The sequence below is a fragment of the Dongia deserti genome (genome assembly GCF_003574735.1).
In the GTDB taxonomy this organism is placed as follows: Bacteria; Pseudomonadota; Alphaproteobacteria; order Dongiales; family Dongiaceae; genus Dongia_A; species Dongia_A deserti.
Genome location: NZ_QORW01000022.1, coordinates 56622 through 101346 on the forward strand (window position 1 = coordinate 56622; position 44725 = coordinate 101346).

At 63.4% G+C, this 44725-nt stretch carries 42 protein-coding genes, 1 tRNA gene and 1 pseudogene; 33 read left to right on the top strand and 11 right to left on the bottom strand.

Translation table 11 applies throughout. From position 1 onward, the window contains the following. Positions 1-135 precede the first annotated feature (135 nt). On the bottom strand, positions 136-1281 hold the full coding sequence (locus DTX69_RS25610; RefSeq protein ID WP_119304426.1) for an aminotransferase: 1146 nt from the start codon (positions 1279-1281) through the stop codon (positions 136-138). Between the two features lie 17 nt (positions 1282-1298). Continuing rightward, complete coding sequence (locus DTX69_RS25615; protein ID WP_119304427.1) at positions 1299-1991, bottom strand: orotate phosphoribosyltransferase; 693 nt, start codon at positions 1989-1991, stop codon at positions 1299-1301. Between the two features lie 127 nt (positions 1992-2118). Between DTX69_RS25615 and DTX69_RS25620 the strand changes: the two genes are divergently transcribed. The 3 genes from DTX69_RS25620 (at position 2119) to DTX69_RS25630 (ending at position 4627) form a co-directional block, all read left to right on the top strand. After that, positions 2119-3291, top strand: coding sequence for a patatin-like phospholipase family protein (locus DTX69_RS25620; RefSeq protein ID WP_284736068.1), 1173 nt, complete (start codon positions 2119-2121; stop codon positions 3289-3291). A 38-nt stretch (positions 3292-3329) separates the two neighbouring features. After that, positions 3330-4106, top strand: a complete 777-nt coding sequence (locus tag DTX69_RS25625; RefSeq protein ID WP_284736069.1) for an enoyl-CoA hydratase/isomerase family protein — start codon at positions 3330-3332, stop codon at positions 4104-4106. 116 nt (positions 4107-4222) lie between these two features. Next, positions 4223-4627, top strand: a complete 405-nt coding sequence (locus tag DTX69_RS25630) for a DUF962 domain-containing protein (protein ID WP_119304428.1) — start codon at positions 4223-4225, stop codon at positions 4625-4627. Positions 4628-4642: 15 nt separating this feature from the next. Here the strand turns inward: DTX69_RS25630 and DTX69_RS25635 are convergent, their stop codons facing one another. Beyond that, positions 4643-5053 (bottom strand): PaaI family thioesterase, encoded by a 411-nt coding sequence (locus tag DTX69_RS25635; protein ID WP_162917559.1) that lies wholly within the window; start codon positions 5051-5053, stop codon positions 4643-4645. 219 nt (positions 5054-5272) lie between these two features. On the opposite strand from DTX69_RS25635, the gene DTX69_RS25640 reads away from it, so the two are divergent. Together DTX69_RS25640 and DTX69_RS25645 are read left to right on the top strand one after the other, a co-directional pair. Beyond that, positions 5273-5896: a glutathione binding-like protein gene (locus DTX69_RS25640; protein WP_119304430.1), complete on the top strand. Its 624-nt coding sequence runs from the start codon at positions 5273-5275 to the stop codon at positions 5894-5896. A 14-nt stretch (positions 5897-5910) separates the two neighbouring features. Next, entirely contained in the window at positions 5911-6606 is a 696-nt protein-coding gene (locus tag DTX69_RS25645; protein WP_119304431.1) for a glutathione S-transferase N-terminal domain-containing protein, read from the top strand. A gap of 130 nt (positions 6607-6736) precedes the next feature. Here the strand turns inward: DTX69_RS25645 and DTX69_RS25650 are convergent, their stop codons facing one another. Beyond that, complete coding sequence (locus DTX69_RS25650) at positions 6737-6994, bottom strand: DUF1127 domain-containing protein (RefSeq protein WP_119304432.1); 258 nt, start codon at positions 6992-6994, stop codon at positions 6737-6739. A gap of 113 nt (positions 6995-7107) precedes the next feature. Here DTX69_RS25650 and gcvA point away from each other — a divergent pair, with 113 nt between their 5' ends. The 3 genes from gcvA to DTX69_RS25665 all read left to right on the top strand — a co-directional run bounded on the left by gcvA (position 7108) and on the right by DTX69_RS25665 (position 8868). Further along, on the top strand, positions 7108-8115 hold the full coding sequence (gcvA, locus tag DTX69_RS25655) for a transcriptional regulator GcvA (protein WP_119304433.1): 1008 nt from the start codon (positions 7108-7110) through the stop codon (positions 8113-8115). A 264-nt stretch (positions 8116-8379) separates the two neighbouring features. Beyond that, positions 8380-8658 carry a PilZ domain-containing protein gene (locus DTX69_RS25660; RefSeq protein ID WP_119304434.1) on the top strand — a complete coding sequence of 93 codons (279 nt, stop codon included), beginning with the start codon at positions 8380-8382 and terminating at the stop codon, positions 8656-8658. Between the two features lie 116 nt (positions 8659-8774). Next, positions 8775-8868, top strand: a tRNA-Ser gene (locus DTX69_RS25665). A 144-nt stretch (positions 8869-9012) separates the two neighbouring features. Here DTX69_RS25665 and DTX69_RS30410 read toward each other — a convergent pair. From DTX69_RS30410 to DTX69_RS25680, 3 genes are all read right to left on the bottom strand, one after another. Next, a complete protein-coding gene (locus DTX69_RS30410; RefSeq protein WP_162917560.1) occupies positions 9013-9471 on the bottom strand; it encodes a site-specific integrase in 459 nt (152 codons plus the stop codon). Positions 9472-10218: 747 nt separating this feature from the next. Further along, positions 10219-10641 carry a hypothetical protein gene (locus tag DTX69_RS25675; protein ID WP_119304436.1) on the bottom strand — a complete coding sequence of 141 codons (423 nt, stop codon included), beginning with the start codon at positions 10639-10641 and terminating at the stop codon, positions 10219-10221. Beyond that, positions 10638-11135 (bottom strand): nucleotidyltransferase domain-containing protein, encoded by a 498-nt coding sequence (locus tag DTX69_RS25680; protein WP_162917561.1) that lies wholly within the window; start codon positions 11133-11135, stop codon positions 10638-10640. Before DTX69_RS25680 ends, DTX69_RS25675 begins: the two co-directional genes overlap by 4 nt. Positions 11136-11667: 532 nt before the next feature. Here DTX69_RS25680 and DTX69_RS25685 point away from each other — a divergent pair. The 12 genes from DTX69_RS25685 (at position 11668) to DTX69_RS25745 (ending at position 21715) form a co-directional block, all read left to right on the top strand. Then, complete coding sequence (locus DTX69_RS25685) at positions 11668-12588, top strand: AAA family ATPase (protein WP_119304475.1); 921 nt, start codon at positions 11668-11670, stop codon at positions 12586-12588. Continuing rightward, positions 12585-13058: a hypothetical protein gene (locus DTX69_RS25690; protein ID WP_119304438.1), complete on the top strand. Its 474-nt coding sequence runs from the start codon at positions 12585-12587 to the stop codon at positions 13056-13058. The genes DTX69_RS25685 and DTX69_RS25690 overlap by 4 nt, the downstream gene beginning before the upstream one ends. Next, on the top strand, positions 13055-13552 hold the full coding sequence (locus DTX69_RS25695; RefSeq protein WP_119304439.1) for an HORMA domain containing protein: 498 nt from the start codon (positions 13055-13057) through the stop codon (positions 13550-13552). The genes DTX69_RS25690 and DTX69_RS25695 overlap by 4 nt, the downstream gene beginning before the upstream one ends. A gap of 6 nt (positions 13553-13558) precedes the next feature. Further along, complete coding sequence (locus tag DTX69_RS25700; RefSeq protein ID WP_119304440.1) at positions 13559-14458, top strand: CBASS oligonucleotide cyclase; 900 nt, start codon at positions 13559-13561, stop codon at positions 14456-14458. Positions 14459-14482: 24 nt separating this feature from the next. Continuing rightward, positions 14483-15217: a DUF6602 domain-containing protein gene (locus DTX69_RS25705; RefSeq protein ID WP_119304441.1), complete on the top strand. Its 735-nt coding sequence runs from the start codon at positions 14483-14485 to the stop codon at positions 15215-15217. A 14-nt stretch (positions 15218-15231) separates the two neighbouring features. Then, entirely contained in the window at positions 15232-15999 is a 768-nt protein-coding gene (locus tag DTX69_RS25710) for a hypothetical protein (RefSeq protein ID WP_119304442.1), read from the top strand. Positions 16000-16002: 3 nt separating this feature from the next. Beyond that, complete coding sequence (locus DTX69_RS31130) at positions 16003-16266, top strand: DUF4238 domain-containing protein (protein ID WP_119304443.1); 264 nt, start codon at positions 16003-16005, stop codon at positions 16264-16266. A 1181-nt stretch (positions 16267-17447) separates the two neighbouring features. Then, positions 17448-17636, top strand: coding sequence for a GMC oxidoreductase (locus tag DTX69_RS25725; protein ID WP_284736070.1), 189 nt, complete (start codon positions 17448-17450; stop codon positions 17634-17636). A 206-nt stretch (positions 17637-17842) separates the two neighbouring features. Next, positions 17843-18703 (top strand): FAD binding domain-containing protein, encoded by an 861-nt coding sequence (locus DTX69_RS25730; RefSeq protein WP_119304445.1) that lies wholly within the window; start codon positions 17843-17845, stop codon positions 18701-18703. Beyond that, positions 18704-19180: a (2Fe-2S)-binding protein gene (locus DTX69_RS25735; protein ID WP_119304446.1), complete on the top strand. Its 477-nt coding sequence runs from the start codon at positions 18704-18706 to the stop codon at positions 19178-19180. It abuts the gene before it with no gap. A gap of 2 nt (positions 19181-19182) precedes the next feature. Then, positions 19183-21453, top strand: coding sequence for a xanthine dehydrogenase family protein molybdopterin-binding subunit (locus DTX69_RS25740; protein ID WP_119304447.1), 2271 nt, complete (start codon positions 19183-19185; stop codon positions 21451-21453). Positions 21454-21469: 16 nt separating this feature from the next. Further along, positions 21470-21715 (top strand): MoaD/ThiS family protein, encoded by a 246-nt coding sequence (locus tag DTX69_RS25745; RefSeq protein ID WP_119304448.1) that lies wholly within the window; start codon positions 21470-21472, stop codon positions 21713-21715. A gap of 291 nt (positions 21716-22006) precedes the next feature. Here the strand turns inward: DTX69_RS25745 and DTX69_RS25750 are convergent, their stop codons facing one another. Then, a complete protein-coding gene (locus tag DTX69_RS25750; RefSeq protein ID WP_162917551.1) occupies positions 22007-22399 on the bottom strand; it encodes a hypothetical protein in 393 nt (130 codons plus the stop codon). On the opposite strand from DTX69_RS25750, the gene DTX69_RS31135 reads away from it, so the two are divergent. From DTX69_RS31135 to DTX69_RS25790, 8 genes are all read left to right on the top strand, one after another. Continuing rightward, positions 22353-22535, top strand: coding sequence for a hypothetical protein (locus DTX69_RS31135; protein WP_407643998.1), 183 nt, complete (start codon positions 22353-22355; stop codon positions 22533-22535). The two genes, DTX69_RS25750 and DTX69_RS31135, sit on opposite strands and share 47 nt — an antisense overlap. A gap of 83 nt (positions 22536-22618) precedes the next feature. Then, positions 22619-23890 (top strand): hydroxymethylglutaryl-CoA reductase, encoded by a 1272-nt coding sequence (locus tag DTX69_RS25760; protein WP_284736071.1) that lies wholly within the window; start codon positions 22619-22621, stop codon positions 23888-23890. Positions 23891-23894: 4 nt separating this feature from the next. Beyond that, positions 23895-24842, top strand: coding sequence for a UbiA family prenyltransferase (locus DTX69_RS25765; protein WP_119304450.1), 948 nt, complete (start codon positions 23895-23897; stop codon positions 24840-24842). Continuing rightward, complete coding sequence (locus DTX69_RS25770) at positions 24839-27301, top strand: PEP/pyruvate-binding domain-containing protein (RefSeq protein WP_119304451.1); 2463 nt, start codon at positions 24839-24841, stop codon at positions 27299-27301. The genes DTX69_RS25765 and DTX69_RS25770 overlap by 4 nt, the downstream gene beginning before the upstream one ends. Continuing rightward, on the top strand, positions 27294-28394 hold the full coding sequence (locus DTX69_RS25775) for a DUF3419 family protein (RefSeq protein WP_119304452.1): 1101 nt from the start codon (positions 27294-27296) through the stop codon (positions 28392-28394). The genes DTX69_RS25770 and DTX69_RS25775 overlap by 8 nt, the downstream gene beginning before the upstream one ends. Beyond that, positions 28391-29695 carry a diacylglycerol/polyprenol kinase family protein gene (locus tag DTX69_RS25780; protein ID WP_119304453.1) on the top strand — a complete coding sequence of 435 codons (1305 nt, stop codon included), beginning with the start codon at positions 28391-28393 and terminating at the stop codon, positions 29693-29695. Before DTX69_RS25775 ends, DTX69_RS25780 begins: the two co-directional genes overlap by 4 nt. Beyond that, positions 29692-30537 (top strand): hypothetical protein, encoded by an 846-nt coding sequence (locus DTX69_RS25785; RefSeq protein WP_119304454.1) that lies wholly within the window; start codon positions 29692-29694, stop codon positions 30535-30537. Before DTX69_RS25780 ends, DTX69_RS25785 begins: the two co-directional genes overlap by 4 nt. Positions 30538-30550: 13 nt before the next feature. Continuing rightward, on the top strand, positions 30551-31966 hold the full coding sequence (locus DTX69_RS25790) for an AMP-binding protein (RefSeq protein WP_119304455.1): 1416 nt from the start codon (positions 30551-30553) through the stop codon (positions 31964-31966). Between the two features lie 301 nt (positions 31967-32267). Here DTX69_RS25790 and DTX69_RS25795 read toward each other — a convergent pair whose 3' ends face one another. Beyond that, positions 32268-32648: a winged helix-turn-helix transcriptional regulator gene (locus DTX69_RS25795; RefSeq protein ID WP_119304456.1), complete on the bottom strand. Its 381-nt coding sequence runs from the start codon at positions 32646-32648 to the stop codon at positions 32268-32270. A gap of 108 nt (positions 32649-32756) precedes the next feature. Between DTX69_RS25795 and DTX69_RS25800 the strand changes: the two genes are divergently transcribed. The 3 genes from DTX69_RS25800 to DTX69_RS25810 all read left to right on the top strand — a co-directional run bounded on the left by DTX69_RS25800 (position 32757) and on the right by DTX69_RS25810 (position 34484). Then, on the top strand, positions 32757-33152 hold the full coding sequence (locus tag DTX69_RS25800; RefSeq protein WP_119304457.1) for a TfoX/Sxy family protein: 396 nt from the start codon (positions 32757-32759) through the stop codon (positions 33150-33152). Next, a complete protein-coding gene (locus tag DTX69_RS25805) occupies positions 33149-33577 on the top strand; it encodes a hypothetical protein (protein WP_162917562.1) in 429 nt (142 codons plus the stop codon). The genes DTX69_RS25800 and DTX69_RS25805 overlap by 4 nt, the downstream gene beginning before the upstream one ends. 94 nt (positions 33578-33671) lie before the next feature. Next, on the top strand, positions 33672-34484 hold the full coding sequence (locus tag DTX69_RS25810) for a DUF72 domain-containing protein (RefSeq protein ID WP_119304459.1): 813 nt from the start codon (positions 33672-33674) through the stop codon (positions 34482-34484). Positions 34485-34490: 6 nt separating this feature from the next. Here the strand turns inward: DTX69_RS25810 and pbpC are convergent, their stop codons facing one another. Further along, positions 34491-36572, bottom strand: coding sequence for a penicillin-binding protein 1C (pbpC, locus tag DTX69_RS25815; protein WP_162917563.1), 2082 nt, complete (start codon positions 36570-36572; stop codon positions 34491-34493). Between the two features lie 11 nt (positions 36573-36583). Continuing rightward, on the bottom strand, positions 36584-41470 hold the full coding sequence (locus tag DTX69_RS25820) for an alpha-2-macroglobulin family protein (RefSeq protein ID WP_119304461.1): 4887 nt from the start codon (positions 41468-41470) through the stop codon (positions 36584-36586). Between the two features lie 1392 nt (positions 41471-42862). Between DTX69_RS25820 and DTX69_RS30415 the strand changes: the two genes are divergently transcribed. Next, positions 42863-43339, top strand: coding sequence for a hypothetical protein (locus DTX69_RS30415; protein ID WP_162917564.1), 477 nt, complete (start codon positions 42863-42865; stop codon positions 43337-43339). Positions 43340-43505: 166 nt separating this feature from the next. Then, a pseudogene (locus DTX69_RS25830) lies at positions 43506-44725 on the top strand (hypothetical protein); the annotation flags it as partial.

Here is a 44725-nt window from a genome sequence, read left to right on the forward strand (position 1 = left end):
TCTTCCGTCATCGCCGGGCGAGGAGCGAAGCGACAAGACCCGGTGATCCGAGTTTGGACGTGCCGCTTGCAGGCAAATTTGGATGGCCGGATCTTCGTTCCGGCCGTGAGGGGGAGAGCCAGTCTGGATGGGTGATCACGATCTTGCCCTCAGGGCCGTGCTGTTGAGTGTTCGCAGGAACCGTGAAACCCGTGCGAGCCCTTCCTCCAGCACAGCGCGGTTGTTCGCGTAGCCGATCCGGACATAGCCTTCCATATCCAAGGCGCTGCCGGGCGTGAACATGACTCCCTCGGCCTCGAGCAGGCGGATGCAGAATTCTTGCGACGGCATGTCGAAATCGTATTTCAGCAGGGCGACCGTGCCGCCTTTTGGCTTCACGTAGGAGATCGACGGTTCCTGCGCCACCCAGCGATCGAGGAATGCGAGGTTGGTGCGCACGATGTCGCGGTTGCGGGCCAGGATGGCGTCGCGATGTTCCAGCGCGATCGAGGCAAAGTGGTCATCCAGCATGCCGACGCTGATGGTGTTGTAGTCGCGGTGGATCGAGACGGCGCGGATCAAGTCGACCGGCCCCACGATCCAGCCCAGCCGCAGGCCCGCCAGTGAGAAGGCCTTGGACATGCTGCCGGTGCTGATGCCGCGCTCATAGAGGTCGGCCATCGACACGGTGAGCTCGTCGCCCACCTGGTCCACGCCGCGATACACCTCGTCACAGAGGACATGCGCGCCGCAGCGGGCAGCCATGTCGGCGATTCGCTGCATCATCGCCCGGTCCATCAGCGAGCCGGTCGGATTGTTCGGGTTGTTGATGGCGATCAGCTTGGTGTTGGGCGTGACGAGGCGCTCGATGTCGTCGAGATCGGGGAGGAAGCCGTTCTCCTCGCGCAACTTGTGGATCTGCACGTCGGCGCCGTAGCTCTCCGGAATCGAATAATGCTGCTGGTAGGTCGGCACCACCGAGATGACGCGATCGCCCGGTTCCACCAGGGTCGCGTAGACCAGCGCGTTGGCGCCGATCGCGCCGTGGGTGATGACGACGTTCTCCGGCGCTTGCCGGGAATAGAGCGCCGCCACATTGCGCCGCAGCCGCTCGGAACCCTCGATGGCACCGTAGGTGAGCTTGAGCGGCAGCAGCTCGTCCACAATGACGGCGCGCTTGTCTGCCATGTCCAGCAGCTGCGCAACGGTCAGCGATTCAACGCACGTCTCAGCCAGGTTGTAGGCGCACTGCGTCTCGTACTGGTTCATCCAGATTTCGACGCCAAACGGCTTGATCTTCATGATGGGCGCTCGCTGGCCTATTCCTTGCTGGCCGGGTTCTTTCCGCCACGCGCCGCGGACCAGGCTTCGGGGTTCTCGAGGAACGAGCGCACGTCCTTCGCCTCCTCCGCGCTGAGGTGGCCGAGATCGCCGGCGACCTGCAGGACATCCCACCAGGTGGCAAGGCCGATGAGGGTGACGCCCTGCGCTTTCAGGTCGTCGAGCGCCTGCGGGAAAATGCCGTAATGGAACACGACCAGCGCATGGCTGACCTTCCCGCCGGCATTGCGGATGGCGTTGATGAAGTTGAGCTTGCTGCCGCCGTCGGTCGCCAAGTCTTCGACCAGCAGCGTCCGAGCACCTTCGGGCAAGACACCCTCGATTTGCGCATTGCGGCCGAAGCCCTTCGGCTTCTTGCGGATATAGGCCATGGGCAGGCCGAGCTTGTCGGCGATCCAGGCGGCGTAGGGAATGCCGGCGGTCTCGCCGCCCGCGATCACGTCCAGGCTTTCCACGCCGATCTCGCGCCAGATTGCTTCGATGGCATGGCCGGTGATCAGCATACGCGCACGGGGATAGCCGATCACCTTGCGGCAATCGACATAGACCGGACTGGCGCGGCCGGACGTCAAGATGAAGGGGTCTTTGGGCCGCATCAGGACGGCGCCAATCTCCAACAGAACGCGCGCGACGGCGGGGCCGGAGGGACCGGCGGAACCCGGGCTGGTCATATTGAGTCTATCTCCCAACGCAAGGTGGGATGGTTCTAGCGGTTGGACCAGTGTTCATGCAATTGTTAACCTACCCTTGGCGGCTTTGCCGCTAGAATGGTCTGGGCTGAATTGAGCTAGGATTTCAATGGCGTCGGCACCGCTCTCTCTCGCGCGCCGCATGCTGTTCGGCAGGAAGGCCGGCCTCGACGGCACGCTCCCGCCGGGCAAACGGCCGTTCCGTGTCCTGTCCATTGACGGCGGCGGGATCCGCGGCATCCTGCCGGCCATGGTGCTGGCCGACCTGGAGCGGCGCACCAACCGGCCGATCATCGACCTGTTCGACATGATCGTCGGAACCTCGAGCGGCGGGCTGATCGCCCTGGCGCTCGCCTGCCCCGGTGAAGGCGGACGGCCGCGTCATACCGCGCGGGACGTCGTCCGAGTCTATGAAGCAGATGGCAAGCGCGTCTTCTCGCGCTCGGTCTGGCACAAGATCCGCGCCGTCGGCAACTTGGCGGATGAGAAGTATCCGAGCACGGGCCTTGAAGAGGTCCTGGAAGGATATTTCGGCGATTGCCGGCTCAAGGATGCCCTATGTGACGTGGTCGTGCCGGCCTACGAGATCGAACGGCGCTTTCCGTTCTTCTTCAAGGTCAGCAACGCGCGCGTGAAGCAGTATTACGACTATCCGATGAAGCAGGTGATCCGCGCTGCCACGGCCGCACCGACCTATTTCGAACCAGCCCGTATCGAGATCGACGGACCGAACGACTATTATGCTTTGGTCGACGGTGCCCTGTTCGCCTACAACCCCGGCATGTGCGCCTATACCGAGGTGCTGCATCGCTTCCCGGATCACGAATCCATCATCATGGTCTCGCTCGGCACCGGCGAGCTGACGCGCCGCTTGCCCTATGACGAGGTGAAAGGTTGGGGCGCGGCGCGCTGGGCGCAGCCGACCTTCGCGCTGATGTGCGATGGCATCTGCGACGTGGTCGACTACCAGCTCCAGCAGCTGCTGCCGCCGACGCCAGGCGGCATGCGGCAATATTACCGTTTCCAGGCGCGGCTCGATGTCGGCAACGATGATATGGACGATGCCAGCAGCACCAACATCCGCGTGCTGAAACTGCTGGCGGAGGACATGCTGCAGGCCAACCGCGCCACACTGAGGCAGCTCTCCGAGCACCTGCTGCACTGGGCGCCGCCCAGGGCCGATGCGCCGCCGCCCAACGTTGCCAACGACCCCATGCCTTCCGGCGATTCGCTCGCGGAGGCGGCGCAAGCGTTCAAGGCCGAGGCAGCAAGCCGTGACTGAATCGTGACGTATCCCAAGGCGTGCGTCGAGGTGCCGTGGTGAGCGTCATTCTGGTCGAGCGCAGCCACTCCGCCGCGTTGGCGACGGTTCGGCTGAACCGTCCGGACAAGCGCAATGCCATGACCTTGGACATGTGGCGCGAGCTCAGGGAGGTCTTCACGCTGCTGGAGCAGGACGTGCAGGTGCGCTGTGTGGTCGTGCGGGGCACGAGCGGTCACTTCGCGGCCGGTGCCGATCTGTCGGAATTCCCGGCCCTGCGCGCGACCGCGGAGCAAGCGGAAACCTACGGCCGTCAGATGGTCGCCGCGCTGACGGCGATCCGCGATTGCCGGCATCCTACGATCGCTGCGATCGAAGGCCTGTGCGTGGGCGGCGGCCTTGAGATCGCGTTGATGTGCGACCTGCGGCTCGGCGCGGCAGACAGCCGCTATGGAGTCCCGATTCAGAAGGTCGGCGTGGCGATGCCCTATCCGGAGCTCGCCATTTTGACTCACATGCTGGGCCGCCCGACCATGCTGGCCTTGCTGCTGGAGGGGCAGCTGCATGATGCCTCCTGGGCGGAACGGCACGGCCTTCTGACCCGAACCGTGGCCGATCTTGAAGCCGAGTTAGCGGCCACAATCGGACGTATCTTGACCGGGTCTCCCGCCTCGCATCGCCACCACAAAAGCTTCACACAACGTGCCGTCGATGTGCTCCAGTCTCTCGATGCAGAGGATATCCGGCGCTCCTATGCGGCGGTGGAATCCGAGGACTATCGGGAGGGAATCGACGCCTTCCTCGCGCGACGGACTCCGAAATTCCCGGGTAATTGAATCTCTGGCAATTGAATCTAGGATTTGAAACATCTGGATTGGACGAAGCGGTCCCTCGAGGTTAAAGTGATTCCAGGGACGGTGGCTCGCCGCCATCGGAAAGGGACGGTGAAGCAATGAAAGAGCTGCAAGAAGGCTTGCGGATGCCCTATCGCGACTTCTGGGTCGCTTATCTGGATGCCCACCGCAAGCCCGCGACCAGAGGGATGCACTATCTGGCGACACTCACGGGTATCGGCGGAGCGGTGTTGGCAGTCTGGCTGGAGTTCCTCTGGTTCATGGCAGGCGGCATCGCTCTCGGCGTCGTCATAGCCGTCAGTTCGCACCACCTGATCGAGCACAACCAGCCGTTGATCCGGGTCAATCCGTTCTATGGTGCAGTGTCGGATCTCAGGATGTGCTGGCTCGCTTTGACAGGCGGGTTGACCGCGGAATACGCGCGGCTCGGGCTTGGCCGGCCAGGACCGAAGGAGCGCGTGGCAACCGTGCCGGCGAGGGACACGGCAGCCCGTCCGGCGTAGCCTCGACGCCTCCTCTCAACCGCGAGGCGTCACGTAGCGGAAGGTTCCATCGCCGCGCGCGATCACGCGGCCATCCTGGCTTTTGATCTCGGCCGTTCCATAGGCGATGGTGCGTCCGCCACCGATGTGCCGACCGATCGCGGTCAGCACGTCGCCCACTTTCGCCTGACCCAGGAACTGCATCGACAACGACAGGGTGACAGCGGGCAGGGCCTTGTCAGGTCCCTGCGCCAAGGCGACCGCGACTCCCGCTGCGGTATCGATCAGAGTGGCGAGCGAGCCGCCATGGGGCACGTTGAGCCGGTTCAGATGTTTGCGTTCCACGGCGAGCTCCAGCTCGCAATAGCCGGTGTCGCGCTTGGTGACGCGATACCCGATCAGCTCGGAATAGTCGCTGCGCGGGTGCTGCCAGTCCATGTCGTTCATCAGTGGTTCACCTGTTGTGACGTGGTCGCGTTTTCGGCGTCGAACCGGCTTCCACTTCGGCGGAAAGCGCTCTTCGAAGTGGTCGCGTTTCTGTCGCCGAATCTGCTTCCAGTTCGGCGGGCAACGCTCCGGGAGACCCGGCATGATCGGCAAGCGCCCTTGCCAGCTCAAGGGAAATCCTCAAGACTGCCGGCGATTGCGGGCGCGGACGAAGGCAGGATGATCGATCTCTACACCTGGGGCACGCCGAACGGCCACAAGATCCACATCATGCTGGAGGAGACCGGTCTGCCGTACCGGATCCACAAGGTGGACATCGGCGCGAAGGAGCAGTTCAGCCCCGAATACGTGAAGATCAATCCCAACAGCAAAATCCCCGCGATCATCGACCGGGACGGCCCCGACGGCGGGCCGGTGACTATCTTCGAATCCGGTGCCATCCTGTTGTATCTGGCGGAGAAGACCGGGCGCTTCCTGCCCGCGGAGGACGAGCCGCGCGCCCGCGTGCTGGAATGGCTGATGTTCCAGATGGGCAATATCGGGCCCATGTTCGGCCAGTGCTATCACTTCAGGAGCTCGGCGCCCGAGCGCATTCCCTACACCATCGACCGCTACACCCGTGAAGTGGGACGGCTCTACGGCGTGATGGACAAGCGCCTTTCCACGGGCGCCTATCTCGGTGGCGAGGAATTCTCGATCGCCGACATCGCGACCTGGCCGTGGACCAAGAATCCCGCTGCCTATGACCAGGACCCAGAGGACTTCCCGCACGTCAAGAAGTGGATCAAAAAGATCAGCGAACGGCCGACAGTGAAGCGCGCGCTGCGCGTGCTGGATGCTTGAAGGGACGCGTCGCGATGATCGACCTTTATACTTGGCCGACGCCCAACGGGCACAAGATCCATATCGCGCTGGAGGAAATGGGGCTTGCCTACGCGGTGCATGCGGTCGATATCGGCGAGGGCGATCAATTCAAGCCGGAGTTCCTGAAGATCAGCCCCAACAACCGTATTCCCGCGATCGTCGACCAGGACGGGCCGAAAGGAAAGCCGCTGTCGCTGTTCGAATCCGGTGCCATTCTCATCTATCTGGCGGAGAAGACCGGCCAGCTGCTCGCGCCTAGCGGCAATGCGCGCTATATCGCGGTCACGTGGCTGATGTTCCAGATGGGGAATATCGGGCCGATGCTGGGCCAGACCCACCACTTCCGCACCTATGCACCGGAGAAGATCCCGTACGCGATCGAGCGCTACACCAACGAGGCCAAGCGGCTCTACGGCGTGCTGGATCGCCGGCTCGGCGAAGCGGAGTACCTGGCAGGGGACTATAGCATCGCCGACATCGCGACCTTCCCGTGGCTGCGTTCGTGGGAACGTCAGGGAGTCACGCTGTCGGACCATCGCAACGTGGAACGCTGGTTCCACACGATCGAAGCGCGGCCGGCCGTCCAACGCGGATTGCAGGTGCTCGCCGACCGTGGCAACAAGCAGCAGCCCTTCACCGACCGCCAGCGCGAGATCCTGTTCGGCAGGACGCAGTACGAGCGGCGGTAGTCGCCTCCGTCACCACATGCCGCGTCCCCCCGTGTCAGGGGAAGCCGAGCGTGTTCTATGCAGACAAAAAGACGGCCGATACATTTGCATGCATCGGCCGGGAAGGGGGCTCTTCAGGCAGACGTTTCGGTTATCGCCAGCGCGCCATCAGCGTGTCGACGAACTCCTCGATCTGGCCGCGCTCGATGCCGGCGTCGCGCAGTAGATGGTCGTCCACCTTGTTCAGGGCCCGGATGATCTCGCGGCGGCGCCATTGCGCCCAGATCCACGACATCATTCGGGCGATCATGCGGATGAGATCGCGCTGCCCGGCGAGGGCACGCGCGCACCGATCCTGCTGCCGCAGACCGCGCGGCAGGGCGGGACAGGCGGTGGTGAGGTCGGTCATAAGATTTCTTCAAATTTGGTTCAGGCTCTCGAGCGCTATCTGAAGGTAAACAGTGCGGACCTTCAAACGAATCCTGCTTGACGGATCATTGAGCGGGATTTGAAGATGCGCCCATGGCAAAGCCGATCAATCTAGCGGCCTTGCGCGGCTTCGAGGCGGCCGCGCGGCACCTCAGTTTCACCAAGGCAGCGGCGGAATTGAACGTGACGCCGGCGGCTGTCAGCCACGCCATCCGCGAGTTGGAGCTGGATCTGAGGGTGCGGCTCTTCGAGCGCTCGAGCCGCGTGGTGCGCCTGACTGCCGCGGGCGAGACTCTGTCGCGCGCAGTGGCAGAGGGGCTGGGGACGATCGGCCGTGCGGTGCAGCGCCTGCGCGCGCTCGATGGCCGGCCGAAGCTGATGGTGACGACTTCGCCCTCGCTCGCTGCCAAGTGGCTGGTGCCGCGGCTCGATGGATTCCTGGCGCAGCATCCGGATGTCGACGTGCGCATCGACGTGTCGCAGCGCCTGGCAGATTTCTCGGAGGACGGTGTCGATATCGCGATCCGCTTCGGCACCGGTGATTATCCGGGACTGGTTGTCGAACGCTTGTTCGAGGAAACGGTGTTTCCGGTGTGCAGCCCGAACCTGCTCAGGAGCAGGCATCCGCTGAGGGAGCCGCGCGACCTCCGGCATCACACGCTGATTCACATCGAGTGGGACGCGCAATGGGCGACCTGGCCGAACTGGGCAATGTGGCTGCGCGCGGCCGGCGCACCGGAGGTGGATACGACGCGCGGCTTGCACCTCAGCCAGACCTCGCTCGCGCTGCAGGCAGCACTCGACGGCCATGGCGTCGCGCTCGGCGATTCGACCTTGGTTGCGGATGACCTTGCGGCGCGGCGGCTCGTCCGGCCCTTCAGCATGGCGCTGAGAGGTCCGTCGCAATTCGCCTATCACCTGGTGCATGCGCCGCGGCGCTCCGAAGAGCCGCTGATCAAGGCGTTCCGCAAATGGATTCTGGACGAGGTAGCGAAGACTGGCGTGCCGGACAACACTGCGGTGGATACGCTCGCGGCGCGGCGAAAGGCGAGGCGGCGGAAACGACATGGCGCGCTATCAGAGGCAGAGGACCTGTCATGAACTAGGCGCGACCAGCCATTGCGATGGGCCGCCGCCCGCCCGCAGCACGCCAGTCAGTCGCAGAATCGTATGTTTTCAGGCCTCAAAACGCAAACCGACTCACTCTTTTCTATAGTTAACCAAAAGGAAATGGCTGCATTCATCCCTTGTTAATCTAACATTCGAGCTAACCGCTATCAGCGGAAGGGCGACGCGCAGCAGTGATAAGGAGCCGCTATCGGCGCGGAAGGGCGTCCTCGATAGCGAGGGGAAGAGGGCAAGATCATGACGATGACCATGACCGTGCAACAGGGTGCCTCGGCCAATCGCCGCGACCAGATGCGGCGGATGGTGATCAAGGGGGCCAAGATCATCTTCAACAACCGCAAGAGCGTTCTCGATTGCCGCGTCCGCGATCTCACGGCTGATGGCGCGCGCCTCGACCTCTCGACGCAGCAGTTGCTGCCCCATGAGTTCGAGTTGCAGGTGGCGGGCGATCCCACGCGGCGCTGCGGGCTGCGCTGGGCGCGCGGCACACAGGCCGGCGTCCGGTTCCTCGGCTAGCTCGAACGGCATGGCAGTGACCTGCTAACTCCCGGTTCTGTCGTGGGATTTGACTTTCGGCTGCCCCGCCCTTAATTGAGAGGCGCGCATACGCCGTGGCGCAGGCTGCTCACGGCGGAGAGGTGGCCGAGCGGCTGAAGGCGGCGGTTTGCTAAACCGTTATACGGGCTTAAACCCGTATCGGGGGTTCGAATCCCCCTCTCTCCGCCAATTGTATCCTTCCTTTGGGCCATTCCACTGCATATTGTGGCTCACTGCCAGGTCGCGCACTCTGCTACATGGCGCTGCTACGACTTGATCCAATCATGTAGCAGCCGATTCGAGGCGATTCCTTCCAGCAATTGCCTGCCGTAATCAGTCGTCAATTTGCGCTCTCGGGATCGCTAAGCCCGGATATCCGACTTTCCGCAGTTCCGACATGAGAACGTCAATGACATAGCCGTCTCCATACTTGTCGCCGGTGGCCTCCCAATGCTTCTCAAGTCGACCCATTTCGCTCCAGTCAACCGGTGGCCCGCTCCATCCACCCAACTGCAACGCGATCTCGCGCGGGACACGCGCTGCCCTCAAGGCGTCGCGGAAGTTATGGCGGAATGAATGAAAACAGAGTCCTTCTGCAAGGCTACGCCTCTTGAGGAAGCGAGCGAACCACTTGGAGAAAGTGTCGGAATAGTATCCGGTTGGGGCTACCGGCACATCTTCGAAGATGCGGCGCTGCCCCCGTCGCCTGGCTCGATGCCAGAGATCAGAAAATCCCAGCTCAAGTAGCGCCGGATGAACAGGCACGATGCGCTTGGATGAACGGCTCGTCATTGAGCAGTACCTAAGCAGCTTGCTCCAGCCACTGCAGTCTTCGGTGGTAGCGAGCGCGGAAGCTCTCGCTGAGCGGCTCGATCGGCTTGAGCAATCCCTGCACAGCCCGCCGCAGCCACCGGCATCTTCGTCGAGAGCGAAAGCTACTCGAAAACCAGCTTCGACCCGAAGAGTCGCCGTCGGGGATAGATCGCCGCAGCGTGAGCTCGCTGAGCAGCTCGTCAAAGAAACCATTCCGGATGACAAGGGTGGTCGACGCGTATTGCGGACTGCGGAAATAGAACAGCGGCTGATCACAACGCTCCATATTCCTCGCCAGTCAGCAATGTCTGCCGCTAGGAAGGCCGTGCAGGCGTTAGATCCGGATAACGATGCTAGACGAACACACAGGAGACCCGTCGCGAGGGAAGTGACTCCAGGAATCATACGGCGAATGCGTGCTCTGCGGAAAACAGGCATGCAGAGGCGGCAAATTGCAGAGGCGCTAGGCTGTGATCCAAGGACAGTCTCCAGGCATCTGAAGTAGCGAATCAGCGCCGGGCAAATTGTTGCTCTCGAACGCTGGCCGCCTTCCGAGAGATTTCGAGCTCGCGAATTGAGAAGCGAACGCGTCATTATCTTGCGAACGCCGCACCCCTCATATAGCAATCGCCATGCTGCTGCCGAACATGACGAACAGGACAACGACTACCACTTGCGATCCTGCGATGAGGGCTCTTGGAGTCGAAGCTCAATTCCTCAGATGAGCTACCGTGTGCGGGCCAACTCCAACTCGGCCCAGGCAGCGTAGCTCTCCAGATCGGCTAGCAGACGCCTGGCTTCAGAAATTCTCTTGGGCCGAGCGCTGTATTGGGCGGCGTCCTTCTCGCCGAGGATGCGCGCGAGGCGGCGCTCCTGCTCGCCGGGCAGCCGCTTGCCCAGGGCCGAGCGCAGAGCCTTCACCGCTCCCGCGTGATCTTGCTGGTTCACCTGCCCAGCGACGCTTGCGGTCAGCGCGTCCGTGTAGGCAATGGCTGCCTGCACGGTCTGCGAGACGATTGGGTTCGCGATGTCGGCCTCCTCGGCCAGGGCGGCTTCAGTCTGGGCGGCCTTCATGAAGGCCCTCGCAACCTTGAGCCGACCGTCAGCGAAGGTCTTGTCCGCCGATTTGGACGGTCCCTTGCGCGTCATGACGCTTTACGCTGCCGGACTCGATGCTGGCGCTTCAGGCGATCAGCGAACACCTCTGGCGGATCTCCAACGACGCTCAGGCCATCTTGGGCAACCCCAACCCACCAGCGATCCTTCGCTTCTTTGAGTCGCAGCACATCATTCGTGCCGACGCCGACCACGGACGCGGTGAAAGCCAGCCTCTCCTCGGATTCTCGGAGCTTGTCGCGCAGCGCCTGTTCGATTTCCGCAATGTCCTCAGGTTCGCTGACGACGGCGATGTCCACGTCGCTGGTTCCCTTGTCCTGGCCACGGGCGACACTGCCATAGAGCCATACCGCCGCCACGCCCTCGCACGACTTTGCGGCCGTCCTGATCGACTCCAGGATGGCCTGGAACCGCTCTTCCTCTTCTCGAAAGAGGGCGTCCAACGCGCTGGCGAGCGGATGATCGGGACGCACGCGGTAGAGCCGACTGCGTTCGGAGCCAAGCTCCTCGACCAGCCTGAATGCCACTAGGGTTGCCAGCGCTTGTCGCACTCCGAATTTCGAGAGGCCAGTGCGCGCCACAAGTGACGGCGCGGACAGCTCGTGGCCGTGGCGTAGAAGCTCGCGCAACGTCCGGACGTTCGCGTTCGATCCAAGAATGCTGGTCAACGGATATCGTAGGGCGCCTTGTTGGGATTGTGCCAAGGGGTCCTCCAGCCTCTGCTCCAGTGAGCACGGTACATGAAAGTGGGGAGTTTTTCCAGCCCTATGGAATTAATATCATCCCTAAGATTTTTTTACATCTCACAGGGAATTTTTAGCTTCCAAGGCAGGTCTCTTGGTCAAAGGAATCGCGGCGAGAGCGGACAGAGAAACTCGGGTGCGCATCATGTCGGTTAGTGTACACCCATGGCGTGTGGTCGGCCTTGTTTTTTCGCGGAACGTGCCTAGATCTTGTACTTCGGTGGCATTCGAGCCAAAATGTATGGACCGCTAGGCTGAGGTGATGGACCGAGCCTGCGATGGCATCGGCCCTAACCTCGGAAAGCGAGTTCTATGCATGAAAATAGTCCCATCGGCGCAAGCCAGCAACGTTAACCTCCCCAAAGGCATCAGCCGCATCCGATCCCTTCCAGACCCCTCCCTGGGGGAGCTGTGGGACTCCATTGTTCTCGACGATGCGCTCAAGTCGAAGCTACTCAACCAAGCAGTGCTGAATTTCACGCTTCGGCCCAAGGTAAGTCGGAGCGTCATTCCGCTGCATGGCGTCATTTTCCTTGTTGGCCTGCCGGGCACCGGAAAGACATCCCTGGCGCGTGGTTTGGCAAATCGGGTGGCCGTCTCATTCAAGAACCGGGCGAGCTTTCAGCTTCTGGAGATCGAGCCTCACATGCTGACAAGCTCGGCGATGGGCAAAACCCAACGCGCCGTTTCGGAGCTTTTCTCTCAATCGATTGCTGAAGCTGTTGCCAATGGGCCTACCATCGTCCTGCTGGATGAGGTCGAGACTTTGGCCGCCGATCGCTCGAAGATGAGCCTGGAGGCCAACCCTGTCGACATTCATCGAGCCACCGATGCCGTCCTTGTGCAGCTAGACGCGCTGGCAGAACAGCACCCAAACCTGCTGTTCGTGGCAACAAGCAACTTCCCTCAGGCGGTCGACAGCGCGTTCATTTCCCGGTGCGATTTGGTCCTTGAGGTTCCACTTCCCGGCGAGAGCGCCTGCGCTCGCATTCTGGACGAGTGCCTGCTCGGTCTCGGCAAGACCTATCCCGCCATCTCCAAGCTGAGAACTTCACCGCAGGTCGCGGAGTGCGCGCGCGAATGCGTAGGCCTGGACGGCCGCACGATCCGGAAAATGGTCGCGAACGCTCTTGCAAGCACTTCGCAGACGGCAATGAACCCCGAAAGCGTCACTGCGCACAATCTCCTGGAAGCGGCTCGGGCGGCCAAGGCCAACAGAGGGGGCCTTCCAAAATGACAATCGTCGCCAGCAGGATATTCCGGAGTTCTCCTCACCGCGATGCCGCAGAGACGTGGGGCGCGATCGTCGATCTCCTCACCTCTGGAAAGTCGGGAAGCGCACGAACCGAACTGCTTTCGGTAAGCGGAGTTGCATCGAGCATCATCGCGGATCAGGCATCAAGGGATGCCCCCATCGTGGTGATATGCGACGGGCCGCGGACACGCATCTACTGCCTTTACGACGAAGACGCCGTCGACGGCTCGGGCGCGAGCGAAGACGCGCTTGGCTATGACCCTCTGAAGGGCGACTGGGGCGTCTCGCTGCCATGCTCCAAGGACGATCTCGCGTGGGTGCAATCTGCCCTCAAGAAGCATAGCAGCCGGATAACCGCGCGCGATCTCGACGATGGCATCGCCACGGAAGCGAAGACGCAGAACGCGGCGCAGCCGTTGGTCCTCGACGTGGAAGGATTCCTCGGCTCATGACAAGCGTCATCGTCAACACCTACACCCACTCGGTGACGTATGTCGCCGACAACATCCTGAAAAGCCTGAAGGACATCATCCGGCTCAGCGGCCTCGATCCAACCAGCTTTGTGGAGGATTGGGAGGTCAACAAGCGCGGTATCAAGACGTGGCTGGAGACCCGAGACCTTGAATGCGTGACGCTTGAGATCTTCGATCCCAAGTCCGACGCGCTGATCATTAGGTGGGACATCGATATCACGTACGGCTGGACGGAGGGGGACGGCAACTTCTGGACCGATACCGAGCAGTTGAAATACGCGATCCGCAAAGCTGGCGTAGCGCCCTCGGAAGCGCGATACCGTCTGATCGCCGACACGAAGGCAGGCCGTCCTGACGTGCTAGGCTGGTCATCGACCTCCTATCGCTCCACGAGCGGCATGGTTAAGCAGAGCCTTGGCGCCACGATCGAGCATAGTGGTCTGACTGCCAACGCCGGGTACTGGAGGAGGTAGCTTCAGATGCTGACCGTCGACGAGGCATTCCGCAAATTCAAGAGCCGTCTTGAGCTGAACGACAAGGAGCAGGCCAACGCGTCGGCGCGCCACAATGAGGTGCGCGACTACCTCGGAACAAAGTTCGGGATCGAGCGCAGCTTCCTTACCGGGTCGTACAAGAGACACACCAAGACGAAGCCGCTCAAGGACATCGACATCTTCTTCGTCCTGAAAGAATCGGAAAGCCACTACAGGTCCAAGGCGCCCGCTACTGTCATCGACGACTTCGCTAAGGCCTTGGTCGCGAAGTACGGGGACAAAGCTGTCCGAAAGCAGAGCAGATCAGTCAATATCGACTTCGGCATCGTTGCCGACGCGGAGGACAACACCGATTACCGCGTCATCAGCATCGACGCGGTCCCCGCGTTCGCCAACGGTGATGACTACGAAATACCGGATACCGATACCGGCAAGTGGATAAAGACCAATCCAGAGATCCATGCCGAGAAGGCGGTCACCGCCCACCAAGCGTATTCGAACGAGTGGAAGGGGCTGGTCCGGATGGTAAAATACTGGAACAACAACTCGAAGCATGGCGAGAAGCCGGTGAAGCCCTCGTTCTTGCTAGAAGTGATGGCCTTGCAATGCCTCCATGGCGGGTGGCAGGGCCGCTTCGATTATGAGATGCAAGGCTTCTTCGCGACACTCGCGGATCGCATCTTCGATGAGTGGCCGGACCCCGCTGGGCTTGGCCCAGCCATCAGCAATGGGATGGACGCGGCGCGCAAGCAAAGAGCCCAGACGCTGTTGCGCGCAGCAAGCCGAGAGGCGACATTGGCCATCGATCATGGTCGACGGGGCAGGAATGGCGAAGCGCTCAAGGCGTGGCGGGAGCTATTCGGGCCGAAGTTCCCGCTATCCTGACAGTGGAGCGGAAAGGACCTGCTGATGGCAAAGGCGAGCGAGACAAAAGACACGGCCTGGATGAAGGAAGCCTTCATCGACGTGCAGGCGGAGCTGACGCTGAAGCTAAAGCGGGCTGCACAGTCCATCAGCCATGCTGGGACACAAGGAACGGTCGTCGAGGACCACTGGATCGAGGTCTTCCGCTCCTATCTTCCGAATCGCTATCAGGTCGCGACCGGCTTCATCATCGATAGCCTTGGCAATCGCAGCCAGCAGATCGATGTCGTGATCTTCGACAAGCACTTCACCCCGACCTTGCTGGACCAGCAGAACCATCGCTACATCCCCGCCGAGGCTGTCTACGGCATCTTCGAGTCCAAGCCTCATATCGATAAAAGCTACCTGGAATACGCAGGCGAAAAGGCAGCCTCCGTCCGGAAGCTTCATCGCACCTCCACCTCCGTCGTGCATGTCGATGGAGTTTCTAAGCCAAAGGCCCAGTTCGACATCGTCGCGGGCATTATCGCCCCGAAGTCGAGCTGGGCTGACGGGCTCGGGGAGACGTTCCGAAAGCACCTACCAGCCGAGCCGCTTCAACGCCTCGACTGCGGCTGCGCCTTGGAGCATGGCGCCTTCGATAGCTTCGATGGGAAGCTCAAAGTAACGGAACACGACGCCGCGCTGATCTACTTCCTGTTCCGTCTCCTATCGAAGCTCCAGTCTCTGGGTAGTGTTCCGGCGATTGACTGGGCTGCATATACGGCCGCCATCAAGTAGCAAGGGCTAGCGAGATGGAGGACGACAAGAAGCTGGTCGTAACACCGCCCGAATTGAGGGACGGAGGCGGCAAAGCGCTAACACGCATCCTTCTGGAAATGGCAGCGCAGGCTACGCCAGTGACAGCCGCCCTGGCGCATCTCTACGGCTATACCCATCCAAGTCAGTTTGAGCAGGACCTCCAGAGGTTTCGGACGGATGTCGCGCAGAAGCTGACCGACCACGAAGAGCAGCTTCGCGCTCTCACCCACCTTCTGTCGCCTATGGCCGTCATTGGCGAGACCGCGATGCAGGTCGCGATCCATCTGCTTCGCATAAATACGACAGGACGGAGCGACCCCGTGCCGTTCGAGAAGCTTGTGGACGATCTCAAACACATCCCTCGCGATCGGCTTGAAGAGTCGGTGGCGGAGCTAAGCGCCCACGGGTTTGTGACGACCGCGGCGGCGAGCGGTCATGCAATAATCAATGTCCGACCGACCAATGCCGCTTTCCTGGCCTTCGATCAGGCGGCGACTGGACGCGATATCCAAGCCGATGCGGTCCATGTTGCATCTCTCTGGCTGGAGGACGAACAGCTTCGAAACGTCTTTAAGCTTTCGGAGCACCTGGGTTGGGAACCGCGCCGTCTCAATCCTGCGCTAGGCGCCCTCCGAACCGTGTTCGCTGAGGGACGCTGGAGCAAGGAGAGGCATCTGATGCTGGAGACGACTTCAGTCCTCGTTACCCTGGATGAGCGTTTCAAGCTGCGCCAGATCGTTGAGAGCGGGCGCGTCGGCTGACCGATGCGCCACCATTTCGTCTCCCAGTTCTATCTCAGCCGGTGGGAGGAGCCGCAGGATGGGAGAATCCCCACGTTTCTTCGGAAGACTGACGGTCAGATCGACCTAGTGCGGTTCGCAAAGCAATCCACGGGGTATGAGCACGACCTGTATGCGTTCACCAACGTGGACCAGGACGACAAACATGTCCTGGAACACGAGTTCTTCACGCCTAGCCTGAACTGTGCAGGCCCCCCCAATTCGGGAGCGAACAACTGGCTCAGCTAGGCCAGCCTATTGCGACTGTCAGCGACAGGCCGTTGAGACCTTCGTGTCGTCGCCATTCAGGAAGCCCAATTCGCCGATTATTGTTGCCTGTCTAGGCAGTTCCTCAGACGTTTGCTGCTGCGGCAATGGTCGCCAAAGCAGCAGTCACCATCAAACCTCGGGCGTGTACGCAGACAAGTCACCCAGCTCGGCAAAAGAGGATGCATTCAATGCTACAAGTCGTGCTACCACATCTTGCTACAATTATAGCGGAGCTTGCCCGCAGGGCATTGATTTGCAATGCAGATTTTCAGTGGCGGAAGTGACGGGAATGGAATCGGAGCTTCCCCCTCTCTCCGCCAGCGTACCATTCCACCTGAAAAATCAATGGTTTGGCAGGGCGTTCGAGAGCGCTCCGAGCGGCACTGTGTGCACCAGTTCCGTGGCACAATCCAAATCCAGATCCGGCCCAGGAGTATCCGTGTCGGACCTTAGTCGCCAATTCTGCGAAGGCTCATCATCAGCCTGAAAATGCGCCACCCTGAACATCGATGTCCGGAGTTAATGCGGTCTCCGACATCTCGTCAGCGTGAGTACCGAGTCCACGCTCTGTGCGTTGCTCGGACCGCGCACGTATATAAGGCACGAGCCTAGCGCCGCCTGCAGCTGCATCTCCTCTCGCTGGCTGCGAGTCGGCGCTCGTTCGATGGCGGTCAGTGCTCGCCATCTGCCGAAAACGCCCAATCAAGTCCGGCGCGTATGTTGTCGACTTGGCGGCGATGGATCGAGAGCCATTCGATGGTAGATTGGCGCGACCACGCGCGCCGCGTGTGTTCAAGCAGAGCTCGATAGAACTCGGCGTGCCACCGCGAAATCCGGTGCGCTTCTCTGCAGTCGCGCAGCTTCTGACGCACGTAGTCACGTGTCGTCTCGAGCAGGGGACAACGGAGCGCATCTCAAATTGCTCCACGACGAGCAGCGACTTCGCGACACGATTCGAGATACAGCTGACCACTGTTGCAGCCGGGATCTCTTCGCTCGCCGCCACGGCCTCGGCCGTCTCAAGGCTAAAGCTGCCCGCGAAGTTCGCGAGGCGTCGCAACACGGCGACCTCGGTTTCAGAGAGCGTCTGGTAGCTCGAGTCGAGCGTTGCCCTCAGGGTCTGATGACGGGGCAGCGCCGCGCCCAGACCGAGATGATGCTTGGACGAGTACATCCGTGAGAATGCGGAAACCGGATGCCACTTTGCCGGCACCTGCCGCGTGGGAAGCGGACCGGACGCCGTGATCGATGGCGAGCTCTGCGTTTACGGCATCGAGGGTCTGCGTGTGGTCGATGCCTCGGTAGTGCCCGAGGCGACAAACGGCACACGAACGCACCGACGATCATGATAGCCGAGAAGGCTGCTGATCTGATCAGGTCGCGAAAACCGCCTAGGAAGTACCCTATTATCGGCCCGGCCCGGTCAATGTGACCTGACGAGAAGACCTTCTCGAGTTTCCAGTTTCGGCAGAACCTGCTATCGATTCGGTGCTTGCCAGCGGCTAACTGGCAATGAGCCGTCGATGGGGTCCACTAGATCGAAGGAACAGACACCTTGAGATATGAACGTCCACAGACGATGAAGGAAGCCACCGGCCTTCTGGCGAGGGAGAAGGGCAGGGCCTTCGTGCTCGCGGGCGGCACTGACCTTCTGGTGCGGCTGCGCACAGGGTTCATCGAGCCCGACCTCATCGTCGACATCAAGCGCATCACCGCGACGCGCAGCATCGACGTCAGGTCGAACGGGTTCAGGATCGGCGCGGCGGTCACCGGCGCCGAACTAAACGAGCATGCCAAGCTGACCAAGGCCTGGCCGGGCGTGGTGGAGGCGGCGAACCTCATCGGCTCCAAGCAGGTTCAGGGGCGCTGTACAATGACCGGTAACCTGTGCAATGCATCGCCGGCCGCGGATAGCGTGCCGGCCCTGATGGCAGCGGCAGCGAAGGTCGTGATCGTTGGGCCCAAAGGCAAGCGCACCATCCCGGTGGAGCAGGTGCCGGTCGCGCCCGGCAAGACATCGCTCAAGAAGGGCGAGATCATCGAGAGCATCCTGCTGCCCAAGCGTCCGCCGCGCTCGGGTGACGCCTATCTGCGGTTCATTCCACGCACGGAAATGGACATCGCGGTGGTCGGCGCCGCGGTTAGCGTGACCCTGGATGCCAAGGGCATGTGCACCGATGCACGCGTGGCGCTCGGCGCCGTCGCCCCGACCGTGGTGCTGGTGCCGGAGGCGGCGAAGGCCTTGATCGGCACCAAGATGGACAAGGCCGCGCTCGACGCGCTAGCCGCCGCCTGCTCGGCGGCCTGCCGGCCGATCGATGACAAGCGCGGCACCAGCGAATTCCGCATCAAAGTGGCCGGCGTCCTGGCGCGCCGCGCTGCGCAAATCGCGCGCAAGCGCGCAGGAGGCAAGTAGATGTCAGCCATTCACGTCACGACCAAGATCAACGGAGACGTCGTCGATTATGTCTGCGAGGCGGACGAGACGCTCCTCGACGTGCTGCGGAACCGTCTTGGATTGACGGGCGCGAAGGAAGGCTGCAGCACCGGCGATTGCGGCGCCTGCAGCGTCACGATCGACGGCCGGCTGACCTGCTCCTGCCTTGTCCTAGGTGCCGAGGCCGATGGCCGCGAGATCGGCACCATTGAGGGCATGGCGAAGGGGGACGAGCTTCATCCGCTGCAACGCAAGTTCCTGGAGCATGCCGCCCTGCAATGCGGCATCTGCACGCCGGGCATCCTGGTCGCGGCCAAGTCCCTGCTGGAGCACAACCCGAAACCGACCGAGACGGAGGTGCGCTTCGGCCTCGCCGGCAATCTCTGCCGCTGTACCGGATACGACAAGATCGTCCGCGCCGTGATGGACGCGGCGCAAGAGATGCGGAGGGCCTGATCATGCCACTCGATAGCACCCTGCAAGGCAAGCGCGATTTCAAGGTGGTCGGGACCCGGCCGCTGCGGCCCGATGGCATCGACAAGGTGACCGGCCGCGCCAAGTTCGGCGCTGATGCGACCGCCCCGGGCATGCTGGTCGGACGCATCCTGCGCTCGCCGCACGCGCATGCGCGCATCAAGAAGATCGACACCAGCAAGGCGGAGAAGCTGCCCGGCGTGAAGGCGATCGTCACGCGCGAGGACCTCCCCGACCATACCGACGGCGATGCGTTGCTCTATGACGTGCTCTACAACATCATGGCGCGCGAGAAGGCGTTGTATGAGGGCCATGCGGTTGCGGCGGTCGCCGCCGTCGATACGCGTACTGCGCGCGAAGCGCTGAAGTTGATCAAGGTGGACTACGAAGTGCTGCCGCACGTCACCGATGTCGACGAGGCGATGAAGCCCGGCGCGCCGATCCTGCACAGCACGATCTTCACGGACGGCTTGGAGCCGAAGCCCAAGAAGCCGTCCAACGTCGTGCGGCGCTACGAGTTCGGCCATGGCGATGTCGAGGCTGGCTTCAAAAAGGCCGACATCATCGTCGAGCGCACCTTCAAGACCGAGGCGACGCACCAGGGCTATATCGAACCGCACGCCTGTCTCGCCAACGTCGGGCCGGACGGGCAGGGCGAGCTGTGGGTCTGCACCCAGGGTCACTTCATGGTGCGGGATACCTGCGCTCGATTGCTCGGGATGGACATCTCCAAGCTGCGCGTGACCGCCTCCGAGATCGGCGGCGGCTTCGGCGGCAAGACCACCGTCTTTATCGAGCCGGTTGCGCTCGCCTTATCGCGCAAGGCCAACCGGCCGGTGAAGGTCGTGATGAGCCGCGAGGAGGTGTTCAAAGCGTCCGGCCCGACCGCCAGCACTTCGATCGACGTCAAGATCGGCGTCACCAAAGATGGCCGGATCACGGCGGCGGACGCCACGCTGCGCTATCAGGGTGGCGCCTTCGCGGGCTCGCCGGTGGAGTTCGGCGCCATGTCGGCCTTCGCCTGCTACGACCTCGAGAACGCGCGCACGATCGGCTATGACGTCGTGACCAACCGGCCCAAGCAGGCGGCCTATCGCGCGCCCGGCGCGCCGATGGCGGCGTTCGCGGTCGAAAGCGTGATCGAGGAACTGGCGCGCAAGGTCGGCATGGAGCCGATCGATTTCCGCATGAAGAATGCGGCGCGCGAAGGCACCAGATCATCCTACGGTCCGACCTACGGTCCGATCGGCCTGCTGGCGACGCTGGAGAAGGCGAAGCAGCATCCGCATTTCAAGGCGCCCTTGAGCCCGAATCAGGGGCGCGGCATGGCCTGCGGCTTCTGGTTCAATTTCGGCGGCCAGACCTGCGTCTCGCTCAACGTCAACAGCGATGGCACCGTGGCGCTGTCGGTGGGCACGCCGGATATCGGTGGCTCGCGCGCCTCCATGTGCCTGATGGCGGCGGAGGAACTCGGCATCCCCTATGACAAGGTGCGGGCGATCGTCGCCGACACCAGCGCGCTCGGCTATAACGACGTGACCGACGGCAGCCGCACGACCTTCGCCACCGGCATGGCAACCATCCTCGCCGCGCGCGATGCGATCAAGAAGCTGACCGCGCGCGCTGCGCAGATCTGGGGCATCTCGGCCGAAGCGGTCACGTGGGAGAAGGGCTATGCCAAGCCGGCCGGATCGAACGCCGGCAACTTCCCGCCGATGTCGATCGCAGAGATCGCAGCCCAGGCCGGCGCCACCGGCGGGCCGATCGCGGGCCATCACGAGTACAGCGCGGACGGCGCTGGCGTTAGTTTTGCAACCCACATCTGCGATGCGGAAGTGGATCCGGAGACCGGCGCCACCAAGATCGTGCGCTATACTGTGCTGCAGGATGCCGGCAAGGCGGTGCATCCGAGCTACGTCGAAGGTCAGTTCCAGGGCGGCGCCGTGCAAGGCATCGGCTGGGCGCTGAACGAGGAATACATCTATGGCAAGGACGGCAGGCTGCAGAATGCGGGCTTCCTCGACTACCGCATCCCGGTCTGCTCCGACCTGCCGATGATCGACACGGTGATCCTGGAAATTCCCAATCCGGGACACCCGTACGGCGTGCGTGGCGTGGGCGAGACCTCGATCGTTCCGCCATTGGCCGCGATCGCCAATGCGGTGTCGGCGGCGGCGGGCGTGCGCCTCACCAGCCTTCCGATGTCGCCGCCCAGGATTCTGGCGGCGCTCGACCGCAAGGCTGCGGCGGAGTGAGAGGGCAAGGCGCCCGATGGTGAAGGTGGTCGTATGGGGCTCATTGAAGCCCCATACCGGCGGCCAAGCCGAGCTCGAGATCGAGGCCGGCAACGTGCGCGAGCTGCTCAATCGGCTGGGCGAGACCTATCCCGGCCTGAAGCCACAGCTTGCACGCGGCGTCTCGGTCGCGATCGACGGCGTGATTTTCCGCGACGGCCTCCACGAACCTCTGCGCAAGGACAGCGAGGTCTTCCTGCTGCCGCGCATGACTGGCGGGTAATGCGAGCAAGCCGCTTCTCCGAGTCGATGACGACCCGGTACGAGCGCGGCTATCCGCCAGTCGGCGCTATCTCCATGCATCGATGGGAAACCAGATCGCGCCGTTCGTGCATGTCAATGCGAGTCTATCCCAGAGACCTTGTTCGAATCGCTATCGGCTCGCTGTTGTGCCGCTTACCGTCCGCCCGCTGGCTGCGCCAGCATTCGTTTCCAGGCAACATCCGGAAACTACGCAATATCATCATCATCCAGCAGCTATCGAGGTGATGATCGGCGGCGCGGGTAATGATGTCTACCACGTCGACTCGATTGGTGATGTCGTGCAGAAGCGGCCAATGGCGGCATCGATACTGTCCGCACGAGCATCGACTATACCCTGGGCGCGAAGCGAGAGGTTCGCGGCCAGAGTGAGCGCCTCCCGCGATCGCGCCAGCGCCCGGTCGGCCTCGCCCTGGTGCCAGAGCGCAAGTCCCGAGAAGCACCGGCAGCAGACGCCGGGATCATGCCCCGAATATACATAGGTGAGGCGGTGGTCACGCTGCCGATCGTAGAGCCCAATGCCGGGTTCCGCGTGATGCCTGGCACCGGCATAGTCGCCCATGAAGAAGCTGTTGCTCCAGAACAGATGGTGCGTTTCGATGTTCATCGCCGGATCGTCGGCCTTCTGGGCCAGCACGACGACCATAAGGTCTTCGCGCGAATTCGCCTTCGGGGTCAAGGGATTGCAGCGCTTCGTCCGATGCGAACCGCTGCGACGGGTGCACGAATGTGTGTTTGGTGTTCTGGCTCTCGAGAGCCAACCGATTGATCCGAGGCTCTAATTGCCACTTAATTCCGGCAATTTAGAGAAAATAAACCCGTTCCCACGATCATTCCGGAATCGGCATTTCCGGGGACTAGCCGCTTGATCATCCCGTTCCACGTCCGCCGCATGCTCGCAACCCTGCGGGCCACGCTGACCGAGGACATGGCCCGCCGGCGGCTCAGTCCGACGCCGGCGCGCATGCCCGCGCTTCGCGGTGTGCGGTCGGCAACAGAGCAATCGGTCCGGGCCATCTGGCATCGTCTGAAGAAGGATGGATCCGCATCGGATGACGATGAGGACATCATCGCAGATCCACAATCCGTGGCAGCTGCCGCGGCTTATTCCAGGAACATCGAGAATTTCATCGGCACGGTGAAGGTGCCGCTCGGTGTCATCGGCCCGCTGCGCATCAACGGCATTCATGCCAACGGAGAGTTCTTCGTACCCTTGGCCACATCGGAAGCGGCATTGGTCGCATCCTACGGCCGCGGTGCCGACGTTGTCTCGAGCGCCGGTGGTGCGAGTGCGGCCATGGTTTCCGAAGGTGTGTTGCGCACGCCAGGATTTGTGTTCCGCGACCTCATGGAAGCGGGCCTGTTCATCGACTGGGTGGCGTCCAACGACGATGCCTTGCGCGCCGCGGCGGAGGCAACCACCCGCCATGGCAAGCTGGTTTCGATTGAGCCGGTGATCGACAACGATACCGTCTTCCTTCTGTGTCGCTATACGACTGGCGATGCATCCGGTCAGAACATGGTGACGATCGCCACGCAGGCCGCGTGTCTCTATATCGAGGCGAACACGCCGATCAAGCCGCGTCACTGGTTTCTGGAGGCGAATTTCTCTGGCGACAAGAAGGCCTCCTTCCTCGGCCTGCTGACCGGACGAGGCCGCAAGGTCACCGCGAGTGTCATTATTCCTGATGAGCTGATCGAACGCCGGCTCCATACCAGCGTCGAGCGAATCCTGGAGTATGCCAAGATCGCCAATCTGGGGGCGCTGCTGAGCGGTCAACTCGGCGCGCAGGCGCACTACGCGAACGGGTTGGCGGCATTCTACATCGCCACCGGCCAGGATGCGGCCTGCGTCGCGGAATCGGCGACCGGCTATACGCGCGTTGACCGCCGCGATGGCGGCGTATTCGTCTCCGTTACTTTGCCCAACATCCTGGTCGGTTCGGTCGGGGGCGGCACGTCCTTGCCAAGCCAGGCGGCCAGTCTGGGCATTCTCGGCCTGCGCGGGCCAGGTAAGGCGGCCGCTCTGGCAGAGGTGGCGGCCGTGCTCTGCCTTTGTGGCGAGGTGTCCATCATCGGCGCTATGGCGGCGGGCCAATTCGCGCGCGCCCACCACAAGCTAGCCAGACAGAGGTAGCACTATGTCCGATACCACCTCCGCTCGCGCCCAGCTTCCTTTTCTTCATCGGTTTTGGGCCTACCAGGCCGAGCGGTTTCCACTGCTCCGCACCGTGACCTTGCTGATCGTGTTCACGGCAGCCAGTATCAGCGTCTCCGCGCACCTTTCCCAGCGCGCGCTGCCAGGGCTCTGGACATTCGTGGTGGCGGCACTGGTAGCGCTCATCGTGTTTTTCCAGATGCGCGCCAGCGATGAGGTCAAGGACCACGACGAAGATTACCGCTATCGTCCGGAGCGGCCGATTCCGCGCGGACTGGTTTCGCTGCGCGAGGTCGTCACCGTAGCGCTGCTGCTGGTGCCGCTCGCCATCCTGCTCGCGGTCTCGCTCACTCCCTGGCTGCTGGCGCTTCTGGGTCTCGTCTGGCTGTGGCTGGGGCTGATGACGGTCGAGTTCTTCGCGCCCGCATGGCTGAAACCGCGGCCCTTTATCTACCTGGTCTCCCACATGCTCATCATGCCGATCATCGACCTGTTCGTGACGGCGACGGAATGGCTGCCGCATGATCGCTGGGCGCCCAATGGATTGTGGCTGTTTCTTGCGCTCAGTTTCTTCAATGGCTGCGTGCTGGAGATCGGCCGCAAGATCTGGGCGCCGCAGAACGAGCGCGATGGGGTCGAGACCTACTCCCAGCTGCTCGGGCCGCGCCGCGCCGCCGCTCTCTGGGCTGGCGCGGCCGCGGCCGCGCTGGGTTGGCTGATCGCCGTCGGAGTCGCAGTCGGCGCTCTGCTGCCGGTTGCAGCGATCGGGACAGTCGCCTTCCTGGTCGTCGCCGTGACCGCTTTGCGCTTCCGGGCCAATCCCACGCCGGAGGGACAGAAGCGAATCGATGTGCTGGCCGGGCTCTGGGTGCTCGTCTGCTACGCCGCAGCCGGCTTCGCTCCGTTGCTTGGCCTCGAGGCGATCACATGACGCAAATGATCGGTGCGCTCCGGGACCGGATGGAGGTCGCCGATTTCGGCGGCAAGGCGGCGGCATTGTCGCGCCTGGTCGCGATGGGCTTCGACGTGCCGCCGTTCATCGCCGTCAAGCCGGAGGCGTTCCGGATCGACGGGCTTGATGCCGGCGTTTCGGCGAAACTGCAGCAGTCGCTCGACGACCTCGGTGAGGGGCCGTTCGCCGTGCGCTCCTCGGGCCGGGAGGAGGATGGGGCCAGCCACTCCCATGCCGGGCAGTTCTTGTCGGTGCTCGAGGTCAAGAAATCGGAGGTGGGTGCCAAGGCTATCGAAGTCTGGCGCTCTGGCTTGACCGACACGGTCCGGACCTATCGCCTCTCCAAGGGCCTCAACGCGGATGGCGGTGCGCCAGCGGTTATCGTGCAAAGAATGGTCAAGGCGCGGGCGGCCGGCGTGCTCTTTACAGCCGATCCCGTCAGCGGCCGGCGCGAGCGCCTGGTGGTTTCCGCTGTGGCTGGGCTGGCGGATCGCTTGGTCGGCGGCGAGATCGACGGCGACGATTACGTGCTCGACAAGGCCGATGGCCGCCTCATCGATGGTCCCGATTCCGGCGCGTTGCGGCCGGCGGATCTCGAGGCGCTGGCGGAACTGGCGAAGCGCGTGGAAACCGCTTTCGGCTGCCCTCAGGATATCGAATGGGCCTTTGAGGACGATCGGCTCTTCGTGCTGCAGGCTCGTCCTATCACGACGTCGCTGCAGGAAGCTCCGATCAGCGATCCGGTCGTGACGATCTTCGACAATTCGAACATCATCGAGAGTTATCCCGGCATCACGTCGATCCTGACCTACAGCTTCGCACAATATGTCTATGCCCGCGTCTATCGCGTGTTCGTCCGGCTGGTCGGCGTAGACGAGGCCACCATTCGCGCCCATGCCGCGGTGTTCGACAACATGCTGGGCCGGATCAACGGGCGGATCTATTACAACCTGATCAACTGGTACCGCACCCTGGCCCTGTTGCCGGGTTTCGCCATCAACCGCGGCTACATGGAAACCATGATGGGCGTGGGCGAGGCGCTGCCGGCGGCGATTGTCGATGCAATCGCGCCGCCGCGGGCGCGTGGCTTGGCCGTAATCGGCGAGTGGATCCGCATCGGCCGGGTCGCCTTCCGGCTGCTGTTCGAGGCTGGTCGGCTCAAATGGAGCATCGCCGCATTCTATCGGCGGCTGAATCGTGCACTGGAGCAGCCATCGGATCGGCTGTCCACGATGCCGTTGACGGCACTCGCCGCTGAGTACCGTCGCATCGAAGCCGAGTTGCTGGACCGCTGGGATGCGCCGCTGATCAACGACTTTCTTTGCATGATGGCGTTTGGAGCCTCCCGCAAGCTGCTGGAGCGTTGGGCTGGCACCGAGGGGCTCAGCGCTCACAACGATATCATGATCGGGCAGGGCGACATTGTCTCAGCAGAACCGGCGCAGCGCATTCGCAGCATGGGCGCGCTGATCCACGGCGACACGCCGCTGATCGCGCGGCTCGCGGCCGGCGACAGGACTGCGCTCGACGCCCGGTCCGACCTGGCGGCGGCGGTCAAATCCTATCTCGAGAAGTTCGGCGACCGCTGCACCGAAGAGCTGAAGTTGGAAAGTGCGACTCTGGAGGATGATCCGACGCCGCTGCTGGCTGCGATCTCCGCCGCCGCGGGAGCTGGCGATGCGCACCGTCCGGCGGTCGGAATCGAGGCGCGGCTGAACGCGCTGTTCCCCCACCATCCGGCGAAGCGGTGGATGGCGCGCTGGGTCGTCGGCTGGGCCAAGGCGCGGGTCAGAGACCGCGAGAACCTGCGCTTCGAACGGACTCGTATCTTCGGGCGCGCCCGCCGCCTGTTCCTTGCCATCGGCCGCCAGTTCGCCGCGCTGGATGTGATCGAGAAGCCGCGCGATGTCCTGTTCCTGACCGTCCAGGAGATCCTGGGGGCGATCGAGGGCTTCGGTGCCACGGCCGATCTCAAGGGACTGGTCGCGGTCCGGCAGCGTGAGCAAGAGCGCGACCGCGGTTTGCCCGAGCCGCTCGAGCGGGTTTCAATCCAGGGCGCCGTCATCTCCGGACCGTCCTCCAGCGCTGATACTGCGCCCACGCAGGTCGCGGACGATCGTCAAAGAAAAGGCACTGGATGCTCGGCGGGCAAGGTCGTTGCCGCCGCACGCGTCGTCCGCGACCCTAGAACGGAATCGCTCGCGCCAGGCGAAATCCTGGTTGCCCGCAATACGGATCCAGGCTGGATCGCCGTCTTCACCAATGCCTCCGCCATTGTCGTCGAGCGCGGCAGCCTGCTCTCACATTCCGCCATCGTGGCGCGCGAACTCGGCATCCCGTGCGTCGTCGGCATCAAGGGCGTGCTGGATTGGGTCCGTCCCGGCGAAAGGCTCTCTGTCGATGGCGCGACCGGTCTCGTGGTGAAGATCGATGGCTGAGTCGCAGATCGCCGGCAAGGCACGGTTCGACGACATCCGCTATGCCCAGCTATGGGAGGATGCGGAAGTCCTGGTTGCCGGTTTGGATAGCCGCCCCGGGGCGACGCTGGTTTCCATCTGTTCCGCCGGCGACAACGCGCTCGCCATGCTGACGCTGGATCCTGCAAAGGTCGTCGTCGTCGATCTCTCCAGCGCTCAGATCGCCTGTCTCGTCCTGCGCATGGCTGCGTTCAGGGCGCTGAATCATGTCGGGTTCCTGGAACTGATGGGGGCGGTGCCCTCGGCGCGGCGAAGCCAGCTCCTGGACCAAGCGGCGCGGACGTTGCCTCCTGGAGACCAGGCGTTCTGGGATGCGAGAAGGCCGGCGATCGTCGCGCACGGGCTCGGCGGGATCGGTAAGTTCGAGCGCTATTTCCGAATCCTGCGGCGCTGGCTGCTGCCGTTGGTGCATGATCGGCGCACCATCGACGGGATCTTCGTGTCACGCCCGCCCGATCAGCGGGCACGCTTTCTCGCCGAGCGTTGGAATAATCGGCGCTGGCGTTTCCTGCTGAAGTTCTTTTTCTCGAATGCCGTGATGGGCCGGTTGGGTCGCGATCCTGCGTTCTTCGACCACGTCGACGGCAGCCTCAGCGATCACGTGCAGCGCCGCATCAATCACGCGGCGATCACGCTGGATCCCTCCTTGAATCCCTATCTGCACTGGATCCTGAAGGGCACGCATGGCAAGGCGCTGCCGATGACCTGGCGCGCGGAGCATTTCGCCACTATCCGTGATCGCCTCGACCGGATTGACATCCGGCCGGGTTCCCTGGAGCGCTTCGTGTCGACCGGCGAAACGGCGGACGGCTTCAACCTGTCGGATATCTTCGAATATATGGACGAGGCAACCTTCGCGGCGGTGTATGGCTCGATCCTCAGCGCCGCGCGTCCGGGTTGCCGCCTGGTCTATTGGAACATGATGGTGCCGCGGCGGGTGCCGGAGCCTTATCGCGCGCGTGTTCGCCGGCTGCGGGACGTCGAAGACCGCGGCAAGGCCGCTGACAAGGCCTTCTTCTATTCCGATTTCGTGGTGGAAGAGGTGCTGGCGTGAGCATTGCCGTCAACCTCGCGCTCGTTGCCGCATCGATCCTGCTGCTGCTCGGCGTGATGGCCGGAGTGAAGGCCGCCGCGGGCTCGCTCGCGATCGGCAAGGAAACGCAGCGCAAGCTCATTCATGTCGCCACCGGCCTCTACTGCATCGCGCTGCCGCTGATCTTCGATGAGCGGTGGCCGATTCTGGTGCTGGTGGCTGCCGCTTTGGTCGTTCTGCTGGCGCTACGATCGCCACAGATCATGAAGACAGGCCTGGCTTCGACCTTGCACGGGGTGGAGCGCAACTCGCACGGCGAGATCTATCTGGTCCTGGCGGTCGGTTTCCTCGCGTTTCGCACGGAAGGAGACCTGGTCGCTTACGTGCTGCCTCTGCTGGTTCTGACGCTGTCAGACGCCGCGGCGGCGTTGGTCGGCGTGGCCTATGGCCGCCGCAAACTCGACGTGGAGGAAGGCGCCAAGAGCGTGGAAGGCGCTGTCGCCTTTTTCGCCACCACCTGCCTCATTGCGATGATCCTACTGTTGCTGATAACCGACGTGCCGCGATTGAGCGTCGTGCTGCTCAGCCTGATGATCGCGGCCTTCGGCGCCATGGTGGAGGTCAACTCGTGGAAGGGCCTCGACAACCTCTTTATCCCGGTCGGGCTGCATCTCTTCCTGGTCAGCCATCTGGACTCGCCGCCTGTCCAGCTCCTCGTGCTCACCGCCGGCTTCCTGTTGGTGGCGGCATTCGTTCTTGCGGCGGCGCCGATGCTGCAGGTCACCCGGCAGGCGGCGAAGGCGGCGACAGTGCTGATCTTCCTGGTCTGTTCGGTGACCGCGCCGCACAACGCGATCCTGCCGGCGGTTGCGATCCTGGCGCATCTGGCGGCGCGACGCAGCCGGCCGTGTCGCAGCCGTCATCCGGACCTTGACCTGCTCGGCACCGTCGCCGGTATCTCGCTGATCTGGCTGTTCGTCGGCGAATATGCCGGTATGACCGCCATCAACATGTTCAATTTCACCTTCGGCATCGCTGCGGTCATGCTGTTGACCTTAGCCAGCAGCGTGTGGCCGAAATGGGCGGTGGCCGCCTCCGTCGCCGCGATCTTCGCGGCTCTGCTGGTCATCGCCGGGTGGAATCCGCCGACGGCGCAGTGGCATCCGTTGCTATGGCCCTGGGCTGCAACTGCAATGGCAGGAGGCTGCCTGCTGGCGCTGTGGGCGCCCGGATGGTTCGACCGCTATCGCGGCCCGCGCGTCTTCGCACTTGCGCTGATCGTGCCGGTCCTGCTGTTCGTGACAGGGAGATTCACCACATGAGAGCCGGCCCCGAAATCCTCACAGTAGACGGCGCCGAGGCGACGATCCATCGCGATGCCCCACATTGGGAAGGCCTCTCCACCGCAGCTCTCGGGTCGTTCCTCTGCAATGATGCGCAGAGCGGCGCCGCATTGTTGGACCGGGCCGCGGCGATACTGGCCGGCGAAGGCTTCGCCGCCTTGATTGGCCCAATGGACGGCGACACTTGGCATCGCTATCGCGTGGTGACGGAGAGCGACGGCAGCGCGCCCTATCTGATGGAGCCTGTCAGCGGGCCAGCCGATCACGCCGCTTTTCTTGCTGCCGGATTCGCGCCTATCTCGGAATACGTTTCTATGCGTGGCGCCTTGTCGGGGGCGATCGATCCCGCGCCCAAGAGCGTGCGGGGCGTGCGCGTGGTGGCGTGGGATGGCAACAGGTCGGAGCAGCTCTTCGACCAGCTGTTCGCCGCGTCGGCGTCGGCGTTCGAACGCAACCGCTTCTTCAAGCCGATCGAGAAGGCCGCCTTCCTGAAGCTGTACGAACCGGTCATTCCGCTCATCGACCCGCGTCACGTGCTGTTTGCGCAATCGGACGGCGGCGAGCTGGTGGGATTCCTGTTCGGCATCCCGGACCGGTTGGAGGGAGAGCTGCCGAAGACGGTCATCCTGAAGACCTATGCCTCCGGATTGCGCGGTGTCGGCCATCTGCTGGCAGACACCTTTCACCGCAATGCCCTGGCGCTTGGCTACAGCGATTTCATCCATGCCTTGATGCACGTGGACAACATCTCGCGCCAGCGCAGCCTTCGTTACGGCGGCACCGTCTTCCGGCGCTACGCCCTGATGGGCCGGCGCCTGTGACCAACCTGCGCCCATGAACCTGATCGAGACATTCCTGGCGACGGCCGAAAGGCGCGCCGACCGGGTCGCGATCGTCGCGCCGGATGGGCGCCCCGTGACGTTTGCGGAACTCGCCGGTCGATCGGCGACGCTCGCCGCGGCATGGCAGCGCAAGGGCATCGAGCCCGGCGACCGCGTTTTGCTTGCCATGGCTCTGGGATCGGATCTTTACGCAAGCATCGCAGCGCTCTGGCGGCTCGGCGCCACGGTGGTCTTTCCTGAACCGGCGATGGGCCTGCGCGGCCTGCGGCACGCGATTGCCGCGACGCGGCCAAAGGCATTTCTCTCTGCCGGCAAATTCCGTTTCCTGAGACTTCTGTTGCCTGAACTCTGGAAGATACCTCTGAGCCTGCATCCCATCGCGGACTCTATCGCTATCAAGGAGGTATATGACGCCGGCAAGGATCATCCAGCGTTGATCTCATTCACGAGCGGGTCCACCGGGCACCCCAAGGGAATCGTGAGAACCCATGGGTTTCTAGCAGCACAGAATGCGTGTGTCGCGCAATTGCTGAGCCCATCCAGGGAAGATGAGACTGACCTGGTGGCATTTCCGGTCTTCGTCATCGTCAATCTCGGACTCGGAATTACCTCGGTTCTCCCGAACTGGCGCCTGACGCGCCATGATGAAGCCGACCCGGCGGCGCTGGCTCACCTGGTTCGAGAGCGAAAAGTCACGCGGATGCTGGTGCCGCCGTCGATCTGTGAAGTCGTTGCAGGAAGCGACGAGCTTTGGCCAATCGAAGCCGTTTTCACCGGTGGCGGGCCGGTGTTCCCCGATATCCTCGAACGGCTCGCCAAGCGAATGCCACGCGCTGATATCATCTCGGTCTACGGATCCACCGAAGCGGAACCGATCGCTCATCAGAGCATGCATGAAATATCGGACGCCGACTGGCAGGCCATGCGCACCGGCGCGGGCCTGCTCGCAGGCCCTCCGATTCCCGAGGTTTGGGTCCAATTGCTGGATGACGAGATCCTCGTTGCCGGCGAGCACGTCAACAAGGGCTATCTGGACGGGTCGGGCGATGCGGCGAACAAGATCCGGATCGATGGGGAGGTCTGGCATCGGACGGGAGATGCCGGCCGGATCGATGACAAGGGACGGCTTTGGCTGCTGGGCCGGAGAGATGCCAAGGCCGGTGGTCTCTTTCCGTTCAGCGTAGAAGTGGCCGCGCGTTTCTGGCCCGGAGTCCGGCGCGTGGCGCTGGTGCCAGGCACAACGGCGGCGGTCCTGGCCGTGGAGGGCGATCGCTCCTGCTACGGCCAATGGGCGCGGCTCGCCAGCGAACGCGGCGATATCCGTCTCGTGCACCTGGACCGAATACCGCTCGATCGGAGGCACCGGTCGAAGGTCGACTATGTAGCCCTAAAGGCGATGGCGACCTAAGCAGATTTTGGAAAAGAACGCGCGGTTACGCGCGGGTAATGACGAGCCGCTCTATCTGTGGAATCGCGGCGCGCGAGGAGGGCCCATTCGCCTATCGCAAACGCCATCATGATAGATTGGGGCCGATGTTCGTGCCGCTCCAGGAAGCTGGGGAATCTCGCGGCAGCGACCTGGTACGTGAACGTGCTCGTCATTCAGCAGCAGTTCCGCGGATTGAGACTCAGCACGAAGCTCCTGGCCCTCGCCGATGACATTGGATGCTCGCTAGGCAAGCGCGGCATGAGCGTCATCACTCTGCCATTCAGGATTTCGCCGGATAGAAGTCCTCCGGCTTGCCTTCGCTGAACCAGCGCGGCGCTGACCATCGGCCCGGAATGTGACGCGCGGCCCAGGTCGCGAGTTGCTGCAAGACCGGTAACAGATCGGCGCCGCGCTTGGTCAAGCGATACTCATGGCGCACGGGGTTTTGCTGGTAGGGCGCCTTCGTGATCAAGCCATAGGATTCCAGCCGCTCCAGCCGGTCCGCGAGGATGTTGCTGGAGATCGCTTCGGGCATCTCCGCAAGGTCCCCATAGCGATGACGGCCGGCGAAGATGGTCCGAAGGACAACCAGCGTCCACTTGTCCCCGACGATGTCCAAGGCCGAGGCGACCGGACACTGAGACCGGAAATCAGGCCACATCTCGATACCTCCAATTCGTCACTTTCATCTTGAAAGTGACGGGAACTCGTGCTCTAGTAAACAAACTTGCATTTTGCAAGTTGCTGGAGCGGACGCCGAGGATTGAGCATGTCCAAAGCGGGGCAGTTGAGGTCGAAAGCCGCCGAGACAGCGGACGCGACCGACTTGGCAGGCCGCATTCGCGCCGTCATTCCCGCGATGGGACGATCGGAGCGGCGCATGTTTGGCGGTGTCTGCTTCATGCTGAACGGCAACATGGTCGCCGGCACATTCCGCGACGAGCTGCTGGTGCGGGTCGGCAAGGAGCGCAACGCCGAGGCGCTGAAACAGCCGGGTGCTCGGCCCATGGAAATGCGCGGGCGGCCGCTCGACGGCTACGTGATGGTGAAGCCGGCGAGCCTCAATGATGGCGCCCTGAAGGACTGGATCCGCCTTGCCATGAACCATACAAGCAGCTTGCCGGCGAAGTCGAAGCCCGCGCGGAAGGGAAAGGGACGGAAATGATGACGCGCTATGCGCTGGCGATCCTGGCCTATGTGGTGCCGACATTCGCCATCGGCTTTGTCTGGCACCTGGTCTTGTTCGAGCAATATTACGCGGCGCTGCAGATCTATCGCAGCGACATCATCATACCGTTCGGCTTGCTCTCGATGCTGATCCAGGCGATCCTGTTCGCCTGGATCTACCACAAGGGCTTTGCCGGGCAAGGCGGCACCTGGGTCGGGCGCGCCGCGCGTTACGCCGCCGTCGGAGCCCTGTTGTCGTGGAGCTTCACGACCCTCGCCGTCGCCGCCAAGAATCTGATGGCGTCGGTGCCCGATTACATCGTGATCGAGACCGCATTCACCATCGTGCAGTGGATCATCGTCGCTCCGTTGACGACGTTGGCCTTCGCTCCCAAGGCCGGTATCAAAGCGGCGACTGCGTGATCCAGAGCCGCTCGTGACATGTTTCGACAGTCGATTGCATAATCCTGATGCGGCATTATCCTCGCTTCGCACGCAATCGATTAGGACGAGAGGCATGCCCACCAAGACCGAAGGAAGCATCCGCGTCGGCATCGGCGGCTGGACGTTCGAGTCGTGGCGCGGGACGTTCTATCCCAAGGACTTGCCGCAGAAACGCGAGCTGGAATATGCCGGCCAGCACCTGACCGCGATCGAGATCAATGGCACCTACTATGGCTCGCAGAAGCCAGAGAGCTTCGCGCGCTGGCGGGCGGAGACGCCGGAGAGCTTCGTGTTCTCGGTCAAGGGCCCACGCTTCGCCACCAACCGCAGCGTGCTGGCAGAGGCCGGCTCCAGCATCCAACGCTTCCTGGCGAGCGGCGTGACAGAGCTCAAGGAGAAGCTGGGGCCGATCAACTGGCAGTTTCTGCCCACCAAGAAGTTCGATCCCGCGGATTTCGAGGCGTTCCTGAAGCTGCTGCCGGACAAGGCCGGCGGTCTTGCCATCCGCCATGTGGTCGAGGTGCGGCACGAGAGCTTCCGTGTGCCGGAGTTTGTCGCGCTGCTGCGCAAGTACCGCATCGCCACGGTCCTGACAGACAAGGACGCATTCCCGGAAATCCCCGATATCACGGCGGATTTCGTGTATCTGCGCTTGCAACGCTCGGCGGAAAAAGTGGCTACGGGCTACCCGCCGAAGGAACTGGACAAATGGGCAGAGCGGGCGCGTGCCTGGGCGATGGGCGGCGCGCCGGAGGACTTGAAGCCGATCGGTGCGGCCGAGAAGAAAGCGTCGAAATCGCGCGACGTGTTCATTTTCATGATCAACGGCTTCAAGCCGAAAGCGCCGGCGGCCGCGATGGCGCTGATCGAGCGCGTCGGCCGCTAGTGGTCGTCAGCGGCCAACGTCGAGAAAGACCTCGATCCGCGTCGATCGGCCCTCTGAATCCATGGCTTCGATCGTGGTGAAGCCGCCACCGTCGGGGTACCATTCGCCGTTCCAACGCTGGGTCGGGTCCGCCAACGGCTTGCCGTTGACAAACCAGATCAGACGCCCTGCGCCCCCAGCAGCGCGCAGGGCGATCGGCGCCAAACCGTTCGGCGACTTCTTCGCCTTCAATCTGCTGCCGTCCACAGGGAACGTGATGCTGAGGGCGTTGGGATCGCGCTTCGGCGCGATCACGCCACCGATGGGTCGTTCGAAGCGGCGCAGCCCTGGCGGCAGCTCGCCGGTCGGGCCGCTGATGATGCCGGCGGGCGGCGCGGCACGCAGCGGCGGCGAAGCGGGCAGCAGTTCGGCGACCCTGAACAGAATGGGCGCGGCGGCTTTCATACCGATGCAGGCATCGCAGGGCGTTCCATCCGGTCGTCCGACCCATACGCCGATCGTGTAGTCGCCGCTGAAACCAAGCGCCCAGGCATCGCGATAGCCGTAGGAGGTGCCAGTCTTGAATCCGATGCTGCGCGTCTGGCCTGCATCATCTGCGTAACCCCTCGGCGCCGAAACGCCCTCCAGCGCCCGCGCCACATACCAGGCCGCGACGGGCCCGAACAATGTGCTTGGCGTCGATGGAGTTTGATCGGGCGCAGAGCTCAATGCACGAACCTGCCCGCCGTTCGGTATGGCGGCATAGAGCGTGACAAGCTCTTCGAGTGTGAGGCCGAGCCCGCCGAGCGCGAAGGGCAGGCTGGCGCCGCCGCGGCTTCGATCGAAACGCGCCGTAACCCCCACCTGCTGCAAGGCAGCGTCGAAGCTGAGCGAACCGATGCGGTTCAGCAATGCGACCGCCGGAATGTTCAACGAATGCTGCAGCGCTTCGCGCGCCGTGACGTCGCCATGGAAGCCATCGTCGAAATTGGCGGGAACGTAGCCGTCGAAATCGCGCGGGCTGTCGGACATCAAGGTGTCCGGATGAAGCAGCAGACGATCGAAGCCGATGCCATAGATGAACGGCTTCAGCGTGGAGCCCGGTGAGCGCACGGCTGTTGCCATGTCGATCATGCCGCGCCGCTCTTCATCGAAATAGTCCGGCGCGCCCACGTAGGCGACGACCTGCAGGGTGGAGTTCTCGACCACCATCGCCGCCATGCCCACCTCCGCCGGAAAATCGCGCAGGCGGGGCTGCAGCAACTCTTCCACCGCACTTTGCATCGTTGCGTCGATGGTTGTGTGGAGGAGATGCTGCCCTGGATCCGACTGCCGCGCCAGCCGCTCGGTCAGATGTGGCGCTAGGAAGGGCAGAGGATGGCGCTGCCGCGGGACTGGCGCGCGCTTGGCTTCCTCCGCCGTTTTGCGGTCGATTACGCCGCGCTCTGCCGCGATATCCAACACCCTGTTGCGCGCATCTTCCGCAGCCACCGGGTCGCGGTCGGGACGCAACTGCTCCGGCGCGCGGGGCAGGGCAACCAGCAGGGCCGCTTCGGCCTCGGTCAGGCGCCGGGGCTCCTTGTCGAAATAGGCCCGCGATGCCGCGCGGATGCCCTCCAGGTTGCCGCCGAACGGCGCCAGAGTCAGATAGACGTCGAGGATCTCCAGCTTTGAATGATGCACCTCGAGCTGCAAGGCACGTGCCATCTCGATCAGCTTAGCGCGCATGGTGCGCGGCCTCGGCTCCAGCAGGCGCGCTGTCTGCATGGTGATGGTCGAAGCCCCGGAAACGATGCGGCCGTTGCCGGCCCATTGCAGCAGGGCGCGTCCGACTGCCAATGGATCGACGCCGGGATGGCGCTTGAAACGCTGATCCTCGTAGGCCAGCAGCATGTCGAGATAGAGCGGATCGACCTCGCCGGCGTGCGCTGGCAGACGCCACACGCCATCCGTCGCAAGAAAGATCCGCAGCGTCTCGCCCCTGCGGTCGACGGCGACCGTGGACAGCCGGTCGAACCGGGCGAAGTCCAGCGGAAGAACCCGATCGCCGATCACTCCTGTGAGGAGGACACATCCCAGCGCCAGAGCGAACCAGCGCCACGATGTCAAGCGTGCGCGCCTCATGGATGGCTGGGCAGAATGCGGATGCGGGTCGTGGCGCCGCGCGCGAAGGCATTGGGGCGGAACAGATCCTCCACATAAATGCCGGGCATGGTGAACTCGCCCGGCGTCACCGCACGCACCATGTAGGCCATGCGGAACTGGCCGCGATAGTGCCAGTAGTAGCGCTTGATGTCGGCGGTCGCGACAAAGCGATCCTCGCGATACTCGGCCAGTTGCAGCGTGCTGAGGTCGCCCAGCCAGGCCAGATTCTGCGTCGTGTCGTTCTTGTCGAACTTCACGTTCTGGATCTCGACACCGCTCGGCAGCATGTCGACGATCGTGGTCTGTCCGCCGGATTCGCCCAAGCGGCGGCCCTCGATGATGACGACGAGAAGATCGTTCTGGCGGATCGCGTCCAGTTTCACCGGATTGCCGAACCGGTCCACGATCTTGCGGCTGATGGTGAAGCCGTTCTCCTCCGCCGGCAGGTCGCCGACCGGGTTGCCGACCGCCGAAACCGTCAGATAGACGGGGCGCTCACCGGCAGTGCCGATGGTGGCAAGGACGTCACCCGCACCGCTTGCGACGGAGAAGCGCCGCAGGTAAGGCTGATTCCACGCCGCGAGCGTGGGCAGGGCCTGCCCGTCGACAACGATGTCGATGGACTCCGCGCTGCTGCTGAGCGCTTCGCTCAGGTAGAGCAGCCATGCCATCTCCTGCGCGCCGAGGTATTTGACAGCGGTCGCATCCTTCGCCAGCGCAGCGGCGAGCGCGGTCACCCGTGTGCGGTCCACGACGCCGCTTTCGGCCATCATGGTGATGATCGCGGCACGTTCGCGCAGTGGCGTCGCATAGTCGTAGAGACTGCCTTCGCGATCGCCGCCGACCAGATGGAGCAGCGAATCCTTCGTGTGTTCGATGGAATCGAATGCGACTGCAGCCATCTGCAGATCACCCAGCCGGGCGAGCGCGGCGCCCACTTGCGCCCGCGCCAATGCTGTCGGCAGCCTGTCGCCGCGCGCTTCGAAGAAGCGGCGCAAGCGACCGGCATCCATGTTGCCGGATCGCGTCAAGACGTAATAGGCATAGGCCTGCACCGCCAGATCGTGACCGCTCGTGCGGTCCTCAGAGACGAAGCGCGTCATCCACCGTATGCCGCGGCGATAGGCGAGCTCCGGAACCCGCGCGCCCTGTTCGTGGGCGCGAGTCAGAAAGTCGAGCACATAGCCGGTCAGCCATTCCTCCTCCCGATCGCTCCAATAGATCCAACCCGGCGCGAACGTGCCGCGGGCCACCTGACGGCCGAGGATCGACTCAATGGCACGTTCCATGCGCTGCCCCTGCTGCTCGCTATTGCCGAGGCCGAGCGCCTCGTAGGTGCGGCTGAAGTAGAGCAGGGGGACAGCACGGCTCGCCATGTTGGAGGTCCAGTAGTAGGGATCGCGGCTGAGGGTCCCCACCAGGCCGGCGGCACCGAAATCCGGCACCGAACCCACATTGAGATCGACGATCGCAGTATCGCGGAACAACCCGTCCGCGACCGCCCAGTCGAGCTTCAAGTCCACATCTGGCGCGAGGATCGCCGCCATGCGCCGGGTCTCGATCGGATTCTGTGGCCGCACCGAGATGTGCCAATCCCGCTCGAGCATGAAGCCATCAGGCCCAATCAGGGTCAGATGCACCTTGCCCTCGCCGGCCTTGATCGCGTGAAGGCCGCGAATGGTGCGATAGCTGTCGTCTCGGTCGAGGGCGATTCCGCGCCCATGATTGGGCGTGGCAGCGATCGAGACGGCGTCGTCGGCCTCCAAGATGGCGACATACTTGCCGGCGGGACCCGCGAGATTGCTGAGGCTGAGCGTGATATCGGCCCGGTCTCCTGGGGCGAGGAATAGCGGCAGCGCCAGTTCGGCAACGACTGGGGCGCGAACCGTCAGCATCCGGCTGGCGGCGCCGACTTTGTTCGCCGACCAGGCCACTGCCATCAACCGCAGCCTGCCATTGAAGTCGGGCAGCTTCAGCGGGATGGTCGCGTGACCGGCATCGTCGACGCGCACAACACCGGAGAAAAGCGAGACGACTTGGGTGTTGCGCTTCGGGGCGTTGGCAAGCTGGCGTGATTGCGGCGGGGTGACGCCGTCACCACCGGATCTGACCTGTCCGCGTTCAGCGCCTAAGGGATCGATCAGGCTGCCATAGAGGTCGCGGATGTCGCCGCTCAATCGCCGCTTGCCGAAATAATAGGGCAGCGGATCCGGTGACGCGAAGTCGGTAAGGTGCAGTACGCCGTCATCGATGGCGGCCAGAGTGATGAAGACCTCTTCGCCTTCGCCGCCTGTAACTGTTAGGGGAACTGTGATGGATTGATTGGGCTCCACGATATCCGGCGTGTCGATCGCGACCGTGAGCTTGCGCAGCGACTGGTCGATGGGCACCCACGCGGCGCCGATCGCGCGTTGCGGCAGCTCGCTCCGCTCCGGATCGGCCGGCGCGAAGGCGTTGGCCACCAGATAGAGGCCGGCCGTCGTATCGTCCGGCAGCGTAAAGGTGACATCCGCGCCGCTCGCCGGGATGGTCTTTCGCCACGTCTCGCGAATGCCGCGATCGACCAATGTCAGCAGCACATCGCTATCGTACGGCGGCTTCACGAAAGCCGTTACACCGGCCCCCGGCGCGTAAGAGGCCTGTTCCAACGTGACCTCGACCTGGTCGGGCGCGGCGGCGATGCGATCCCCGCTCGACCACCAGCCGGGGTAGAAGCCGATGCTGGTGGCGGCACCGGTCTCGAGGTCGAACACTTCCAGGCGATAGCGGCCGCGACCGACCTGTTGATCGATCCTCGCCGGCTGGCCGGGCGCCACATCAACAAGTCCCCCAGCGATGCGCGGTGAATCGCGCTCGACCACCTGCCATCGATAGCCGCCGTCGATGGTGGAGTAGAAATGCCACTCGCTGAAGACCTTGACCAGCTCCCAGGTGAGGCCCTTGCGCTCGATCATGCGTCCTTCCGGATCCAGTGCCATCACCTCGAAGGCAAGTTGTGCGTTGGCATCGACATAATCGCCGCTGAAATTGGGCTTGAGGCCGATTGCCACCGGGCGAGTCTCGACCGGAACGGTCAGATTGCGCTTGGCCGGCCGGCCGCCGACATCGAACAAGGTTGCGTGCACCAGGGCTTCGAGCGGCTGTGTCGTATCCGGTAGGGCCTTGAACTGGAACTCCGATGAAACGCGGCCTTGCCCGTCCGTCACGATCTTGGCCGGATTGATCTGGATTGCCGGCAGGTCGCGGTCCTGCTCACGGCCGAACTGGTAGCCGGAGAAGGCCGGATATGGCTTTTGCGCACGCCGGATGATGACGGCAATCTCGCCGTTCAGGTCGGCGGCCGGCGCACCATAGAGGTACCGCGCGTCGATCTCGATCGGCGTTGCGACACCCCGTTTCGCGATCGTGGCCTTGCTCGCGAGGTCGAACTCGATGCGCGGCGGCACGAAATCGCCGACCTCGAAACTGGTCGACCCGATCGTGGCGCCGTCCGGGCTCGCTTGCGCGGTCGCCGTCCATTGGCCGCTCTTGGCCGTCATCGGCAGAGCAAGGTTGAGCACATAGCTGCCGCCGCCCTGATCGGTCAGGGTGCGGCGGTCGATCTCCACGCCGTCGGGGCTGAGGATCTTGACGATCAGAGGCAGCGCGCTAGCCGCGCGTGCGTGATCGTCACGCAGCAGGAAGACGACATTCGCCGTCTCGCCGGGCCGATAGATGCCGCGCTCGGCATAGGCGAAGACGTCGAGCGGTCCCGGTATCTGCCGACCGCCGACGCCGCGATCAGACAGATCAAGCGCAGGACCTTCGAGATTGACGAAGGAGAACTCGCCGTCCGCGCCATAGGCATAGATCGCGGCCGCGCGATTGCCGCCCTTGCCGCGCACCATGCCGGGGTCGAAGCGGGCGAAGCCGTCGGCATCGCTTGCCACTCGCGCCAGCTCCTTGTTGTTGCGAGCCAACAGCGCCACGGCCACACCGGCGACCGCCTGCGCCGTCTGCAGAGAGCGGACCTGAACCAGCAATCCCTCATCGCTGACAAAGCTGGTCAGGCCCAGGTCCGAGACGACGAACCACTGGCTGGCCGGTGGGATGCGGCGGTCGTCGTCATCGCGCAGGTCGGTGCCTTTGGCGGCAGCGGTCGCGATATAAAGGCCGGGTCTCAGCGCGCCGATCGTGTCGTCGATCGGCAAAGCGGTGGTGACCGGCTTGTTCGGCGCGTTGCTGATCAGCAGCTCGCCGCTCCAGACCGGCTCGCCCTCGCTGCCGCCGACGCCATAGGCGTTGCTGTATCGGTCGGCACCGAACCGGATGCGGTCGATCGAATTGCGATCATTGACGCGAGCGATCTCAACCTGCACCCGGTCGATATTGACGGTGCGGATCGGCAGTCCGTCGTTGCCGAGGCGCGGCAGCACCGTGCCTTCGCTGGCAAAGATGATGCTGGGCCGCATGGCGCCAATCTTCACCGCATGTTCTTCGGCCAGGGCGAGCGAACCATGCACGCCGGGTAAGCCGGCCAGCAGCCTCACCTTGTAGTCCTGGGCGTGCGCGAATCCTTCGACGCACAGGACCTTGTCCCGGATCGTGGCGGCGATCTCGATCGCCGGCTCGACCTGGATGTAATGCTGCATCGCAACCTTGGGCGAGCGATCGAGGTGACGGTTGAATGTGAAGCAGGCTTGCGGGACCGGCCTTTCAGAGACGATCTGCAACTCCATGGTGCGCAGCGGCGCGTTCGCATCGCCCAGCTTGCCGTCGGAGCTTTCGGTCGCGAAGCGGATGATGATGTTGGGATCGGCCGCCGCGAGATCGATAAGCGCGACCGACATGGCCAGAACGGCCAGCGCCAGAAACCAGCGCATCGTGATAGCCCCCAAGAATCAGCGAAGAATGCGATCGGTTCAGGAAAGAACGGGCTCGCGGAAGTCAGGCGGCTTGAGGGAAATCGGGCGGGTGGAAGCCATCGGGAGCACCGTCGCCCCAGCCATTGGGGTGCAAAGAATTACACCGATAGATTGCGACTATCCTGTGGCGGAAAGAAGGAGCGGGCGTGGCATGTGGAGAGGCCGGCGGAATACGCGCGACGTGTCATTTTCATAACCAACGGCGTCAAGTCGAAAGCGCCAACCGCAATGGTGGCGATGATCGAGCGGCTGTAGCGTCACGGCTGTTGAACCGCCTGCTCTTGTCACGAGGAAGTCCCTGGTCTTGCCGCACAGTGCGGGACAACTAGGCGCTATGAGAGAGTCACGTCGCACTGGATTTGGGGGTGTCTCGTGAGCAGTCAAAGTAAAGCTGTTGGAAGTCGAGCTAACGAACTGAGATCGCTCGATATCAGTAAGCGCTCGCCTGAGCAGATCGCGCAGCTGTCTGCCCGCCGGAACGTGCAGCACAGGCACTTGCAGGCTTCTCCGGACCCGCTGAGATCGGACCGTCACGCGGTTGGCCGGCCCGCGGCAAACGTCGCGTCAGACTCGCACGATGAGAAAGCGCCGTCGGGAGTTGCGGTCCCGGAGCCAAGGCGGCTTCGGACGATCGCATACAGCTCGGACTTCGCTGCTGTTCTGGCGGCGGGCCGCGCAACACCTGCGGCGGAATTGAAGGCATCAAGACTACCCCCGCCTGCAGCTGCAGCGCTCTGGCCGACCAGGAGGAGTCACCTATCTGGCGTGCGATGGCTGCAGGCCGGTCTGGCCTCCGCTTTATTCGCCACAGGCGTATACGCCGCCATGCAGTGGCACAAGCAAGACGCATCGGTCGCCGTCAATGCCAACACAGATGCTGGGGCGCTCGCGAAGGCAGCCATGCCCGTATCAGCCGGGCAGCAGCGACTACCAATCCAGATGGACGCACCGCTACTGCCGGCGGCGATGCGGACGCCCGCGACCGACGCTGCGGCGTTGCAAGAGATCATTGATGCAGCGCTCCTTGCCGACGCTCCTCCCACAGATGCTGTGGCGCAGCCGCACCTAACGCCGGTTTTGAAGCCGCCTCTGCCTATCGCACAGACCATCCAATTGGCTGCGGAGCCCGAGCCTGCAGTGGCGGCGCCGTTGGAACTCTCACCCATTGGCCCGCCGGTGCCGATTCGCGGCGCTGCCGCTTCGGCTAATTCCATGCGATTGCCCAGTAAGGGTGATGGGCAAGACGCGACAGAAGCCGCAGCGATGGACGATGGATGGTCGTCCGACTTTGATCAGCGAGGCAGTGACAAGCCTAGCAATACCCGAGGGCGTGCCGAGGGCGCTGCTCCATTGGGTGACCAGGCATCTGGCTCTGCCGGATCGGACCCGTCGGCTGGCGGCACTGGCGGCTCGGCCGGCGATGCAGGGACAGGCGATCAGGGCGGCACGGGCGCAGGAAGCGGTTCGGATACGGGCGGAAGTGCTGGAGGTTCCGATGCGGGAAGCGGCACGTCGGACGGCGGCACGTCGGACGGCGGCACATCGGACGGCGGCACATCGGACGGCGGCACATCGGACGGCGGCACATCGGACGGCGGCACATCAGACGGCGGCACATCGGACGGCGGCACATCGGACGGCGGCACATCAGACGGCGGCACATCAGAGAGTGATGGATCCGACAGTGGGTCCGAAGGCGACTCCGACGATGGCGGCGCGATCGGCGATGCGGGCGAAGCCGTCGGTGGTGCGGTGGGCGATGCGGGCGAAGCCGTCGGTGGTGCGGTCGGCGGCGCCGGCGAAGCCGTCGGCGGCTTGACCCGGTAGAGACCGTTACCTGCCTCGGCGCACGGTGCCGTTAGCTGCTCCGCCGTCGGCACTACTGCTGCTTGGGCAATGCGCTTGTCACGAAAAAGACCCTAACTGCGTGAAGACTCGTGGGAACGGCACGCACGCCGCGATGGTTCGCGTCATGCTGGATTGAGGGTACCCCATGAGCCTTCACAGTAGCGCAGTCAGGAAGCCGGCGAACGACCCGAACCCGTTCGATGTCAGCAAGCGCCGACCTGAACAGATCGCACAGTTGTTCGCGCGTTGGAAAGAGCAGCGCAAGCGCCTGGAGCACAAGCACGAGCCGGAGCCTGCTGCACCGCGGGTTGAGCGCTTCGTGCCGACTGTCGTGTCGGCGCGCGCGGAACGGGAGGCGCCGGTCTCCAAATCAACGCAACGGCAAGACCCGGAACACCGCGCGCCCCAGTACACCGCCGATTTCGCTGCCATCCTGACGAGCAGTGACAAAGCGGCGGCCCAGCGAATCAAGGAATCAAGGCTGCTCCCGGGAGCACTCGCGTCGCGCGCCCGCGCTGCGAACGGATCGCGCATGCGGTGGGCGTTGGCCGGAGCAGTCTCTGTCATTGCGGCTGCGGCCACCGCCGGAACTGCATTGTGGCCGCAGACGGACACGCTGACCAGCACAGCGGCGGCGCCGGCGCAAGCTGAACCTGTGGAGCTGCCGCTCGAAGTTCAGGCAGCGCTGCCCTTGCTTCCGACGGCAATCGCTCGCCCGCGGACAGCGGAGCCGTGGCTCCTGCAGCAACTGGCCGATCTTGTGAGTTCACCTCCTTCGTCTGAGCTAGCAAATGCGCCCTTTGCAGTGAAGCTGAAACCCGGCTCGGCTCTGGTTCAGACCGCCGGCGACGGCGTTGGAGCGACCGTGCCTGCCGATGTCGCTGCATTCCCATCCGAGCCACTACCCTTGGCCGAAGCTCCGGGAGAGTTTGTGACCGGTGCCGGTGACTTGACCGCGAACCCGGAAGCGGAGGATCAGGCTGCGTCGATGCCTCCAGCGTCGAACCCTGCCGACCCCGGTCGAGGCGGCAATGACAGATCCGACGTGCGCTATCGTTCTAGCACGCCCGTCGATGGCGAGGGACCTGCCACTGCTGGATCGAGTGGCGCGGTGGCCGATTCTGGTGCGTCGGCCGCCAGCCGCAACGGCGGTTCAGCCAGTGGAACAGAAACCGGCGATCAAGGCAGCACAAGCGCCGACAGCGGTGCCGATACCGGCGACGCCGATAGCTCGGGCAGCGATGCTGCCACCGGCTCTGACGAATCAAGCGCCGACAGCGGTGCCGATACCGGCGACGCCGATAGCTCGGGCAGCGATGCTGCCACCGGCTCTGACGAATCAAGCGCCGACAGCGGTGCCGATAC

What these genes read in the sequence shown, in the direction of transcription:
- DTX69_RS25620 (WP_284736068.1), top strand. Translation starts at nt 2,119, where the DNA reads ATGGCGTCGGCACCGCTCTCTCTCGCGCGCCGCATGCTGTTCGGCAGG.
- DTX69_RS25770 (WP_119304451.1), top strand. Translation starts at nt 24,839, where the DNA reads ATGACGCAAATGATCGGTGCGCTCCGGGACCGGATGGAGGTCGCCGAT.
- DTX69_RS25795 (WP_119304456.1), bottom strand. Translation starts at nt 32,648, where the DNA reads ATGTGGCCTGATTTCCGGTCTCAGTGTCCGGTCGCCTCGGCCTTGGAC.
- DTX69_RS25645 (WP_119304431.1), top strand. Translation starts at nt 5,911, where the DNA reads ATGATCGACCTTTATACTTGGCCGACGCCCAACGGGCACAAGATCCAT.
- DTX69_RS25675 (WP_119304436.1), bottom strand. Translation starts at nt 10,641, where the DNA reads ATGACGCGCAAGGGACCGTCCAAATCGGCGGACAAGACCTTCGCTGAC.
- DTX69_RS25775 (WP_119304452.1), top strand. Translation starts at nt 27,294, where the DNA reads ATGGCTGAGTCGCAGATCGCCGGCAAGGCACGGTTCGACGACATCCGC.
- DTX69_RS25685 (WP_119304475.1), top strand. Translation starts at nt 11,668, where the DNA reads ATGAAAATAGTCCCATCGGCGCAAGCCAGCAACGTTAACCTCCCCAAA.
- DTX69_RS25700 (WP_119304440.1), top strand. Translation starts at nt 13,559, where the DNA reads ATGCTGACCGTCGACGAGGCATTCCGCAAATTCAAGAGCCGTCTTGAG.
- DTX69_RS25615 (WP_119304427.1), bottom strand. Translation starts at nt 1,991, where the DNA reads ATGACCAGCCCGGGTTCCGCCGGTCCCTCCGGCCCCGCCGTCGCGCGC.
- DTX69_RS25810 (WP_119304459.1), top strand. Translation starts at nt 33,672, where the DNA reads ATGCCCACCAAGACCGAAGGAAGCATCCGCGTCGGCATCGGCGGCTGG.
- DTX69_RS25735 (WP_119304446.1), top strand. Translation starts at nt 18,704, where the DNA reads ATGTCAGCCATTCACGTCACGACCAAGATCAACGGAGACGTCGTCGAT.
- gcvA (WP_119304433.1), top strand. Translation starts at nt 7,108, where the DNA reads ATGGCAAAGCCGATCAATCTAGCGGCCTTGCGCGGCTTCGAGGCGGCC.
- DTX69_RS25695 (WP_119304439.1), top strand. Translation starts at nt 13,055, where the DNA reads ATGACAAGCGTCATCGTCAACACCTACACCCACTCGGTGACGTATGTC.
- DTX69_RS25705 (WP_119304441.1), top strand. Translation starts at nt 14,483, where the DNA reads ATGGCAAAGGCGAGCGAGACAAAAGACACGGCCTGGATGAAGGAAGCC.
- DTX69_RS25660 (WP_119304434.1), top strand. Translation starts at nt 8,380, where the DNA reads ATGACGATGACCATGACCGTGCAACAGGGTGCCTCGGCCAATCGCCGC.
- DTX69_RS25650 (WP_119304432.1), bottom strand. Translation starts at nt 6,994, where the DNA reads ATGACCGACCTCACCACCGCCTGTCCCGCCCTGCCGCGCGGTCTGCGG.
- DTX69_RS25820 (WP_119304461.1), bottom strand. Translation starts at nt 41,470, where the DNA reads ATGCGCTGGTTTCTGGCGCTGGCCGTTCTGGCCATGTCGGTCGCGCTT.
- DTX69_RS30410 (WP_162917560.1), bottom strand. Translation starts at nt 9,471, where the DNA reads ATGACGAGCCGTTCATCCAAGCGCATCGTGCCTGTTCATCCGGCGCTA.
- DTX69_RS31130 (WP_119304443.1), top strand. Translation starts at nt 16,003, where the DNA reads ATGCGCCACCATTTCGTCTCCCAGTTCTATCTCAGCCGGTGGGAGGAG.
- DTX69_RS25805 (WP_162917562.1), top strand. Translation starts at nt 33,149, where the DNA reads ATGATGACGCGCTATGCGCTGGCGATCCTGGCCTATGTGGTGCCGACA.
- DTX69_RS25750 (WP_162917551.1), bottom strand. Translation starts at nt 22,399, where the DNA reads ATGGTCGTCGTGCTGGCCCAGAAGGCCGACGATCCGGCGATGAACATC.
- DTX69_RS25610 (WP_119304426.1), bottom strand. Translation starts at nt 1,281, where the DNA reads ATGAAGATCAAGCCGTTTGGCGTCGAAATCTGGATGAACCAGTACGAG.
- DTX69_RS25765 (WP_119304450.1), top strand. Translation starts at nt 23,895, where the DNA reads ATGTCCGATACCACCTCCGCTCGCGCCCAGCTTCCTTTTCTTCATCGG.
- DTX69_RS25640 (WP_119304430.1), top strand. Translation starts at nt 5,273, where the DNA reads ATGATCGATCTCTACACCTGGGGCACGCCGAACGGCCACAAGATCCAC.
- DTX69_RS25745 (WP_119304448.1), top strand. Translation starts at nt 21,470, where the DNA reads ATGGTGAAGGTGGTCGTATGGGGCTCATTGAAGCCCCATACCGGCGGC.
- DTX69_RS25790 (WP_119304455.1), top strand. Translation starts at nt 30,551, where the DNA reads ATGAACCTGATCGAGACATTCCTGGCGACGGCCGAAAGGCGCGCCGAC.
- DTX69_RS25690 (WP_119304438.1), top strand. Translation starts at nt 12,585, where the DNA reads ATGACAATCGTCGCCAGCAGGATATTCCGGAGTTCTCCTCACCGCGAT.
- DTX69_RS31135 (WP_407643998.1), top strand. Translation starts at nt 22,353, where the DNA reads ATGTTCATCGCCGGATCGTCGGCCTTCTGGGCCAGCACGACGACCATA.
- DTX69_RS25800 (WP_119304457.1), top strand. Translation starts at nt 32,757, where the DNA reads ATGTCCAAAGCGGGGCAGTTGAGGTCGAAAGCCGCCGAGACAGCGGAC.
- DTX69_RS25785 (WP_119304454.1), top strand. Translation starts at nt 29,692, where the DNA reads ATGAGAGCCGGCCCCGAAATCCTCACAGTAGACGGCGCCGAGGCGACG.
- DTX69_RS25635 (WP_162917559.1), bottom strand. Translation starts at nt 5,053, where the DNA reads ATGAACGACATGGACTGGCAGCACCCGCGCAGCGACTATTCCGAGCTG.
- DTX69_RS25740 (WP_119304447.1), top strand. Translation starts at nt 19,183, where the DNA reads ATGCCACTCGATAGCACCCTGCAAGGCAAGCGCGATTTCAAGGTGGTC.
- DTX69_RS25710 (WP_119304442.1), top strand. Translation starts at nt 15,232, where the DNA reads ATGGAGGACGACAAGAAGCTGGTCGTAACACCGCCCGAATTGAGGGAC.
- DTX69_RS25630 (WP_119304428.1), top strand. Translation starts at nt 4,223, where the DNA reads ATGAAAGAGCTGCAAGAAGGCTTGCGGATGCCCTATCGCGACTTCTGG.